This window comes from Lentzea sp. NPDC005914 (assembly GCF_040629405.1).
Classification (GTDB): domain Bacteria; phylum Actinomycetota; class Actinomycetes; order Mycobacteriales; family Pseudonocardiaceae; genus Lentzea.
This window is the reverse complement of sequence record NZ_JBEXVQ010000018.1, coordinates 114,930-171,867: the sequence shown is the minus strand read 5'-3', so window position 1 is coordinate 171,867 and position 56,938 is coordinate 114,930. Positions and strand designations below refer to the sequence as shown.

General features: G+C 68.7%; 53 protein-coding genes (2 of these 53 only partly in view). 29 read left to right on the top strand and 24 right to left on the bottom strand.

All coding sequences use genetic code 11. The features are described from left to right. Positions 1 to 933, top strand: the final stretch of a protein-coding gene (locus ABZ345_RS25635; protein WP_359853563.1) for a glycosyltransferase family 39 protein. It extends 1,092 nt beyond the left edge of the window; 933 of the gene's 2,025 nt are visible here — the last part of the coding sequence; the start codon falls outside the window, past its left edge; its stop codon occupies positions 931 to 933. Between the two features lie 42 nt (positions 934 to 975). On the opposite strand, the gene ABZ345_RS25630 is transcribed toward ABZ345_RS25635, so the two are convergent. Genes ABZ345_RS25630 through ABZ345_RS25620 form a run of 3 tightly spaced genes read right to left on the bottom strand, consistent with a single transcriptional unit; the run spans position 976 to position 2,331 of the window. Beyond that, on the bottom strand, positions 976 to 1,380 hold the full coding sequence (locus ABZ345_RS25630; RefSeq protein WP_359853560.1) for a hypothetical protein: 405 nt from the start codon (positions 1,378 to 1,380) through the stop codon (positions 976 to 978). A 13-nt stretch (positions 1,381 to 1,393) separates the two neighbouring features. Beyond that, a complete protein-coding gene (locus ABZ345_RS25625; RefSeq protein WP_359853558.1) occupies positions 1,394 to 2,173 on the bottom strand; it encodes a hypothetical protein in 780 nt (259 codons plus the stop codon). A gap of 35 nt (positions 2,174 to 2,208) precedes the next feature. Continuing rightward, positions 2,209 to 2,331, bottom strand: coding sequence for a hypothetical protein (locus tag ABZ345_RS25620; RefSeq protein WP_359853555.1), 123 nt, complete (start codon positions 2,329 to 2,331; stop codon positions 2,209 to 2,211). Between the two features lie 182 nt (positions 2,332 to 2,513). Between ABZ345_RS25620 and ABZ345_RS25615 the strand changes: the two genes are divergently transcribed. The 5 genes from ABZ345_RS25615 to ABZ345_RS25595 are packed head-to-tail and all read left to right on the top strand — an operon-like array spanning position 2,514 to position 6,728. Next, entirely contained in the window at positions 2,514 to 3,824 is a 1,311-nt protein-coding gene (locus ABZ345_RS25615) for a DUF2252 domain-containing protein (RefSeq protein WP_359853552.1), read from the top strand. A gap of 37 nt (positions 3,825 to 3,861) precedes the next feature. Further along, positions 3,862 to 4,983 carry a glycosyltransferase gene (locus tag ABZ345_RS25610; RefSeq protein ID WP_359853549.1) on the top strand — a complete coding sequence of 374 codons (1,122 nt, stop codon included), beginning with the start codon at positions 3,862 to 3,864 and terminating at the stop codon, positions 4,981 to 4,983. Then, on the top strand, positions 4,980 to 5,585 hold the full coding sequence (locus ABZ345_RS25605; RefSeq protein WP_359853547.1) for a TetR/AcrR family transcriptional regulator: 606 nt from the start codon (positions 4,980 to 4,982) through the stop codon (positions 5,583 to 5,585). The genes ABZ345_RS25610 and ABZ345_RS25605 overlap by 4 nt, the downstream gene beginning before the upstream one ends. A 10-nt stretch (positions 5,586 to 5,595) precedes the next feature. Continuing rightward, on the top strand, positions 5,596 to 6,078 hold the full coding sequence (locus ABZ345_RS25600) for a MarR family transcriptional regulator (protein WP_359853544.1): 483 nt from the start codon (positions 5,596 to 5,598) through the stop codon (positions 6,076 to 6,078). A gap of 50 nt (positions 6,079 to 6,128) precedes the next feature. Then, positions 6,129 to 6,728, top strand: coding sequence for a DsbA family protein (locus tag ABZ345_RS25595; RefSeq protein ID WP_359853541.1), 600 nt, complete (start codon positions 6,129 to 6,131; stop codon positions 6,726 to 6,728). Positions 6,729 to 6,730: 2 nt separating this feature from the next. Here ABZ345_RS25595 and ABZ345_RS25590 read toward each other — a convergent pair whose 3' ends face one another. Continuing rightward, positions 6,731 to 8,587 carry a right-handed parallel beta-helix repeat-containing protein gene (locus tag ABZ345_RS25590; RefSeq protein WP_359853538.1) on the bottom strand — a complete coding sequence of 619 codons (1,857 nt, stop codon included), beginning with the start codon at positions 8,585 to 8,587 and terminating at the stop codon, positions 6,731 to 6,733. A 16-nt stretch (positions 8,588 to 8,603) separates the two neighbouring features. After that, a complete protein-coding gene (locus ABZ345_RS25585) occupies positions 8,604 to 9,506 on the bottom strand; it encodes a GGDEF domain-containing protein (protein WP_359853535.1) in 903 nt (300 codons plus the stop codon). Between the two features lie 241 nt (positions 9,507 to 9,747). Between ABZ345_RS25585 and ABZ345_RS25580 the strand changes: the two genes are divergently transcribed. The 5 genes from ABZ345_RS25580 to ABZ345_RS25560 all read left to right on the top strand — a co-directional run bounded on the left by ABZ345_RS25580 (position 9,748) and on the right by ABZ345_RS25560 (position 14,038). Beyond that, positions 9,748 to 10,455, top strand: coding sequence for a hypothetical protein (locus ABZ345_RS25580; protein ID WP_359853532.1), 708 nt, complete (start codon positions 9,748 to 9,750; stop codon positions 10,453 to 10,455). Between the two features lie 67 nt (positions 10,456 to 10,522). Next, entirely contained in the window at positions 10,523 to 11,080 is a 558-nt protein-coding gene (locus ABZ345_RS25575; protein WP_359853530.1) for a hypothetical protein, read from the top strand. Then, on the top strand, positions 11,067 to 12,284 hold the full coding sequence (locus tag ABZ345_RS25570) for an MAB_1171c family putative transporter (RefSeq protein WP_359853527.1): 1,218 nt from the start codon (positions 11,067 to 11,069) through the stop codon (positions 12,282 to 12,284). The genes ABZ345_RS25575 and ABZ345_RS25570 overlap by 14 nt, the downstream gene beginning before the upstream one ends. Beyond that, positions 12,285 to 13,655, top strand: coding sequence for an FAD-dependent oxidoreductase (locus ABZ345_RS25565; RefSeq protein WP_359853525.1), 1,371 nt, complete (start codon positions 12,285 to 12,287; stop codon positions 13,653 to 13,655). Further along, positions 13,655 to 14,038: a hypothetical protein gene (locus ABZ345_RS25560; protein ID WP_359853522.1), complete on the top strand. Its 384-nt coding sequence runs from the start codon at positions 13,655 to 13,657 to the stop codon at positions 14,036 to 14,038. Before ABZ345_RS25565 ends, ABZ345_RS25560 begins: the two co-directional genes overlap by 1 nt. Positions 14,039 to 14,054: 16 nt before the next feature. Here the strand turns inward: ABZ345_RS25560 and ABZ345_RS25555 are convergent, their stop codons facing one another. Beyond that, entirely contained in the window at positions 14,055 to 14,528 is a 474-nt protein-coding gene (locus ABZ345_RS25555; RefSeq protein ID WP_359853519.1) for a VOC family protein, read from the bottom strand. 293 nt (positions 14,529 to 14,821) lie between these two features. On the opposite strand from ABZ345_RS25555, the gene ABZ345_RS25550 reads away from it, so the two are divergent. Further along, a complete protein-coding gene (locus ABZ345_RS25550) occupies positions 14,822 to 15,775 on the top strand; it encodes a YafY family protein (RefSeq protein WP_359853516.1) in 954 nt (317 codons plus the stop codon). Here the strand turns inward: ABZ345_RS25550 and ABZ345_RS25545 are convergent. Further along, positions 15,756 to 16,235 (bottom strand): DUF4262 domain-containing protein, encoded by a 480-nt coding sequence (locus ABZ345_RS25545; RefSeq protein WP_359853513.1) that lies wholly within the window; start codon positions 16,233 to 16,235, stop codon positions 15,756 to 15,758. The genes ABZ345_RS25550 and ABZ345_RS25545 overlap by 20 nt on opposite strands. A gap of 159 nt (positions 16,236 to 16,394) precedes the next feature. Here ABZ345_RS25545 and ABZ345_RS25540 point away from each other — a divergent pair, with 159 nt between their 5' ends. Next, positions 16,395 to 19,442: a hypothetical protein gene (locus ABZ345_RS25540; protein WP_359853510.1), complete on the top strand. Its 3,048-nt coding sequence runs from the start codon at positions 16,395 to 16,397 to the stop codon at positions 19,440 to 19,442. Further along, complete coding sequence (locus ABZ345_RS25535) at positions 19,443 to 22,574, top strand: TIR domain-containing protein (RefSeq protein ID WP_359853507.1); 3,132 nt, start codon at positions 19,443 to 19,445, stop codon at positions 22,572 to 22,574. It abuts the gene before it with no gap. Between the two features lie 59 nt (positions 22,575 to 22,633). Here ABZ345_RS25535 and ABZ345_RS25530 read toward each other — a convergent pair whose 3' ends face one another. Beyond that, the gene (locus tag ABZ345_RS25530; protein WP_359853504.1) at positions 22,634 to 28,882 is read right to left on the bottom strand and encodes an SdrD B-like domain-containing protein; all 6,249 of its coding nucleotides are present in this window, start codon (positions 28,880 to 28,882) and stop codon (positions 22,634 to 22,636) included. A 443-nt stretch (positions 28,883 to 29,325) separates the two neighbouring features. Between ABZ345_RS25530 and ABZ345_RS25525 the strand changes: the two genes are divergently transcribed. Genes ABZ345_RS25525 through ABZ345_RS25515 form a run of 3 tightly spaced genes read left to right on the top strand, consistent with a single transcriptional unit; the run spans position 29,326 to position 31,698 of the window. Continuing rightward, the gene (locus tag ABZ345_RS25525) at positions 29,326 to 29,802 is read left to right on the top strand and encodes a sigma-70 family RNA polymerase sigma factor (RefSeq protein ID WP_359853502.1); all 477 of its coding nucleotides are present in this window, start codon (positions 29,326 to 29,328) and stop codon (positions 29,800 to 29,802) included. Continuing rightward, a complete protein-coding gene (locus ABZ345_RS25520; RefSeq protein ID WP_359853499.1) occupies positions 29,799 to 30,836 on the top strand; it encodes a hypothetical protein in 1,038 nt (345 codons plus the stop codon). The genes ABZ345_RS25525 and ABZ345_RS25520 overlap by 4 nt, the downstream gene beginning before the upstream one ends. A 58-nt stretch (positions 30,837 to 30,894) precedes the next feature. Beyond that, positions 30,895 to 31,698 (top strand): SAM-dependent methyltransferase, encoded by an 804-nt coding sequence (locus ABZ345_RS25515; RefSeq protein ID WP_359853496.1) that lies wholly within the window; start codon positions 30,895 to 30,897, stop codon positions 31,696 to 31,698. Here ABZ345_RS25515 and ABZ345_RS25510 read toward each other — a convergent pair. Further along, positions 31,695 to 33,308 (bottom strand): ricin-type beta-trefoil lectin domain protein, encoded by a 1,614-nt coding sequence (locus ABZ345_RS25510; RefSeq protein WP_359853493.1) that lies wholly within the window; start codon positions 33,306 to 33,308, stop codon positions 31,695 to 31,697. The two genes, ABZ345_RS25515 and ABZ345_RS25510, sit on opposite strands and share 4 nt — an antisense overlap. 161 nt (positions 33,309 to 33,469) lie before the next feature. Here ABZ345_RS25510 and ABZ345_RS25505 point away from each other — a divergent pair, with 161 nt between their 5' ends. The 7 genes from ABZ345_RS25505 (at position 33,470) to ABZ345_RS25475 (ending at position 41,860) form a co-directional block, all read left to right on the top strand. Further along, complete coding sequence (locus ABZ345_RS25505) at positions 33,470 to 33,976, top strand: SigE family RNA polymerase sigma factor (RefSeq protein ID WP_359853490.1); 507 nt, start codon at positions 33,470 to 33,472, stop codon at positions 33,974 to 33,976. Beyond that, a complete protein-coding gene (locus ABZ345_RS25500; RefSeq protein WP_359853487.1) occupies positions 33,973 to 34,902 on the top strand; it encodes an LCP family protein in 930 nt (309 codons plus the stop codon). Before ABZ345_RS25505 ends, ABZ345_RS25500 begins: the two co-directional genes overlap by 4 nt. 86 nt (positions 34,903 to 34,988) lie before the next feature. Continuing rightward, positions 34,989 to 37,736: an AAA family ATPase gene (locus tag ABZ345_RS25495; protein ID WP_359853484.1), complete on the top strand. Its 2,748-nt coding sequence runs from the start codon at positions 34,989 to 34,991 to the stop codon at positions 37,734 to 37,736. Between the two features lie 143 nt (positions 37,737 to 37,879). After that, positions 37,880 to 38,803 carry a hypothetical protein gene (locus ABZ345_RS25490; protein WP_359853483.1) on the top strand — a complete coding sequence of 308 codons (924 nt, stop codon included), beginning with the start codon at positions 37,880 to 37,882 and terminating at the stop codon, positions 38,801 to 38,803. Positions 38,804 to 39,028: 225 nt separating this feature from the next. Then, positions 39,029 to 39,550, top strand: coding sequence for a TetR family transcriptional regulator (locus tag ABZ345_RS25485; protein WP_359853480.1), 522 nt, complete (start codon positions 39,029 to 39,031; stop codon positions 39,548 to 39,550). Between the two features lie 63 nt (positions 39,551 to 39,613). After that, positions 39,614 to 40,693, top strand: a complete 1,080-nt coding sequence (locus ABZ345_RS25480) for a nucleotide disphospho-sugar-binding domain-containing protein (protein ID WP_359853477.1) — start codon at positions 39,614 to 39,616, stop codon at positions 40,691 to 40,693. 21 nt (positions 40,694 to 40,714) lie between these two features. After that, positions 40,715 to 41,860, top strand: a complete 1,146-nt coding sequence (locus ABZ345_RS25475) for a glycosyltransferase (protein WP_359853475.1) — start codon at positions 40,715 to 40,717, stop codon at positions 41,858 to 41,860. Between the two features lie 18 nt (positions 41,861 to 41,878). On the opposite strand, the gene ABZ345_RS25470 is transcribed toward ABZ345_RS25475, so the two are convergent. The 6 genes from ABZ345_RS25470 to ABZ345_RS25445 form a co-directional block, all read right to left on the bottom strand. Further along, on the bottom strand, positions 41,879 to 42,262 hold the full coding sequence (locus ABZ345_RS25470; protein ID WP_359853472.1) for an STAS domain-containing protein: 384 nt from the start codon (positions 42,260 to 42,262) through the stop codon (positions 41,879 to 41,881). A 118-nt stretch (positions 42,263 to 42,380) separates the two neighbouring features. After that, complete coding sequence (locus ABZ345_RS25465; protein WP_359853469.1) at positions 42,381 to 42,749, bottom strand: response regulator transcription factor; 369 nt, start codon at positions 42,747 to 42,749, stop codon at positions 42,381 to 42,383. Then, on the bottom strand, positions 42,746 to 43,771 hold the full coding sequence (locus ABZ345_RS25460) for a PAS domain-containing sensor histidine kinase (RefSeq protein WP_359853466.1): 1,026 nt from the start codon (positions 43,769 to 43,771) through the stop codon (positions 42,746 to 42,748). The genes ABZ345_RS25465 and ABZ345_RS25460 overlap by 4 nt, the downstream gene beginning before the upstream one ends. Before the next feature lie 16 nt (positions 43,772 to 43,787). Further along, positions 43,788 to 44,201, bottom strand: coding sequence for an ATP-binding protein (locus ABZ345_RS25455; RefSeq protein ID WP_359853463.1), 414 nt, complete (start codon positions 44,199 to 44,201; stop codon positions 43,788 to 43,790). 28 nt (positions 44,202 to 44,229) lie between these two features. Continuing rightward, complete coding sequence (locus tag ABZ345_RS25450) at positions 44,230 to 44,850, bottom strand: response regulator transcription factor (protein WP_359853460.1); 621 nt, start codon at positions 44,848 to 44,850, stop codon at positions 44,230 to 44,232. A 5-nt stretch (positions 44,851 to 44,855) separates the two neighbouring features. Continuing rightward, entirely contained in the window at positions 44,856 to 45,893 is a 1,038-nt protein-coding gene (locus tag ABZ345_RS25445; RefSeq protein WP_359853457.1) for an FAD-dependent oxidoreductase, read from the bottom strand. A gap of 70 nt (positions 45,894 to 45,963) precedes the next feature. On the opposite strand from ABZ345_RS25445, the gene ABZ345_RS25440 reads away from it, so the two are divergent. Together ABZ345_RS25440 and tuf are read left to right on the top strand one after the other, a co-directional pair. Continuing rightward, the gene (locus tag ABZ345_RS25440; protein ID WP_359853454.1) at positions 45,964 to 46,836 is read left to right on the top strand and encodes a LysR substrate-binding domain-containing protein; all 873 of its coding nucleotides are present in this window, start codon (positions 45,964 to 45,966) and stop codon (positions 46,834 to 46,836) included. 205 nt (positions 46,837 to 47,041) lie between these two features. Beyond that, a complete protein-coding gene (gene tuf, locus ABZ345_RS25435; RefSeq protein WP_359853452.1) occupies positions 47,042 to 48,223 on the top strand; it encodes an elongation factor Tu in 1,182 nt (393 codons plus the stop codon). 89 nt (positions 48,224 to 48,312) lie between these two features. On the opposite strand, the gene ABZ345_RS25430 is transcribed toward tuf, so the two are convergent. The 7 genes from ABZ345_RS25430 to ABZ345_RS25400 all read right to left on the bottom strand — a co-directional run bounded on the left by ABZ345_RS25430 (position 48,313) and on the right by ABZ345_RS25400 (position 53,436). Then, a complete protein-coding gene (locus tag ABZ345_RS25430) occupies positions 48,313 to 48,417 on the bottom strand; it encodes a SapB/AmfS family lanthipeptide (protein WP_359853450.1) in 105 nt (34 codons plus the stop codon). Between the two features lie 103 nt (positions 48,418 to 48,520). Beyond that, positions 48,521 to 49,186 carry a DUF6766 family protein gene (locus ABZ345_RS25425; RefSeq protein WP_359853447.1) on the bottom strand — a complete coding sequence of 222 codons (666 nt, stop codon included), beginning with the start codon at positions 49,184 to 49,186 and terminating at the stop codon, positions 48,521 to 48,523. Positions 49,187 to 49,214: 28 nt separating this feature from the next. After that, entirely contained in the window at positions 49,215 to 50,165 is a 951-nt protein-coding gene (locus tag ABZ345_RS25420) for a TIGR03557 family F420-dependent LLM class oxidoreductase (protein ID WP_359853444.1), read from the bottom strand. Further along, complete coding sequence (locus ABZ345_RS25415; RefSeq protein ID WP_359853442.1) at positions 50,162 to 51,919, bottom strand: thiamine pyrophosphate-requiring protein; 1,758 nt, start codon at positions 51,917 to 51,919, stop codon at positions 50,162 to 50,164. Before ABZ345_RS25415 ends, ABZ345_RS25420 begins: the two co-directional genes overlap by 4 nt. After that, the gene (locus ABZ345_RS25410; protein ID WP_359853439.1) at positions 51,916 to 52,638 is read right to left on the bottom strand and encodes a metallophosphoesterase; all 723 of its coding nucleotides are present in this window, start codon (positions 52,636 to 52,638) and stop codon (positions 51,916 to 51,918) included. The genes ABZ345_RS25415 and ABZ345_RS25410 overlap by 4 nt, the downstream gene beginning before the upstream one ends. Further along, positions 52,635 to 52,883 (bottom strand): BON domain-containing protein, encoded by a 249-nt coding sequence (locus ABZ345_RS25405; protein ID WP_359853436.1) that lies wholly within the window; start codon positions 52,881 to 52,883, stop codon positions 52,635 to 52,637. Before ABZ345_RS25405 ends, ABZ345_RS25410 begins: the two co-directional genes overlap by 4 nt. Continuing rightward, positions 52,846 to 53,436 (bottom strand): hypothetical protein, encoded by a 591-nt coding sequence (locus tag ABZ345_RS25400; protein ID WP_359853434.1) that lies wholly within the window; start codon positions 53,434 to 53,436, stop codon positions 52,846 to 52,848. The genes ABZ345_RS25405 and ABZ345_RS25400 overlap by 38 nt, the downstream gene beginning before the upstream one ends. Positions 53,437 to 53,661: 225 nt before the next feature. Between ABZ345_RS25400 and ABZ345_RS25395 the strand changes: the two genes are divergently transcribed. Then, complete coding sequence (locus ABZ345_RS25395; protein WP_359853431.1) at positions 53,662 to 53,886, top strand: zinc-ribbon domain-containing protein; 225 nt, start codon at positions 53,662 to 53,664, stop codon at positions 53,884 to 53,886. 61 nt (positions 53,887 to 53,947) lie between these two features. Here the strand turns inward: ABZ345_RS25395 and ABZ345_RS25390 are convergent, their stop codons facing one another. Further along, the gene (locus tag ABZ345_RS25390) at positions 53,948 to 54,532 is read right to left on the bottom strand and encodes a DUF998 domain-containing protein (RefSeq protein WP_359853428.1); all 585 of its coding nucleotides are present in this window, start codon (positions 54,530 to 54,532) and stop codon (positions 53,948 to 53,950) included. A gap of 136 nt (positions 54,533 to 54,668) precedes the next feature. On the opposite strand from ABZ345_RS25390, the gene ABZ345_RS25385 reads away from it, so the two are divergent. Together ABZ345_RS25385 and ABZ345_RS25380 are read left to right on the top strand one after the other, a co-directional pair. Further along, positions 54,669 to 55,352: an SRPBCC domain-containing protein gene (locus ABZ345_RS25385; RefSeq protein ID WP_359853426.1), complete on the top strand. Its 684-nt coding sequence runs from the start codon at positions 54,669 to 54,671 to the stop codon at positions 55,350 to 55,352. Beyond that, positions 55,349 to 56,173, top strand: coding sequence for an alpha/beta hydrolase (locus ABZ345_RS25380; RefSeq protein WP_359853424.1), 825 nt, complete (start codon positions 55,349 to 55,351; stop codon positions 56,171 to 56,173). The genes ABZ345_RS25385 and ABZ345_RS25380 overlap by 4 nt, the downstream gene beginning before the upstream one ends. Here ABZ345_RS25380 and ABZ345_RS25375 read toward each other — a convergent pair. Continuing rightward, positions 56,083 to 56,938: the 3' portion of an MFS transporter gene (locus tag ABZ345_RS25375; RefSeq protein WP_359853421.1), read on the bottom strand. It continues 350 nt past the right edge of the window; only the last 856 of its 1,206 coding nucleotides appear in the window; its start codon lies off the right edge, out of view; it ends in the stop codon at positions 56,083 to 56,085. The genes ABZ345_RS25380 and ABZ345_RS25375 overlap by 91 nt on opposite strands.

Genomic DNA, 56,938 nt, shown 5'->3' with positions numbered 1-56,938 from the left:
GGCAACCCGGCCGAGCGCGCGGGCTGGTTCATGTGGGGTGGATGGCTGCTGGTCACGGCTGTGGTGTTCAGCTTCGCGCAGGGCATCTTCCACCCGTACTACACGACGATGCTCGCTCCGGCCGTTGCCGCGATCAGCGCGGCCGGGCTGATGATGTTCTGGCGTGCCAGGAGTTTCGTGCGGTTCCTTTTGCCGCTGGGGATCGCTGTGACGGCTGCTTGGGCGTTCGTGGTGGTCTCGCGGGACACGTCGTTCCACGGGTGGACCCGGTGGGCCGTGCTCGGTGTCGCCGCGGTGGCGATCGTCGTGCTGCTGGTGGGACTGCGCCGGGCCGGGCTGGTGGCCGCGGTGGTGGCTGTGCTGCTGGTTCCGGCGGTGTGGTCGACGGCCACGGCCGCGACAGGCAGCGAGAACGGGGTCATGCCCGCCGCGGGGCCCGCGATGCGGGGTGGCGGTGGCTTCCAGATCTTCGCGCCGCCGAACGGCACGCAGCCGCCCGGTGGCCAGCAGCCGCCCGGTGGCCAGCAGCGGGGTGACCGCGGGCCGATGCTGGGCGGACCTGGCGGCCGCGAGCTCACCGACGAGCAGAAGCGGATCCTCTCCTACGCCAAGGAACACAGCGGCGGCGCCGGGATCACCCTCGCCATCGCCGGTGGGGCGCAGGCGGCCTCGCCGTACATCATGAACACCGACGAGGTGGTGATCGGCATGGGCGGGTTCTCCGGTTCGGACAACGCGCCGTCGGTCGACCAGCTGCAGCAGTGGGCGACCGAGGGCAAGCTGAAGTTCGTGCTCAGCGGTGGCGACCGCGGCGGCCCCGGAGGTCGCCGCGACAGCGACGGGCGCCAGCAGTGGATCGAGCAGCACTGCTCCACAGTGGACCCGAGTGCTTATGGTGGCGGCACCCAGACTCTCCTGGAGTGCCACGCGTGAGGCGGTGCGCCCCAGGCCGGTGACGCCTGGGGCGCACCAGGTTCAGCACCGCTGGCTGCGGACGTGCGCGTCCTCGTGGGTCGAGATCTTCCGCCAGTACCCGGCGGGCAACGAGAAGTCGCTCCACGACCAGAAGCCCGGCGGCAGCCACGCCGCGATCCGGCCGGAGGCGTTGCAGGGCACCCAGAAGCCGTCCCAGTCCTGGTCGCGCGGCGTCTCCTGGCCCGGGTTGAGCTGGCGCCACTCGGTGCCGGGCTTCGGACCGTTGGAGTCGAAGTCCCTGATCGCGTAGATGTAGACGCTGCTCTCGTTCATGACGGAGCCGCAGATGGCCCCGACGCAGCCGCCCTGGATCTCGACGTCCCCCTCCGCCGACGCGTTGGCCATCCCGGCGGTCGACATGAGTGCGGCGGCCGCGAGTCCGAGCGCCGCAAGAGTTCGCTTCATGGTTCCTCCCCTGTCAGGGCACGAGTGCCCATGCCTGCTGTGCACTGGCTTTGCAGAACGCGAGCCAGCGGCTCTGAGTGGTGATCACGCCGTCGGACCCGGCCCGCACGAGGGCGGCCGACGAGTCGCGCTGGGTCTGCGGGCCCCAGTCACCGTCGATGCCCGTGGAGTAGCCCCAGATGTACTGGCACGCGGCCTGGACGAAGTACGTCTGCGTGACGGATCCGGTGTTGAAGCTGGAGTCGCCGCTGCCCGACACCGCGTTGTCGATGTGCACGTGGTTGTGGTGCTCGGCGTTGTCCAGGTACGAGATGACGTGCCGGAAGTGGTAGTGCAGCGACGCGACCGTGCCCCAGTAACGGATGCGGGCGGTGCGCAGGGCGTCACCGCTGAGGCTGTGCCATTGGTCGTAACGGCCGTTGAAGGCCGTGAACATGGCACCCGTGTTGCGGTTGGTGATGAGCAGGCGCGCGAGGTCGAACGCGCGGCCCTCACCGTGCATGCCGGGCTTGTCCACGTAGGCGCCGTAGGAGTAAATCTTGTGCGGCGCGGTCCAGTGGGTCGGCGTCCAGTTGCGCCAGTGGACGTGCCACGTCTCCAGCCGCGAGTAGAAGCCGGGCTCGTAGCGGAACGACGTCGCGGCGCCGTTCACCTCGTAGTACGTCGGCTGCGAGTTGATCTCGCTGTGGCTGACCAGGGACAACGCCGACGCGCGGCCGGCACCGAGCAGAACCGCCGCTGAGCCCGCCGCGGCTGCGGTGAGGATGCTCCGGCGGGACATCGATCCGTTCATGCCCAGCAGTCAACTGCCGGGCATGAGCCGGATCCCTAGTCCTGCGACCAGTCTTCCTCTTCCGGAACCGTGGCCGTCTCCTCGTCGTGCTCCGTCTGCTCCACCAGGCCGAGCGCGCGGTGCACCTGTTCCTTGCTGGCTCCGAACATGAAGCACATGCCGTCGACGCTAGGCGCGTGCGTTCTCCGGAAGCTTCTCGATTCCTGCCCGAATACCCGGTTCGTTCGAGTTTCGAGGCCAACTGACGCCGAACCGGAGGCGAAATTTGCACGCGCACGGGTGCTCGCACGCATCTTCGTGCTGTGCTCTGCGTCCTCAAGGGCGAGAGAGGGAGGGCACCATGACCGATCGCGGTGACCGCATTGTGAGTGTGCTCGAGGACGCCTTCAGCGGGCTGTGGTCCGCCGACCCCGCCGCGTTCCGGCACAAGTTCCGCAAGATGGCGGCCGAACCGTTCGCGTTCTACAGAGGCAGCGCCTGTCTGTTCTACGCCGACATGGCCGAAATGCCCGACGAATGGGTCGACGACCGCACCAGCCGCATCTGGATCCAGGGCGACCTGCACGCGCAGAACTTCGGCACCTACATGGACGCCGAGGGCACACTGGTGTTCGACGTCAACGACTTCGACGAGGCCTACCTCGGCGCGTACACCTGGGACGTCCGCCGCTTCGCCGCCTCGATGGCGCTGCTCGGGTGGCGCAAGGCGTTGCCGGACAGCGCGATCGGCGACCTGATCCGCACCTACGTGAGCGCGTATGTCCGGCAGGTCAGGACGTTCGCGGAGAACCCGGGCGACGAGCTCTTCAGCCTCCGCCTCGACAGCACCGACGGCGTCCTGCACCGGGTGCTCCAGCGGGCCAGGCTGGCCACGCGGATCGACCTGCTGCACGACAAGACCACCATCCGCGACTACGAACGCACGTTCCGCCGTGACCGCGAAGGCACGCACGAACTGACCCCGGAAAAGCGCGCCGCGGTCGAGGAGGCGTTCCAGTCCTATCTGGACACCATCCCGAAGGGCAAACGGGCCAACAGCCGCACGTACGCCGTGAAGGACGTGGTGGGGCGCAGCGGTTTCGGCATCGGTTCGGCCGGCCTGCACGCCTACAACATCCTCGTCGAGGGCCGCTCCCAGGCGCTGGAGAACGACGTCGTCCTCTCGATGAAGCAGGCCAACGTCGCCGCGCCCAGCCGGATCGTGCCGGACACCCGAATCCGCGAGTACTTCACCGACCACGGTCACCGCACCGCCGTCTCGCAGCGCGCCCTGCAGGCCCACGCCGACCCGTGGCTCGGGCACACCCAGATCGACGGCACCGGCTACGTGGTCGCCGAGCTCTCCCCGTACGAGGCCGACCTCGACTGGTCCGACCTCACCGAGCCCGCCGACATGCTCCCGGTGCTCGACCACCTCGGCCGCGCCACCGCGAAGATGCACTGCGTCGCCGACGAGGACTCCGAACAGACTCTGGTCGCCTTCCAGTGCGAGGAGGCGATCGCGTCGGTCATCGGCGGTCGCGACGCGGAGTTCGCGGACGCGATGGTCGAGTTCGCGCTCGACTACGCGCACCAGACCCGTGAGGACCACCGGCTGTTCGTGAACGCGTTCCGCGACGGCCGGATCAAGGGGGTCGGCTCGACCGCCTGAGGGCACGCATATTGGTTAGAGGCGTACTCTGATCAATATGCGCATCCTCTTCTCAAGCATTCCGCAGCACGGCCACCTGCTGCCGCTGTTCCCCCTCGCCCGCGCGTTCCAGGAGCGCGGGCACGAGGTGGCCGTGCTGACCGCCGCGGGCATGGCACCGGTCGTTGCCGCCCAGGGGCTGGAACTGCGCGCGGCCGGACCCATGCCGGACGCGTTGTTCGCCGAGGTCGCGCGGCGGACCGGGGCCGATCCCGCGAGTGCGCCGACTCCCGACTCGGTGGCCGAGTTCTTCGCGGGCACGCGGGTCGACCTGACGGTGGACGAGGCGTTCGCGGTGACGGAGGACTTCCGGCCGGATCTCGTGGTGTCCGAGGCGGGCGACTTCGTCGGGCCGTTGGTGGCGGCACGGACGGGTGCGCCGGTCGCGACCCTGATGTTCGGACCACCGTTCCCGCCGGTGTTCACCGAGGCCATGGAGGGCAGGGCACGCGCGCAGCACGAGGCGCGGGACTTGCCGTGGCAGCCGCGGAAGTGGCTGCTGGACACCTGGCCCGCGTCCATGCGGGCGGACGAATGGCAGCAGCCGGACGGCTGGCTGCCGTTGCGGCCCGAGGCGTTCCGGGTGCCGGCCGAGGCAGGAACGAAGCTCGCGATGTCGGCCAGGCCGCGGGTACTGGTGACGTTCGGAACGTGGTTCGGCGACCCGGCGAAGCTCAGCCCGTTGCTGCGGGAGCTGTCCACTGTGGACGCGGACGTCGTGGTGACACTGGGACTGGCGGCGAAGCCCGAGGAGTTCGACGTCGACCGGGAACGGGTCGCGTTCGTCGGGTTCACGCCGATGGAAGACCTGCTCGACGGCGTGAACGCAGTGGTCACGCACGGCGGAGCCGGCACCACGCTGGCCGCGCTGATGAAGGGTGTACCGCTGGTGGTGCTGCCCCAGGGCGCCGACCAGTTCTTCCAGGCCGAACGGGTGGCGGCGGCGAGTGCGGGCATCGCGCTCGACCCGCCGTCGCAGACGCCGGAGGCGCTGGTGGCGGCCGTGCGGACGGTGCTGCAAGATGCCACCTTCAGGAACAACACCACCGCGATCGCCGAGGAGATCGCCGCGATGCCGGACGCGAACGAGGTGGCCGCCATGATGGAAGCTGGTCTATGACGAGGTCGTACCACTCTCCGCGCCGCGCGCAGGACGCCGCCGGCACCCGGCGGGACATCCTGCGCTCGGCCGTGGAGCTGTTCTCCGCCAAGGGGTACGCGCGGGTCACGGTCGCGGACATCGCCAAGCAGGCCGGAGTGGCTCCGCAGACCGTGTACTCGAGCGCCGGGAGCAAGTCGGAGATCCTGCACCAGATCTTCGACGAGGCCATCGCCCGCAGCGACTCGGCGTCGACCACGAACAGGATCCGGGAGACGGAGGACCTGGCCACCGCGCTCACGTTGCTGGCCAAGGGAACGCGCGCGGGCAACGAGGCCGAGCAGCAGGTCGTCGAGGTGCTGTACGCGGCTCTTCCGGTGCACGAGGACGGCGCCGTGATGTGGGAGAAGAGCACTACGGAGTACCGGAACGCGCTGAAGGACGTCGCGGAACACCTGCGGGACAAGGGACTTCTGCACCAGGACGTCGAGCAGGCCACGGATGTGCTGTGGTTCTGCTTCGGTTTCGGGGCGTGGCGGACACTGGTCAAGGAGTGCGGCTGGTCCTGGGATGATGCCGAGCGGTGGCTGGCACAGCAGGCCGTGACGATCTTCACCCACTGAGCGGGGACCCGTGGACATCGAGACACCCCAGGACGCGGCGAACCACGCGGTGATGCTCGCGTTCGGGCGGTTGCAGGGGGCGGCGAACAGGCTGGAGCACCTGCTCGGCCGGGCGCTGGAGCAGGAGTGCGGGCTCACGCACCTGGAGTTCGAGGTACTGCTGATCCTCGCCAGGGCCGGCGAGCCCGGGATGTCGATGCGGGCCATCAGCCAGGAGCAGGTCCTGACCACGGGCGGTGCCACGCGGGTGATCGACCGGCTGGAACGCGAAGGCCTGGTCGCGAGGGGCGCGCACCCCACCGACAAGCGCAGCCGTCTCGCCACGCTGACGCCCAAAGGTGCCGAAACCCTCGTCCAGGCGTCGAACGTGCACCTCGAGAACATCAAGAGGCACTTTCTCGCCCCACTGCCGGCCGACCACCGAGAGCGGTTCGCCGAGGACCTCAAGCTGCTGAGCCACGCGGCGCGCGACGCACTGCCGCCGCTGAAGTGAGCCGGGTCACAGCAGGAAATATCTGACGAGTCAGATACTTTGTACCCATCGTGAAGCTCGTCTACGTCTTCGACGCCTACTGCGGCTGGTCGCACGCCTTCTCCGGCACGCTGGAGGAGGTCATCGCGCGGCACCCGGACCTGCCCGTCGAGGTGGTGTCCGGCGGCCTGTTCACCGGGCAACGGCGCGTGCCGATCCGCGAGTTCGGGTTCATCAAGGGCGCCAACGTCCAGGTCACCGAGCGGACCGGCGCGCAGTTCGGCGACGCCTTCAACGCCGTGCTCGACGAGGGTTCGTTCGTCATGGACTCCGAGGCAGCCGCACGTGGGCTCATCGCGCTGCGCCAGGCCGCGCCGGAACGGGTGGCCGAGCTCGCGATCGCCATGCAGAAGGCGTTCTTCCACGACGGCCTGAGCCTGTCGGACGCGAAGACCTACCGGACGATCGCCGACGCGTTCGGCCTCGACTCCGACGCGGTCGTGCGCGCGTTCAAGACCGCGGAGCCCGACGCCGACTTCGCCCGAGCGGCACGTCTCGGCGTGAGCAGCTTCCCGACGTTGATCGCCGTGCGCGGCAACGACGCGTTCGCGCTCGCACGCGGGCACGCGTCGGTGGAGCAGGTCGAGCAGCGACTGGCCCAGCTGGCCTGAGCTCAGCCCTCGCAGTCGACGAGGGTGGCGTCCGCCTTCTTGGAGACGTAGAAACCGAGGTGGCGGCCGTCCCCGGCCACGCACCGGGTCAGCGTCGAGGTGCCTGAGGCGATCTCGAAGCCGGTGACTCCGCTGCCGATGGACCGGCACCGGTCGAAGGTGGTGACACCGCCGCACACCAGCACGCCCTGAGCGGGAGCGTCGGTGACGGTGCACTCGGTGAAGCGGGCTGTGCCGTCGTACACCGTGATGCCGGTGTCGGCGGGTTCGCTGATCGTGAGCCCGGTGGCCTCGACCGTGCTGCCGTAGATCCGGAGGCCGTTCCTCGGCCGGCGCATCCGCACGTTCGAGATCGTGACGTGGCCGGCGCCGACGTAGATCCCCGTGTCCGTGATGTCCTCGAACACGCTGTCGCGGATGTCCACGACGGACTGCGGGTCCATGACGCTCAAGCCCCTGGACCCCGTCACCGTGCAGCCGATCATCGTCAGGGCGCCGTTGGCGGTCACCGCCGCGCGCAGGTCGCAGTCCCGCAAGGACAGAGAGCTGCCGGCACCAGTGTTGACGCGGCCTTCGGCGACCTCGCACCGCTCCAGCACGGCCTCGCCCGCCACCCACACGGAGCCGGACAGCACGATGTCGCGCAACCTCACCCCGCCGCCGAGTGCCAGCACGTGCGGCTCCCCCGCGCTCAGCCGCACGCTGCCGGGACTTCCGGCCGGACGGACCTCCACGGGTTTGCCGAGACTGACCGCTTCCACGTACTCCCCGGGGTCGATCTCGATGACGTCTCCTGGCTCAGCGGCTTCTATCGCCTCGTAGATCGAGTGGAACCCGGTCGCCCCGACCCGGAACGCGGGCCCGTCCGAACGCTCGACCACGGGGTCGCCGACCTCGTCCGGACGGCCGTTGCCGAACGAGCCGCACTCGGTGATCGAAGCCTTGTGCAGCAACGAGAAGCCCTGCCCGGCGTTGTTGTGCGCCACGCAGCGGAAGAAGTCCGCCTCCCCGGCCACCACGAGGAACCCGTCGCGGTCGGAGTCGATCGCCTCGCACTCGTCGAAGCGAGCCCTGCCGCCCATCATCCAGACCGCGGGCCCGTGCGTTCCCGTGAACCGGCACGACGTGAACAGGCCTTCGCCGCCGGTGACCAGAACCCCTTCGGCACCAACGTTCTCGACCCGCACGCGGGTCGCGGTCAGCACGCCGTCCTCGACCTCCAGCGCGCTACCGACACCACCGTGCACGACGCCGCCGACGACCTCGACGCGTCCGAGCGTCTTGACTGCGGCGACCGGTCCACCTTCGAAGTCGTTGTGGCGCAACGTGATCGCGCCTTTCCGTTCAGCGAAGACGGCGTAGCCGCCCTGACGCACGAACCGGCAGTCCGCGATCAGGACGTCCGCTCCCGGCGCCCCCACCACCGAGGCGAGGCCGGTGTCCGCGAACTCGCAACGCCGGAACTCGCCTCCCGCCGACTCGACGCGCAGCCCGTGCAGCGCCTGGCCGATCCGGCACTCGGTGACCTCCGGCCGCGCTCCGGCACGAACCCGGAACGCGATGTGGCCGGGAGCGCTGATGTCGCAGTTCCGGATCCGCGGCGCCACCCGTCCGGTGACCTCGATCGCCGCGGCACCCCACGCCTTGCCGACGACGGTCAGGTCGCGGACCGTCGCGTCGGCCAGCAGCATCAAGGTGTTGCCGGTGCTGGAGGACAGCGTGACGGTGCCAGGTCCGTCCAGTGGCCGCAGTTCGACCGGTTGGTCTACAACGAACTCTCCGTCGTAGTGGCCCGGCGGCAGTTCGATCACGTCGCCGGGGCGGGCCGACCGCAGGACGGCCGGCAAATCTGTTCGCACGGAGCGAGAAACTACGTCAGTTACCGCGTCCGTGGTGCCGGTTCGTCCACGCGGCCACGGCGGGCAGCACGTCGGTGATCCACTCGCGAGCGGCGGCGGTGAGCTCGTAGCGTCCGGCGCGGCGATGCACGAAACCGTTGTCCTGCAGGCGCTCCAGCGTGTGGTGCACCTTCGGGCCCAGCGTCGTGGCCAGTTCCTCCGACGCCTTGGCGCCGTCGGACAGCGCGACCAGGACGTGCGGCAGCTGGTCGCCGCTCATCAGGTCCTGCAACGCGAGCAGGTGGTGCAGCGCCGAGGCATCGGTGGTGCGCTCGGCCGTGAACGCGCTCGGGTCGTGCACGTGGACGCGGGCCCGGCCCTTGCGCTTCGCCCGCTGCAACGCCGCGTCGGTGTCGCGGACGAGGTCGATGAGCGTGTCGTCGCCGCTCGGCACGTGCGACGCGACGCCGATGGACGCAGTCTGGCCGTACAACGTCATGCCGTAGCCGTCGTTGGTGGTGATTTCGGTCTGCAGCGCACGGATTCCGCGCAGCATCCGTTCCGCCACGACAGTCGCTTCACCGGCCGTGGCGCGGGGCAGCAGCACGAGGAACTCGTCGCCGCCGTACCGGCACACGAGGTCCGACGAGCGCGTGTGGGTCTTGAGGACGTCGGCCACGTCGCTCAGCACGACGTCGCCCGCAGGGTGGCCGTACTCGTCGTTGATCTTCTTGAAGCGGTCGAGGTCGATCATGAGCAGAGCGACCTGCTCCCACCGGCGCTGGGCACGGCGGTACATCGCGGGTGCCTGGTCGTCCCAGCCCCACCGTCCAAGCAGGCCGGTCAGGCGGTCCGTCGCCCACGCGCCGACCGGTTGCGCGCACGCACCACAGCGCGAGGGAGCGCTCTCGTCGTGCAGGCGCAGAGAACCGTGGTCCACTGGAAGCCCCATCCGCGCAGTCGCCATGAGTCCCCCCAGACTTCAGCTCTGACTGGCTCGAACTGCCCCCTTCAACTCAAGTGACGTCGTTCGGATCAAACGCGACACATCAGTTGAAGCGGCGGAGTGTGATCATAGGGCTACGGACAGGTGGATTCAACCCCTGTGATGCCATATGCTCTCGTGGTTCCACAACAGTGGAATGATCGCTGGCCAGGGGTCGCTCCAGCGGAGGTGTCGCGTGAGGCCGTTCGCCGAGGTGCTCAACGAGCTGTGCAACAACCCGCCCAACGGCGAAGGCAAGGTGACCAACGTAGCGCTTGCCGCGGCCGTGAAGTCACGGGGCGGGGACATCGGGCACGGCTACATCTCGCAGCTGCGTCTCGGCGTGAAGGACAACCCGACCTGCCAGGCCATCGTCGACCTCGCCGGCGCGCTCGGCGTGCATCCGGCTGTGTTCCTCGGCGGACGCGGCGAGCTGCACCCCGGTGAGCAGCCCGGCTGGCGCGCCACCGCGTTGAGCACGCTGTTCGAGGCCGTCCACCCGCCGGACCGCGGACCGTGGTCGCCGGAGGAGGTCGCGGCGTCGATCAGCTCGTCCGGCCAGTTCGGCAGCATCTCCGCGAGCTACATCCGCGAGCTGCTGAGCAACACCAGCGACAACCCGCGGCTCAAGCACATCCTCGGCCTGGCCGACCACTTCGGCGCCGACCCCGCGTACTTCTTCGACGAGGACCTCGCGGCGAGGGTCGACTCGGAGCTGACCGACTTCCTGGCGCTGCGCGAGCTCGGCGTCGTCGAGTTCGTCACCCGTCTGGCCGAACGTACGGGCGAACTGTCCCCGCAGGCCAGGGCCGCTGCGGTAGAAGGATTCCGGCAGGCTCTCGAAGTCGGCGAGGGCTGGTCGTTCCCGCTGAACAGCCGCCGTACGTCCGCGGACCACACTTGATGATGACGACGACCGCGTGAAGATCTCAGCCTGGACCGCTGCAGACGACACCGAGAGGAGGCGACGGGTGAACCGCAGGAAACTGCGCAAGCTGGTCGACGAGGTCGCCCGTGATCTCGGCCTGCCGCCCGACGCCACGCATCAGGAAGCGAGCCGCCGGGTCTGCGAGCTGATGAGCGAACGGCTCGAGCGCCCGGTCGACGTCCGCTTCGCCGCCATCACGAACGCCGTCTGCCTGAGCGGCGCCACCGCGTTGCTCGAGAACGGCACGTACCTCGTGATCTGCGCCGACTCCCCGTCCTGGTACCACCGCCTGCACGTGCTGCTGCACGAGTTCGCGCACGTGCTGCTGGAGCACCAGCCCGTGGCGCTGGGCCGCAGCGAGGGCATGCGCAAGCTCGCGCCGCACCTGTTGCCGCGCATGGCCCAGATCATCGCCGGACGGACGACGCTGACCGAGGACGAGGAACGCGAGGCCGAGAACCTCGCCGACCACCTGCTGGAGCGCCTCACCGAACACCGGGTGTGGGCCGACACGGCAGCCACCGAGGAACCCGCGCACGTGCGCCGGGTGGCCGAGTCTCTCGAAGGAAGATCTCGCTGGGTGCGTCGTGGCGATCTTTAACCTGATCTACCTCTCGTGCGGCATCGTCGGTCTGCTCCTGCTCGCGTACAAGATCCGCGCGCTGAGGTCGAGCTGGGGCAGCCCCCGTGTCGTCGCGTTGATCTCCACGGTGTTCTTCTCGGCGTTCGCGGTGTTCTTCGCGGCGCCGGCGAACATCACCTGGATCAACTGGACCACCGGCGTGCCGAACTTCGCCGCGTTGCTCGTCTACAGCCTCGTGGTGTGCTTCGCCGGTGCCGCGTTCGCGTTGGTGCTGTACTGGCGGTATCCACCTGTCCAGGCGTGGCACCGCGTCCGGCTGATCATCATCAGCTACGCCTCGATCGTCGCGGCGATGATCGTGCTGTTCTTCAAGTCCGAGCTCGGCGAGGAACGCCAGGTCGACTTCGACACCTACTACGCCACCCAGCCGACGGTGGCGGTGTTCCTGTTCATCTACTTCGTGGCCACCGGGATCGGTTGCGGCGGCCAGGCCTACCACTGCTGGCAGGGCTCGCGGGACCCGGCGATCTCCGCCCGGCCGTGGCTCGCCCTCGGGTTGCGCTGGTACTGCGCGGCGGCGCTGTTCCCGATGGCGTTCGCGGTCATCAAGCTCTTCGTGCTGCTGATGGACTGGGCCGGGGAACGCAGCTTCGACGTGCTGAGCCTGACCGCGCCGCTGATGGCGTCGCTGTCGATGATCCCGCTGGTGATCGCGATGGCGTTGCCGGTGCTCGGTCCGCGCCGCCCGTCGCCGTCGTTGTGGGTGCGGCGCTGGCGGACGTACTTCGCGCTGCGGCCGTTGCACCGCGCTCTGGTGCACGTGAACCCCGGCATCGTCCTGGTGGCGCCGGGCAAGTTCCTCAACCCGCACCACCGCGTGCGGCGGCAGATCATCGAGCTGAACGACTGGCGCTGGGCTTTGACGCCGTACTTCGACCTCTCGGTCGGCGAGGCCGCGACCTCGCTGGCACACCAGGCCTCGCTGCCGTCCGACGAGGTCGCCGCCGTCGTGGAAGCCGCCCAGCTGCGTGCCGCGGGGTCGTCCGAAGGGCGCTCTCGTCCTGCGAAGCGCCGCCCGGCCTCGGAGATCGTCGACGGCACGGACCTCGCCGCCGAGCACGACAGGTGGGTGCGCATCTCGCGCGCGTTCCAGCACTCGCCGATAGTGGTCGCCGCCGTCGCCGACGCAGCACGCGTGGAAGCAGCAGGGGGAAAAGAGTAGATGGCACCCACACACGCCGTTGTCCTCGGAGGAGGGCTCGCGGGCATGCTCGCGGCGTCCGTCCTCGTCAGACACTTCGACGAGGTCACCGTCGTGGAGCGCGACAAGTTACCGGACGGGCCCGGTACCCGCTCCGGCGTGCCGCAGGCTCGGCACGCGCACCTGCTGATGTCCGGTGGCGCCCGCGCGATCGAGTCGTTGCTGCCCGGGACGATGGACGCGCTGTTCGCCGCCGGCGCGCACCGGATCGGGGTGCCCAACGACCTGGTGTCGTTGAGCGCTCAGGGCTGGGTGCCGCGGTTTCCCGAGATGCAGTTCATCGTCTCGTGCAGCCGCGGGTTGCTGGACTGGGTCGTGCGCAGCCAGGCGTTGCGGGACAACAAGATCTCCGTCCTGACCGGGACCGAGCCGGTGTCGCTGCTCGGTGATCGTGACGCGGTTTCCGGTGTGCTGGTCGAGGATCGGATCTCCCGCGCGCAGATCTCGCTGGAGGCTCAGCTGGTCGTGGACGCGACCGGGCGAGGGTCGCGATTGCCTGCCTGGTTGTCGTCGTTCGGGCTGCCCGACGTGCACTCCGAGAGCGTCGACTCCGGACTTGCCTATGCCACGCGGATCTTCCGGGCTCCCGCTTCGGCCTCGTCCGGGTTTCCGATCGTCAACGTGCAGGCGAATCCGCGGGATCCGCATCCCGGGTGCACGGCCACGTTGCTGCCCATCGAGGACGGCCGGTGGCTGGTGACGCTGTCCGGGACTCGGGGCGGGGAGCCTTCCACCGACGAGTCGGAGTTCGTGTCGTTCGCTCAGTCCGTGCGGAATCCGGTGGTGGGTGAGCTGATCGCTTCCGCTGAGCCGTTGTCTCCTGTGTACGGGTCGCACAGCACTGCCAACCGGCGGAACTTCTTCGAGCGCTTGAAGTCCTGGCCTGCCGGGCTGCTGGCACTGGGTGACTCGGTGGCGACCTACAACCCCGTTTACGGCCATGGGATGTCCATCGCGGCGCAGAGTGCTCAGGCCCTGAACGCCGGGTTGTCGGCCGGGCACGGTGCTCAGCGGATCCAGCGCGACATCGGCAAGGTGGTCGACGGGGCCTGGGCGATGGCGACCAACCAGGACATCCTGTATCCGGGTGCGGTCGGCAAGCCGTTGCCGTTGGCAGGGCGGGTTTTGCAGCGGTACGTGGATCGGCTGGTGCGGACGGCCACTTCGGAGGCCGCGGTGACTCGGGCGTTTCTCGACGCGTTCACGTTGTCGGGGCCGATGGCGAACCTGGTGAGCCCCAAGGTGGTGTGGGCGACCCTCCGCGGGCCCCGGCGGCAGGTGTCGCCGGAGCCCACGCTGACGGCGGACGAGCGGGAACGGGTCACCGGCTGATGTACGTGCTGCAGGCGGTGATCGCGCCCTCTGGGGTGCTCAACTCGCGAGTCGTTCCGCTCGGCCAGGACCTGGTGTTGCTGCCGTTGTCCTCGATGCCCGGCGAGAACGTGTTGGCGCAGTGGTCGCTTTCCGGGCCCGTCGCTCTCGTCGAGGCCGAGTTCTTCGGTGGGTGCGGGTCGCAACAGGCACAGGTCTGGGAACACGGTCGGCGTGTGCTCGGACCGCTCGTGCAGGAGGAGGACGACCCCGTTCCGCCGGTATCGCCGATCTCCCTGGCGTTGCGGCGGCTCGGTGTGGTGAAGGGCTCGCACCACGACGAGTTCGACGCCGTAGGGCTCGGCCGGCACCGGTCCACCTCGGACTGGATCACCTCGGACTGACGCAGCTCGGACTGGCTCACCTCGCCGGAGTGAAGTCCGCACTCTGCACGTACTCCATCGCCTTGACGAACGCCGGGTCTTGAATCCTGGCGTTCAACTCCTCCGCGCTCGGTTCCGCGACGCGCTGGTGCAGCCACCACAGGTTGCCGAACGGGTCGGCGAACCTGCTGACCCGGTCGCCCCAGAACAGCTCGGTCGGCTCGGTGACGACGCGCGCACCCCGGTCGGTGGCGCGCTTGAGCGTCTCGGCGTCGTCGGCGACGTAGAGGCGGAGGAAGGCCGGGGTCTTCGGCCACTTGGGGACGTCGAACAGCATCACCACCGAGTCGCCGATGCGAACCTCGGCGTGGCCGATCTCCGGGGGCTCGCCGACTCGGCCCAGCTCGGTCGCGTCGAACACCTCGACGATGAAGTCGATGAGCTCGGCGGTGCGGCCTTGCGTGATCAGCCACGGTGTCACGGTGTGATAGCCCTCGGGCACGACGTTCATCGCTCTTCCCCTTCCTCGACCAGATCAGCCATGCGGTCTTCGAGCAGCCCCGGCACGCAACCCCGCGTCACCACGACACCGCGCGGCCCCTCAGCCACCACGCTCATCAGCCCGTCCTTCCCTCGGTCAGCCCGGCCGCACACCCGCGCGGCCTCCCAGCCATCCCGCTCATCAGCCCGTTCCTCCCTTGACCAGCCACGACGTTCTCCGGCCGGCCCCTTCGTCGTTGTCCGGGCGACCGTAAAACCCATCTAGGTCTGAAAAGGTCCTAGTTCGGGCCTAGATTCGTCGGCATGAGTGATGCGGCCCGGTTGTTGCGCCTGCTCTCGTTGCTGCAGACACCGCGCGAGTGGCCCGGCAGTGAGCTGGCCGACCGGTTGGGCGTCACGTCGCGGACGGTGCGGCGCGACGTCGACCGGCTGCGCGACCTCGGGTATCCCGTCGAGGCCTCGATGGGCGTGCTCGGCGGGTACCGGCTGGTGGCGGGCAAGGCGATGCCGCCGCTGCTGCTCGACGACGAGGAGGCCGTCGCCATCGCGGTCGGGTTGCGGACGGCCGCGCGGCAGCCGGTGGCGGGCATTGCCGAGGCATCGCTCAGGGCGCTGCAGAAGTTGCAGCAGGTGTTGCCGCCGCGGCTCGCGCGCCGGGTGTCGTCGTTGACGTCCGCCACCGCGCCTGGAACGGCCTCCTTCGCCTCCCTGGTCGACCCGGCGCAGCTCACGGTGATCGCCGGAGCGGCGCACGCGCGGGAACGGGTGCGGTTCGGGTACGTGGACCAGGAAGGTGTGGTGTCCAGGCGGCACGTCGAGCCTGTTCAGTTGGTAGCGCTCGGCCGGCGCTGGTACCTCCTCGCCTTCGACGTGGAACGGGACGACTGGCGGATCTTCCGGCTGGACCGCGTCTCCGACTCGCACGCCACCGGGGCCCGGTTCGCGCACCGCGTGCCGCCGGGCGGGGACGCCACGGAGTACGTGACGCAGAAGATGTACGAGTCGGCGCCCACCTATCGGGCGCGCGCGACGTTGCGGTTGCCCGTGGAGCTGGCGCGGGCACGGCTGGCGGACTTCGCCGGCGACCTGTCAGCCCTCGACGACGGCACGTGCACCTGGCACAGCGTCGAGGACACGATCGACTACCTCGCGTTCCGCCTGGCCTTGCTGGGGTGTGAGTTCACGGTGCAGGAGCCGCCGGAGTTGGTGGAGCACCTGCGGGACCTGGGCGGGCGGATCAGCCGCTCGGTGGACTAGCCCGCACGCCCAGCACCGGCTGGCCGCCCAGCACACCGTCGTAGGACCGGTCCCAGGGCCAGCGGCCAGACTCGTCGGCGTGCACGAGCTGCAGAGCGGCGATGCTCTCGCCGTACAGGCGGGCCGACACCAGGAGGTGAGCCCATGGACGCTCCACGCGGACCACCTCCAGCAGCGGGCCGCCTTCGAGGGCGAAGCGCTGGCCCGGGGACGGGACGCAGCTGTGCGACAGGTGTTCGGCCGTGTCGTCGAGCAGACGGCCGGCCTCCAGCACGGGCAGACCCGTGACGACCAGCTCGGGCAGGCCGCGCAGGGTCAGGCCGACGGTGTAGGCCCAGGGCGGGTGAGCCCTGTCCCGTTCGATCGCCTGGACGGCCCAGCCTCGCGCGTCGATGCAGCGGCGCAGGGTGGCCAGGTGTTCTTCCATGCGGCTGGCGGGGTGGTCGCAGTCCCAGCACATCAGGGTCTCCTCGGGTCGGGGTGAGCGGGGTGAGGTCGTGCCTCGTCCAGTGTGCCGAGGAGCACCGACAAGATCGTTTGGGCAGTTCGTGGACAGAAAGTGGACAAACGATCTGTCGGCCGTCTGGATCGTTAATCTGCGACGCACGGAGGATCGTCCATGCGCCAAAGAACGCTTCTCATCGCGTTGGCCGCCATCGCAATCATTGCTGCGGCGGGCATTGCGATCGTGCTTCAGCCCGGTGAGGCTGCGCTGCGACAGCAGCAGCAAGGTTTCACCGTCTCGTTCGCGGCGGCGGAGAGTGCGCTCGGGGAAGACCGCGAGAACCAGATCAGGGACTGGGCGCGCATCGGGCTGGCCTCCCACCTCGACCTGGACACGCAGGCAATGCGGGACGCCTTCTTCGACGCGTTTCCCATCAGGGACAACGGGTTCGCGGACCTCGCCAGGCAGCCGACCGGACCGGGCAGGGCGCTTCTCCAAGGCGACACCCTGCACCTGCTGATTCCACGTGATGACGTCAACGACAAGCGCACGGCCGGACTTCTGCTCGACCAGCACCGCACGGACGCCGGCAGCGACCCGCGGAAAGTCCAGCTCCACCGGTACGAGATCCGCGACAGCACGATCGTCATCACCGACGAGGACTCCCAGAGCACCAACGACTTCCGAACGCGGAACGGCTACGTCAGCGAGCGCGTCGACGACGGCCTCGGCAAGTTCCTCGCCAAGGCGAAACACCTGTCCACGCTGGAGATTCGCGGCAACGAGGTGTGGGCGGGCGGCTGGAACTGGCCCGGCCCGGACCTCGCGGATGAAGACATCTCCGTGCTGCAGCGCGCCTACGCCAAGCACGAGCAGCCGGCGTTCTCCCTCGACCCGCCGAGCGAACCCCCGACGCGCGAAGACATCGACGCAACGCTCAAGAACGTTCCCCAGCAGACGATCGACGAGCTCCTCGCCGGACAGGCCGACCGGGAACTCATCGAGGCAGGACTGTTCGACCAGGCCACACCGGAGGAGCTGAAAGCCGGCGGCCTCCCCGCGGACCGCACCGACCTGTGGACGATGCTCAACGTCCTGCGCGGCCGCCCGCTCTACAACGAGGCGCGCTACGAGGGCGGCATCGAGGGCACCGAAGTCGGCATGACCCTCTTCTACACCGACCTCATCGCCAAGCAGTGGGTGGACGGCGTGGGCGACGGTGTCCCCGCGATCACCGGGTTCGTGCCGGACAGCGAGGCCGTCACACCACCGGCCCACTGCGCGACCAGCCCCGGCGCGGAAAGCGGCAGGCTCTGGTTCGGGCAGAACGACGACGCGTTCGACTTCACGAACGACAGGGCCTCGCTGGGCGCCCAGTCCACCCGGCTGTTCTCCCGGTCCGACGGCGCGGAGGGCGAGGTCGAGCCCAGCTACGCGTTCGGCAGAGGCCTGCGGTGGTGGGACGAGCACTACCAGGAGGTCGCCGACCACGAGGCCCAGTACGCGCGGCTCGACCAGATCATGCGCTGGAGCGGCGCGCTGGAGTGGTTGCAGAGCAAGGGGAAGAAGCTCCCCGAGACCGAACCGAAGAACACCCTCAAGTTCGCGGACTGGTACCAGGAACGCACAGACCTCAAGGAACGCAGCGACATCCGCCCGGTCCAGCCGCCGTCAGCCCGGCAGGAAGCCGTGCTGACCAAGCCCTCCAAGGCCTACAAGAACTGCGGCTTCTACGGCGTGCGCGGCGGCGTCTCGCTCGGCGACGGGATCACCCGCATCGGAGACGGCTACAAAGCCGACCTCCCGGAGCAGGTCCGGCGCGCCGGACCGATGGACAAGTCCTCCACGCTGAACAACGGCAACGGCAAGATCACCAAGCTCACCGTCGGCAACCAGCACGAGGTCGTCGACCGCGTCGAGCGCACCATCACCACCTCCAACGGGACAGCCAGCACCACGACAGCGGCAACCGGCCGCGAGGTCATCCCGTTGGGTGAGCTGAAAGTCATGCAGCCGGCCACGACCGTGCGCCGGCTCGCCACCACCCTCAAGGCCGAGCAGGGAAAGATCGACTACCGCGTCGACTACCAGGGCAACCACCTCGGCACCCTCACCGCCGGCAAGATACGGTCACGCATCTCCCTCAGCTGGACCAAAGGCCTGGTCCACCGCATGATCCAGGCGCTGCAACCGATCCAGCGCGGCAAGAGCATCAACGAGAACGTCTTCTACAGCCAGCGCGACGCGAACGGCCAGACGCAGCACCGCATCGGCGACAAGGACGACCCGTGGCTCACGGTCGGACCCGACGCCCCGGCGGACGGATTCGCCCTCCGCGTAGGCGTTCAGGACGCACAGGGCATCACGACCCATCTGCTGGCCGAACTGAACCCGCGAGCCCCGCCCACCGGCGACTACATGACGCTGACCCCCACCCGGGACGGCCCGCCGGAAGCTCGGTTCAGCAACAGCCCTCCAACGGGCACCCCGATCCAGGTCCACACCCCTGACGGCAAGTCGTCCTCGCTGTACGTCGACAAGGATCATGTCACCGTCTCCAGCGCCGATCCCCTGCTGGGCCACAACGGCGCCGAAGAAGGCGCGGCCATGCTCCGCGAGATCGCCAGCGCACTCGCCAAGCCGGGCGAACCGGACGGGCTCCTGCGAGCAGTGCAGTTCGGCGACGTCGGCGCCATGATCGGCAAGAACGAGATCTTCCTGAGCCCATCAGGACATCAGTGGTCCACCAGGGTCCGCGAGGCTCTGGACGGCGACACCACGATGCGCATCACCGACGGCAAGGCCATCCACGTCGACAAGTCGCCACTGCACCGCGTCAGCACCGGGAAAGCCACGCTGGGCGAGGTGCTCAACTCCCCCGGCACCACGTTCTACCTCAACGAGAGCTTCCGCGCGACACTGGGCACGAAGGACGGTCCGGTCGTAGCCGACGCGTTGCAGCAGAACATGACCGTCACCGTCCGGGAAGTCACCGCGGAGAAGCAGCAACCGGTCCCGGCGGACGTCAGGGTCTACCGCAACGTCGAGTGGTCGAAGGTCGACACGCCACCGAGGATCGGCGTGCCCACCAGCCTCAACATCGTGATCACGCTGAACTCCGGCGCCCCGGCCACCACCGGTCCGGCGAAGCCGAACGGTCCTGCCGCGCGGATCGTGCTGATCTGCCCGGAGGACGACACCGCGAACGGCTGCGGGGACTGAATGGAACTCGAGCCCGGCACACCCCTCGCCAACGCGATCAGAACCGCCCAGGCCGCCGCCAGGCGCGGTGACGTGCACGGGGTCGACCACGCCTACGCGGAAGCCGCCAAGATCAGCCGGATCATCGCCCACGACCACTGCGCCACGCTGCTGAACATGGGCGCGATCGCCAAGGCCGCCCAACGCTGCGACGCCTACCTCACCACCGACGACACCGAGCTGCGCGTCCTGCGCGCCCAGATCCGCAGTGCCGCAACGGATCACGCCAAAGCCGCGCAGGAGGTGAGAGAGCTGCGCAGGCGAGACCTCACCGAACTGCAGCAGGCGATGCTCGCCCGCGTCGCCGCACTGGCCGCCGCCGATCGGTACGACTACCCCACCGCGGAAAGCGAGCTCGACGCCGCCGAACGCCACTTCCGCCGTGCGGGCCACCGCGAGTACCTGGAAGCCATCGGCAACGACCGGCTCCTCCTCGACGTGCGCAGAGGCACCCACGTCTCGAAGGCCGGCGACCAGACCCCGCGCACCCCGGCCGAGTTCCTCCTGCGGTCCACGGTCCTGCGGCGCGACGTCCGGTACGAGGAAGCCCTGGCGCTGATGACGAGGTGCGCCACCAGCTACGAGATCGAGCCCTCACTGCGGTTCGCCGTCCTCTACGAGCTGACCGTCCTGCTCGTCCTCACGAAGCAGGCGGGCACAGCGCGCAGACTCTTCCCGTTGCTGGTGGCCGCGGCAGGCCCGGAAGTGCTCGCGAAACTCCCCGACGCCACCCAGGCGCTCAACCCGGAACGCCGCCTCGACCACGTCCGCCGCCTGATCGCCGACGACGAGCTGATCAAGGCGGAAGGCATGCTGGGCGAAGGAACTTCGGCGCTCTGGCACCTGACCGCGGCCGAGCTCGCCTACGCCAGGGGGCGGCTCGACCACGCCGCCCGGCTCTTCCACCAGGCGGCGACCCGCACCGAACACGCCGAGCTCAAAGCGCTGGCGCTCAGGAAGCTCGGCGACACCTTCGCCGACGCGAGGGACGAAGATCAGGCGGCGAAGTACTGGAACGAGTCCCATCACATCGAAGAGGACATCGCCGACCACCAGGACAGCCCCAGCGTCAAGCTCCGGATGCTGCGCGCCGCACGGGACGAGCACGACGGCCGGGTGCTGGCCGCGGTCCGCCGAGTTCGCCGCGACGGCAAGAAAGCGCTGGCAGCGCTGGCGGTCGCGATCGAAGCGGCCCGAGGCGCCACGATCCTGACCGAACCCCGCGACCTGCCCAGGTTCACCGACCTGCGCGCGGCCGACCGCTGGCTGCGCAGGACGACCAGGCGCCTGCCCCGCGACCAGGTCGTGTGGATGATGCACGCGACACCGGACCAGCTGCACCACGTGATCATCGGCCGCGGGATCACGTACATCGCCACCGACGTCCACGTCAGCCGGCTCACCGAGACGATCCGCGAGCTCAAAGCGTGGAACCCCAGGTACAACCCGGCGATCCTCGGTTCCCTGCTCACCGAGCTGACCAGCCTGATCGGGCTGGAAGACGTGATCAGGGCGCTGCCCGCGCAGGCCACCAGAATCGCCGTGGTGGCAGGAGACGTGCTGGCGGACATCCCGCTGGCCGGACTCCCGGTCCCCGGCACCAGGCTGTACCTCGGCCTCACGCACGCCCTGTCCCACCTGCCGTGCCTCTCGGCCCTGCCACCGCTGCACCGCCGCTCCCGCAGGCAGAGAGGCGACGAGACGGCGATCTTCAGCCCCGACCCGGCCCTGCGCAGGGCCACCACCGAAGGCGCGAGGTTCAGCGAGGCCGCGGAACTCGAACGCACCCTGAAGGAGCACCGCTTCCACCGCGTCCGCATCGACGCCCACGGCACGCACGACCGCAGGGACCCCGACCAGTCCTGGCTGAAGTTCGGCAAGGAGAAGGTGTCCGCGGAAGCGTTGGGAAGCATGGACTTCAGCACGTGCGGCACGGTGGTGCTCGGTGCCTGCGAGTCCGGCATGACCCAGCAGCGGGGCCGCGACGAGAAGGTCGGCTTCGTGCGTTCGGCCATCATCGCGGGCGCCGGAGCGGTGGTGGCTGCGCGATGGCTGGCCGAGGCGGAGGTCGCGCAGAAGGTGCTCGACGCGTTCGACCGGAACCTGGCCACACTGCCCCGCGACCGCGCCCTGCAGCACGCGCTGAGATCGGTCGCCGACCGGCACCCGGCGGACTGGGCGTGCTGGTCGCTCTACGGCGACGCGGGCGTTCAGACCAAGGCGGGCCCGCTCCGCAGAAGACTCAGGAAGAACGGAGAACCCGTGCCGCTCGAGACCCGTCCCAAAGTGTTCCTGTCGTTCGCCGGCAAGGACCGCCCGCACGCCGAGCAGCTGCGTGCCGAACTGGAAGAGCGCAACGTCAACGCCTATCTCGACGAGAACGAGATCGCGCCGGGCGCCAACGTGGTCACCGCCATCAACAACGCGTTGGCCACGTCGGACTACTACGTCCTGCTGTGGTCGGCGAACACACCGCAACGCGACTGGGTCACCGAGGAGTGGACCGCCGCGTTCAACCTCGAGATCTCGCGTCGCCGCGCCTTTCTGTTCATCGTGCGGCTCGACGAGGAACCGCTGCCGCCGCTTCTCGCGCCGCGCAAGCACATCGACCTCGTGGAGGCTCCCGACCGCCTGGTCGCGACCTGGCGCGCGGACCGCAAGTCGGAGCTTCCCGTGTTCCCGCAACCGGTGCCGCCGACAACGGGCGGCCCGACCGTCGCGATCTCGGTGCGCAGCCACGACCTCGGCGTGACGCACGTCGTCATGACACCACTGCACCTGACCGGCGCCGACCTGTACCGGGCGGTGTTCAAGGCGTTGCGGCTGCCGACCGAGCAGGCCACCTTCGACGGCGCGATCGGGATGCGGTTCTCCTACGAGCTGTTCCAGCAGAACGAGCCGATCCCGGACGACCAGTCCACCGTGGAACTGGTGTCCGACCTGGTCGACATCGCGGTCCGCGTCGAGTCGTTCGGCCCTCGCGGCCCCTACAGCAACAAGGAGTTCCTCCCGGACGAGGAGATCGACGAAGGGCTGGACGTCGACCAGCAGCGCATGCTGCTCGTCGCCGCGTTCCGGCACCTCCTTCCCTAGCAGGCACAGAGCTCCCCCCGGCGGCGAAGGCCGGGGGCAGCTCTGCCGTTCACCTCACATCAGGACCTGCGTCGCCGTGCCATCAGCGTCATGAACGCACCGGCGAGCAGCAGGGCCAGACCGCTGCTGAGCGATGCCCACATCGCGGCACCCGTGCTGGCCAGCGCCGGTGCCACCGGCTTGGGCAGCAGACCCGCGTCGAGCGTGAGGTCGACCCGCTTGTCCTTGCCCAGCTTGGTGACGTGCGTGCACCCGGTCGCCGGGTCGGCGTCCGAGTCCTTGGCGTCGTCACCGACGTGCGCCTTGGTCAACTGGCGGCCGGCCACCAGACCAGACTTCGGATCGGCGTTGAAGCAGACCTTGTACTCACCGTCCGGCAGGTCGGTGAACAGGTACATGCCGTCCTTGTCGGTCTTGGAGTCCGCCACCGGCTTGCCGGCACCGTCCTGCAGGTACACCGGCAGATCCGGAACACCCGGCTCGTCCGCGTCCTGCACCCCGTTGGAGTTGTTGTCGTACCAGCCGAAGTCACCAACGCGGTTGGTCGGCGAGACCAGGCCGAGGTCGAGGGTCAGGTTCTCCCTCTTGCCCACGCCCACGGTCACCGGCGGCGTGCACCCGGACGCGAGTTCCACGTCGGAGTCCTTGGCGTCGTCGGAGCCCGCGTTCGGCTTCGTCGCGAGGTATCCGGCGTAGGCACCCGGCAGCGCACCCATCTCGAAGCACACCTTGTAGGTGCCGTCCGGGATGTTCGGGAACTCGTACTTGCCGTTCTTGTCGGTCTTCACCGGGTCGCCGACGGATTTGCCGTCCTTGTCGACCAGCTTGACCGGCACACCAGGCACACCGGGCTCGCCCGGATCCTGCACGCCGTTGCGGTTCGTGTCGGACCACACCAGGTCGCCGATCCTGTTCGGCGGCGCGTACAGACCCATGTCGAGCGTGTAGTCACGACGCTTGCCGACGCCGACCGTGGTGGTCAGCGTGCAGCCCGTCGCCGGGTCCACATCGGAGTCGACGTCGGCCTTGCCGGCACGAGGCTTCGTGACGACGTAGTCCGCCACGGCCGCGGGCATGTTCTTGAGGTCGAAGCACACCTGGTACGTGCCGTCCGGCAACCCGTCGGTGAAGTAGTACTTCCCGTCGGGCCCGGTCTTCTGGGTGCCGAGCTCCTTGCCCTGAGCGTCCTTCAGGATCGCGGTGACGCCCTCGACAGGCTTCTCACCCTCGTCCTGCAGGCCGTTCTTGTCGGCGTCGATCCACACGTAGTTGCCGACACCGTTGGCCGGCGGGTGGATGCCGGCGTCGAGCGTCAGGTTCTCGCGCTTGCCGACACCGAGCTCCACCTCAGGGGTGCAGCCCTTGTCCGGGTCGGCGTCCGAGTCCTTGGCATCGTCCGAGCCCGCGTTCGGCGTGGTGAACACGAAGTCCTTCACCGCGTCCGGCATCGGGCCGAAGCACACCGCGTACTTGCCGTCGGGCAGGTCGCCGAAGACGTACTTGCCGTCCGGACCCGTCGTGGTCGTCTGACCGTCGGACAACTTGACCGGCACGTTCGGAACGCCGGGCTCGCCGTCGTCCTGCACGCCGTTCTTGTTGTTGTCCTGCCAGACGTAGTCGCCGAGCTTGTTCGGCGGCGAGACCAGACCCATGTCCAGGGTCAGGTCGACGCGCTTCCCCACGCCCAGCGTGGTTTCCGCCGTACAACCGTCGGCGCCCGCGTCGGAGTCCTTCGCGTCGTCGCCACCGGCGTTCTGCGTCGTGACCTTGTAGTCCGCCACGCCCGCAGGCAGGTTCGCGAGATCGAAGCACACCTTGTAGGTGCCGTTCGGCAGGTCGTTGAACAGGTACTTGCCCTGCGCGTCCGTCTTCGTGGTCGCGCCGGTGTTCAACTTGGCCGTCACGCCCTCGACCGGGATGTCGGAGGCGTCCTGCAGGCCGTCCTTGTTCACGTCGACCCACACGTAGTCACCGAGACGGTTCACCGGCGGAACCAGACCCATGTCGATCGTCGGGTCCTCCGGCTTGTCGGCGTTCAGCTCGACCTCGGGCGCGCACCCCGTTGCCACGTCGGCATCCGAATCGTGCTGATCAGGCTCTGGGGCGTCGTCGCCGCCGGCGTTCGGCGTCGTCGGCACGTAGTCCTTCACCGCGTCGGGCATGTTCGCGATGTCGAAGCACACCACGTACTTGCCATCAGGCAGGTTCGGGAACTCGTACTTGCCGTCACCGTTGGTCTGCGTGGTCTTGTCGCCGACCTTGACCGTCACGCCGGGCACACCGGGCTCGTTCGGGTCCTGCACGCCGTTCTTGTTGTCGTCACGCCAGACCGTGTCGCCGAGCTTGTTCGGCGGCCTGATGCCCAGGTCGAGCGTCAGGTCCTCGCGCTTGGCACTGCCGAGCAAGGTGTCCGGCGTACAACCGTCAGCACCTGCGTCGGAGTCCTTCGCGTCGTCGCCACCCGCGTTCGGCTTCGTCACCAGGTAGCTCTGGTACGGCGCCGGCATGTTCGCGATGTCGAAGCACACCTTGTACGTGCCGTCGGACAGGTCGTCGAAGAGGTACTCGCCGTCCGGACCGGTCTGCGTGGTCTTGTCGCCCAGCTTCACGGTCACACCCGGCACGCCCGGCTCGTCGCCGTCCTGGACACCGTTGCGGTTGGTGTCGACCCAGACGTAGTCACCCAGCTTGTTCGGCGGGGAGACCAGGCCCATGTCGAGCGTGAGGTCCTCACGCTTTCCGCTGCCCAGCGTGGTTTCCGCCGTGCAGCCCTGAGCGTCCGCGTCGGAGTCCTTGGCGTCGTCACCGCCCGTGTTCTGCGTGGTGACCTTGTAGTCCTTCACCGCGGCAGGCAGGTTGGCGACGTCGAAGCAGACCTTGTAGGTGCCGTCGGGCAGGTCGTTGAACAGGTACTTGCCCTGGGCATCCGTCTTCGTGGTCGCACCAGTGCTCAACTTCGCCGTGACGCCCTCGACCGGGATGTCCGACGCGTCCTGCAGACCGTCCTTGTTGACGTCGATCCACACGTAGTCGCCAAGACGGTTGACCGCGGGGACCAGACCCATGTCGATGGTCAGGTCTTCCGGCTTGTCGACGTTCAGCTCGACCTCGGGTGCACAACCCGTTGCGGGGTCGGCGTCCGAGTCCTTCGCATCATCGCCACCGTTGGGCTTGGTGACCTGGAAGTCCTTCACCGGCGCCGGCAGGTTCGCGATGTCGAAGCAGACGGTGTACTTGCCGTCCGGCAGCTTGTCGAAGACGTACTTGCCGTCCGCACCCGTCGTGGTCGTCTTGCCGTCGGAGAGCTTCACCGGCACGTTCGGCACCGGCTGTTCGCCGTCGTCCTGCAGACCGTTCTTGTTCGTGTCGATCCACACGTAGTCACCGAGCTTGTTCGGCGGCCTGATACCCGCGTCGAGCGTGAGGTCCTCACGCTTCTGAGGGCCGACAGTGGTGGTCTGCGAGCACTTCGACGTCGGGTCGGCGTCGGAGTCCTTGGCGTCGTCACCACCGGCGTTCGGGCGCGTCAGCAGGTAGCCCGCGTACTCGGCCGGAGCGGTCGAGATGTCGAAGCACACCTGGTAGGTGCCGTCGGCCAGGTTGTCGAACAGGTACTTGCCTTGCGGGTCGGTCTGCTTCGCGGTGCCGACCGGCGCGCCCGTTCCGTCCTTCAGCGTCACGGTCACGCCCGGCACACCCGGCTCGTCACCGTCCTGCAGGCCGTTGCGGTTGGTGTCCTTCCAGACGAAGTCACCGACCTTGTTGTTGGGCGGGGAAATGCCGGCGTCGAGGGTCAGGTCCTCGCGCTTGGCCGCACCCAGCGTCGTGGTGGCCGTGCAGCCGTCGGCGGGATCGGCGTCCGAGTCCTTCGCGTCGTCGCCGCCCTGGTCCTTGCCCGTCAGCACATATCCGGCGTACTGGGGGGGCAACGTCGACAGGTCGAAGCACACCTTGTAGACGCCGTCGTCGAGGTTGTCGAAGAAGTACTTGCCCTGCGCGTCGGTCTGCTTCGGGGTGCCGACCGGAGTGCCGTCACCCTTCTTCAGCACCACCGTGGCGCCCTGAACGCCGGGTTCGCCGGTGTCCTGGACGCCGTTGCGGTTGGTGTCGACCCACACGAGGTCACCGAGCTTGTTGGTGACCTTGGCGTTGACGCCCGCGTCGATCGTGTGATCCGCGGTGCCTGCCTTGCCGGTGGTCACCTGGGTCTTGCCCGCAGCGTCCACATTGGAGTCGATGACCCGGTCGGGACCGGCCTCCTTGGTGGTCCACTTCAGGTCCGCCTTGTTCGGGTTGCCGGGCAGCCCCGTCACGTTCACGTTGCTGAAGCTGAACGCGAGGTTGTAGCAGGTCTCCGGCTTCAGGCCGTCGGCCGCGCCGAAGTAGTACTCGCCCTTGGCGTTAGTGGTCTTCACCGGAAGTGCCGCGCCACCAGCGCACGGCGTCGCGGTGACCGTGACACCCGCGAGCGCGGGCTCGTCACCGTCCTGGACGCCGTCGGCGTCGGTGTCGAACCAGACGCGGTTGCCGAGCTGAACCGGCGCCAGGTCGCAGAGCGCTTCCAGGTCGCCGAGGCCGTTCGCCTTGCCCCAGCCCTCGCTGCCGTCGGTCTCCAGCTTGGTGATCTGGTAGCTGTGGCTGTGGTCGTCCCGCTGCATCTCGCCGGTGGTGCGGTCGAACCAGCCGACACCCGTCGAGCGCACGGCGATGGGGTCGAGCACGACCGCCGGCATCCGCGCCTCGCCGTAGACGAGCGCGAGGGCGCCCTGCGAGCTCTCCTGGTGCGCCACGCCCCAGAACTCGCCGGGGTAGTACTCGAGGACGCTGAGGGGTTCGTTGCCGCCGTTCCAGCCCTGGTTGTGGTTCGGGCAGGCTGCCGAGCTTCCTTCCCAGACGTACGCGCCACCCACGAGGCACGCCCGGTTCAGGTCGCCACCGGACATGTTCTCGTGGTTGCCACCGGAACCGTCCGGCGCCGGGATCTTGTACCCGCCCTGGTCGGCGAACCGGTCGCGGAAGTCGAGCACCAGGTCGCCGTTGTTCTCGATGCCGATGTCGGTGAGCAACGGCTCCGGGTAGGTCTCGTGCCGGTCGTCGAGCTCGGTGGCGCCCCAGTTGTCGGTCCAGGGGTACCACTTGTTGCTGCTCGGCCGGGTCTCCTTGGCGAAACCGCGTTCGAAGGTCAGCACCTTGTTGACGATCGGCGCGCTGAACGCGCCGCCCGCGAACGTCATCACGACGCCGCGCAGGTCGTTGCGGTTCTGGCTGGACTGCGCCGAGCAGACACCACCGACGTAGATCTTGCCGTCGCGGATGCCGAGCGCGCCGGGACGCCAGTCGGCCGCGTTCGCGCAAGCGGTTGCGGGGATCGCCCAGGAACCCTTGGGGGCGCTCGCCGTCGCACCGGTCGCGTCGAAGGCGTAGAGCTTCTTGTCGGCCAGGTTCACGACGTAGAGCTCGCTGCCGTCCTCGGTGAGCTCGAGGCCGCCGAGAGCCTCCTTGCCGACACCGGCGAAGAACGGGCCGTCGAAGTTGGTGGCGTGGTTGTGCTGCGCGGGGCCGTCGGCGTTCGGCACGGTGGCGAACGTCGTCGTCGCGCCGCCACCGGCCGGGGTCACGTAGATGCCGCCCGGTCCTGCCGGCCCGTAGTCGGCGAGCCGCTTGGCGAAGGCCGAGGAGAAGATCCGCTTGTCCTGCTTGCGGTAGCCGATGCCGAAGACGGTGCCGGTCGCGCCCTGGCTGGCGATCTGCGCCGGGTTGGCCTCACCGCGCTGGTTGAACGGGAACGTCACCAGCGAACGCGACCCGTTGTTGACGTTGCTGCTGCCGTCCTGCTTGCGCGTGGCGCGCATGCAGGAGGTCACCAGGGTCGGGTTGGCCTGGCAGTAGTCCGCCGGGTTCCACAGGCCCGTGGTGACGACGGCGGCCTTACCGCCGGTGACGTCCACGAAGGCCGTGTTGCTCTCGAGCGTGCCGCCCGCGGGGGCCGGCTGCAGCACGCTGCCCACCGGTGGGTTGACCTGCACGCGGTACTTGCCGCCGCTCACCGGGCCGAGGCCGACCGCGACGCTGCCGGACGCGTCCGTCGTGCCGGTCGCGGTCTTGCCCGCGGCGTCGGTGACGAGCACCGAAGCGCCTTGGACCGGCACCTCGACGGCGGCGTCGTAGTTGCCGTTTCCGTTGACGTCACGAATGACCTTCACGGTCAGCGAGCCGTCACCGGGACCGGCATGCGCTGTGGCCGGTACGACCACGGCGGACGAAGCGGCCACCAGCGCGGCGAGCGCGGCGGCGAGCGGGCGTTTCACGAGTTGACGCTCCTAGGCAGCAGGGACGGGGCACACTGCGGGAATGTGGAAAATGCCACCGTTTCCGCAGATCTGCCCGTCGTGCACCACTTACGCGTAACCACTTGTCGCACTTTCCGGTGAACTTGCCTCGCGAGTTTGGCCGCTTGATGACGGTTGCCCGCTGCGTTCCGTAGAGCGTTGTTCCCAATTCGGGTGAATCGCTTTTCCTTCCGTGGAATCGGGTTTAGATCCGATCGTTGCAGCGTGCCACTGTCCACAAGGGATGTTCGCTCTACCGGGTCATTCGTGTGTGTGGATGTCACAGCTTGACTACACGGCCAATGAGGCTGAACGGGTGAACATGCATGTCGGACTCAGCCTTTCCTGGTTTCAGCGCCTGTTACCGGTGAAGGTCGCCTGCGGGCGGTGAACGACCCGAGCGGACGCTGAAGGGAAGGCCGTTGAGCACACCGGAGCCGGATCAGGGCTTCGCCGAGTTCTTCCGCACCTGCCTGCCCGTGCTGACCAGGACGCTGACCGCGTTGACCGGAGACACGCGCGTCGTGGAGGACGTCGCACAGGATGCGTTGGTGATCGCACGGCACCGTTGGCACGACATCCACGCGTACGACAAGCCCGAGGCGTGGGTGCTGAAGGTCGCCATCAGGCTGATGCGACGGTGGCAGCAGCGGCAACAGCACGAGACTCCGCTGCTCGCCGTCGTGGACGTTGTGGAGCAGGTCCACGAGGTGGAGGCGGTGCACTCGGCCCTGCGCGAGCTCACCCCTCGGCATCGCGAGGTCGTGGCGTTGCACCACCTGCTCGGCTACCCGGTCAGCGAGATCGCGTCGGTGCTGATGGTCAGTGAGTCGACCGTGCGGACGCATCTCTCTCGTGGCCGCGACGAGCTGCGACGGATTCTCGGAGGTTCGGAATGACTGAGCGGCTGCTGCGCGAGTTCGAGCTGGACGAGGCGGTCGAACGGCTCTACCGCGCGGGAGAGGCGGCGGAACGGGCCGGGAACCTGCACGAGGCCGCCAGGTACTTCCGCGTCGCCGCCGACCAAGGCCTCGGTGACGCCTCGGTGCGCCTTGCGCAGGTGCTGTTCGCACTCGGCTCACCTGCGGAAGCTCAGCGCTGGTACGAAGTTGCTCTGGCCGACGGGTTCGACGCATCGTTGGTGCGGACGGATGTCGCTGTGCGGCAGGACTTCCTGGAACACGCGGCTCGGATCACCGTCGGTGCGCCGACGCTCGACTGGCTGCCCGGTTCCGTGCCGGTCGGATCTCTCGACCCGGCCGACGTGCGGGCGCGGACGTCGGCGTTGCGGACGCTGGACCAGCGGTACGGCGGAATCGTCTGCCACACCTCGGTGTTGGAGCACCTCGCCCGTGTCGAGCCGTTCATCGTGGTCGGTGACGCGGCGATGTGGACGGCCGTCGCGGAGGTGCACGAACTGGCCGGCTGCACCGCGTTCGACAGCGGGATGCCGGGCGTCGCGCTGCCGCACTTCACGCGCGCGTTGACGCTGGCCAGGCAAGCGGAGGACGAGTCGCTGATCGCCTCGGTGCTGACCTGTGCGGGCCGGATGTTCCTGCACCACAACGCACCCGACGACGCTTTGAAGGCGTTCCAGCTCGGTTTCGTGGCGGCGCACAACTCGTGGGCCGACCGGCGGGACCTGTCCGATCCCTCCCAGGCGATCGCGTCGCTCACGACATTGGTTGGCACGTATGGCTCTGACCGCGTCCGTGACCACGTGCTGGCGCTGACGGCGTTGGCCCGCAACCATCTCGCGCTCGGCAAGGCGGCCGCTGCCGGCGAATTCGCCGCGCAAGCCGTGGCAGCGGCGGGCAACCTGCGTTCAGCGCGCGCCGACGACCACCTGCGCTGGCTGGACCACGAGGCACGGGCGGCCGGAGCGTCCGCGCTGGTAGAGCAGATCTCGGCCCGTTTCGCGCGCTGTCCCTGACATCTTCACCCGATCCGGGCCGATACACGCTTGCGGGCAAACAGGTAGGTTCTGCGCCATGGCCGAGCCTTTCTCGTGGGTGCCCGCAGGAATCAACACGGACGTGCCGAGCGCCGCGCGCGTCTACGACTTCCTGCTGGGAGGTGGCCACAACTTCGCCTCGGACCGCATGGTCGGCGAGAAGGTGCTGCAGGTCCTGCGCGAAGGCCGCGCCATCGCCTCGTCGAACCGCTCGTTCATGCGCCGCGCCGTCCTGCTGATGATGGAGCAGGGCATCACCCAGTTCCTCGACCTCGGCTCGGGCATCCCGACCGTCGGCAACGTCCACGAGATCGTGCAGGCCGAGAACCCCGACGCGCGCGTGGTCTACGTGGACTACGACGAGGTCGCGGTCTCCCACAGCCAGCTCATCCTGGAGGGCAACGACAACGCGGGCGTCGTCCAGGCCGACATGTGCAGGCCGGAGGACGTCCTCTCCGACCCGGTCGTCAAGGACCTGATCGACTTCTCCAAGCCCGTCGGCCTGCTCATGGTCGCCGTGCTGCACTTCGTCTCGGACGCGAAGGGCCCGGCCGAGGTCGTGGCCCGCTACCGCGACGCCATGCCGGCCGGCAGCCTGTTCGCCCTGTCGCACCTGACCGCGGACTTCAAGCCCGCCGAGATGGGCGCGGTCGTCGAGGCCATGAAGAACAGCCGCGACCCGATGTACTTCCGCGCCCTGTCGGAGTTCGAGCCGATGTTCGCGGGCATGGAGGTCCTCCAGCCGGGCGTCGTGCCGGCGCCGTCGTGGCACCCGGAACTCGGCCCGGCCGGAGAAGGTGGCCCGGAGGACGTCTACGTCGGACTGGCCCGCAAGGCTTAGAGGAACCGCCAGGACTGGGCCGCGGAACCGTTGCAGGACCAGATGTTCAGCCGCGTGCCCGGGGTCGTCGACGCGCCGGGGTCGTCCAGGCACAGTCCCGACTGCGGGTTCTGCACGGAACCGTCGGACCTGACGCGCCACTGCTGCGCGCCGGTGCCGTTGCACTCCCACAGCTGGACGATCGTGCCGTTGGTGGTGCCGCTGCCGTTCACGTCGAGGCACTTGCCGGCGATGGCGATGGTGCCGTCGGCGACGACGCGCCACTTCTGGGCGTAGGAGTTGTTGCACGTCCAGATCTGGACGGGGTTGCCGTTGGTGGTGCCGCCGGCGTTGTTGTCCAGGCACAGGGTCGATGCCGCTGCCAGTGCGACGGATCCGGTGCCGGACGGGTGGCGTTCGGACGGGAGCTGCGGCGTGTTCAGCTGGTAGAAGTCGACGGCCAGGTAGTTCGGGGTCTTGCGGGCCGCCGGCTCGCAGAAGCGGCGGGCACGGTCGGCGGCCTTGGAGTTGTCGGTCGAGACGGTGCCTTCCATCGGGACGTCGCGGAAGTGGTTCATGACGAACAGCGGGCGGAAGTTCGCTTCCGTTGCGGTGAGCGGCTTCTCGCTCCAGCGGGAGTAGCAGGACCAGTCGGACGTGCCGGTGCCCGAGCCCATGGACCAGTAGTTCTCGACGGTCCAGTCGCGCTGGTAGAGGACGCCGCTGTCGTCGCGGCCGTCCTTGCCGTGGTCGGTGAAGATGAGCAGCCGTTTGCCGTTGGCCCTCATCTGGGACAACGTCGGCCAGCCGTTATCGCGCACACCCTCGGCTCGGTACAGCACGTCGTTGAGGCCGTTCACGGACGCGAGAGAGGAACGCAGGGTGTTGGCGTCCACGTAGTCCTCGAGGAACACGGTGACGATCTCGGTGGGGCGTGACTTCAGGAAGTCGACGATGCGCTGGAGGTCGACACCGAGGGCGACTGGTTTGCTGACGAGGGTGCAGCTGTTGTGGCAGAGGATCGCGCCGTCGGACGTCTGGTGGATGTCGAGCATGAAGCCGCGGACGCCGTCGTTCAGCTGTTGCACGATGCCGCGGGACTGGTTCGGGGCGATGTTGCCGAAGGTGAAGCCGCCGTCGACGCCGTTCGCGTAGGCGTTGTGGGCGGTCAGGAAGGTCATCTCGTCCAGGCGCGGGTCGTTCTGGGGCTGGGCGCGGACAGGGGTGACCGGGGTGAGGAACCACGTGTCGTTGCCGGTGCCCACGCGGACCTGGTCGGTGCCGGACGCGATCAGGTAGCGCGCGGAACCGGGGTCCTTGAGGCGGTAGCGGTCCTGGTCGTCGAGGGTGGCGACCCACTGGGCGTCCGCGCTCGAGCAACTGACCATCTGGGCGGCGTCGCCGGAGCGGCCGAGGCACTGGCCGCCCTCGGAGAGCGTGCTGCCGTTCCAGGTGAACTGCTGGCGGTCCTCGTTGCCCTTGGGGCGGTGCTGGACCACGGATGAGCCGGAGACGGCGGCGTTCTGGCCGGTCACGGCGCTTTGCAGGTAGTACGAGCCGTTGGGTGCCGCCTGCGCGTCGACAGGGACGAGCAGCAGCGACAACAGCGCGAGTGCAGGGATGATGCGCATGGGTGCAGGCTCACGGATGGACGTGAACGTGAAAAGGCTTCACGCCGAAATCCGTCCGAACCGAGACATCTGTGGTCCGGACCACAAAACCTGATGCAGCGGATGGCGGGGCCGAGGGGGTTTCCCAAGCCGTCAGAGACCATGGACACGAAGGGGGCGGCGTGGGGTTCGACCAGTTCGTCGCTGAACGGCTCGACCGGCTGCTCAGGTATGCCACCGCGATCACCTGCGACAAGCATCTTGCGCAGGACATCGTGCAGAACGTGCTCATGCGGGCGCAGAACAAGTGGGAGCGCATCGGAGCGATGGACGCTCCCTATCTCTACGTGAAGCGCATGGTGACCAACGACTACCTGTCGTGGCGGCACCGCAAGGCCGCACGGGAGATCGCGGTCGAACGGAGCGAGCTCGCCCAGCGCGTGCCGTCCGTGGCCGACCCGGCCGACGCGCACGCCGAACGGGATGCCATGCGCGCGCGGATCGCCGTGTTGCCGCGCAAGCAACGTGCGGCGTTGGTGATGCGGTTCTACGAGGACTGCTCCGACGCGGAGATCGCACAGGTGCTGGGCTGCGGGGAATCCACCGTGCGCAGCCAACTCTCTCGCGCGCTGCAGACGTTGCGCGCCCACGAAATCGCCCGGTCCGCCACTCTGGGGGTGCACTCATGAACGACCTGATCCGCCAGGCCATCGCCGCTGAGGCCGAGGAGCGCGTCGACTCCCGGACCGTGCTGGCCGAGCTGCACAAGCGCAAGAAGGCCCGCAGGCCGCTCGGCATGATCATCGGCGTGGCGACGCTGACCGTGGCCGCAGCAGCAGCGACCGTCGTCGTCCAGACGGCCGTGCACAAGACCGATGCCACGCCGGCGACCCTCCCGTCTCCAGCGGCCGAGAACGTGCTGCTCATCGGCACCGACGACGTGAACGACACCGATGCGCTCGTGCTCGCGCGCTTCGAGGCGGACGGGTCTGTCGCGGTCATCTCGCTGCCGCGTGACATCTACCTGGGATCGACCCGCGACAAGATCAACGGCCTCTACCGCGGGGGCCCGCGGGCACTGACCGACGAGGTCCAGCACCTGACCGGGGCGAGGGTCGATCACTTCGCGGCGATCAAGATGTCCGAGTTCGGCCGGATCGCCACCGCCGTGGGCGGGGTGGAGGTGTGCCTGAACGCGGCGACGAAGGACAAGAACAGCGGCGCGGACCTTCCTGCGGGGAAGCAGACGATCTCGGGCGACCAGGCGCTGGCGTTCCTGCGGCAACGGCACGGCCTGCCGGACGGCGACGCCGACCGGACCAAGCGGCATCAGGCGTTCCTCACCGGACTTGCCGCGAAGATCACCAAGGACAACGCGGCGGCGCTCGCCCGTGCGGTGAGCGGGACGATCGAGACCGATCAGGGCTGGGACCTGCTCGGCTTCGCGGCGCGGTTCCAGGGGCCGGTGAAGATCCGCACGGCGACGTTGCCCGTCGGCGACGTGGTCCAGCGCGGCGGCGTGTCCGGGTTCGCACCGGACCCGGCGCAGGCGAAGCAGTTCGTCGAGGACCAGTTCGGCGGCAAGGCGGCGACCCAGGCCGGGTGCGTGAACTGACGTTCACACCAATGGAGCATCAAGTCGCCCGGATGCGGTGTCGATGACCTCCATGTAGCCGAGCGAATGGCCGCTACGATCAATTCGTGCGCGAACCACTTGAACGTGACTCCGAGATCGCGCACATACGTGAAGCTCTCGACGCAGCCACCCGTGGTGAGGGTCGTGTCGTCGTCATCGAGGGTCGTGCGGGCATCGGCAAGACCCGCCTCGTCCACGAGTGCCGCGAGCTGGCCAAACAGCGTGGTTTCGGCCGTCTGCAGGCTGTGGGCGACGCCCTGGAGAGCGCCATGGTGTGGGGCGTCGTCCGGCAGATGGTCGAGCGGTCGGTGTCGCGGTACTCGGGCGAGATCCGGGAGAAGATCCTGGCCGGGCCGTCCGGGGCGGCGCTGAAGGCACTCGACGACGCGGCGCTGGACCCGAGCGAGGCCGAACTGGCGCGGACGCTGCACTCGTTGTGGTGGGTGGCGGTGGACCTCTCCACCACCCGCCCGCTGCTGATCACGGTCGACGACGCGCACTGGGCGGACCTGTCGTCGCTGCAGTTCCTCGTCTACCTGTCACGCCGGATCGCGGACCTGCCGATCGCGCTGGTCGTCGCGACACGGTCACCCGCGGACAACGCCGGGCCGCTCGCCCAGCTCAGCCTGTCCGCGGACCGGTTGCTGCCGCGCCCGCTCACCTCCGAGGCCCTCGGGGAGCTGGTCGGGGGCCATCCCGAGGTCGTCGAGGCCCTGCACGCGGCGAGCGGCGGCAACCCGTTCCTCATCCAGGTGCTGGTCGACGAGCTCAAGGCACTCGGGCTGCCCCTGCGCGACGCGGACACGGCCGCCAGGATCAGCGGGCTCGGGCCCAGCACCGTCTTCCGCGCCACGCTCGGCCGGCTGCCCGCCGACGCCGTGGCGCTCGCGGGTGCCATCGCCGTCCTCGGGTCGCACGCCGATCCGTGGCAGGCCGCGACTCTCGCGGACGTCGACGACCTGCCCAAGGCGGTCGAGGCGCTCACAGCCGCGAACGTGATCGTCACCGGTGAGTACCTGGAGTTCGTGCATCCCGTTGTGCGTGAGGCGGTGTTGACCGGCCTCGGACCGATCGCGCGCGCCTCGCTCCACGCGCGGGCCGCGAAAGCGTTGTGGGAGACGCACGCACCCGCCGACAGGGTGGCCGCGCACCTCGTCCACGCTCCTAAGGGGACGCTCCCGAACGCCGCCGACGTACTGCGCAAGGCCGCGTCGCAACTGATGGCCGCCGGCGACCCGCAGACCGCCGCCACCCACCTCCACCGGGCCGTGAGCGAACGCCCGAACGACCCCGCGCTGAGAGCCGAGCTCGGACGGGCGCTGCTGCGCACCGGCGACGCGGTGAAGGCGCACCACCATCTGAAAGCCGCGGCGGCAGGGCTCCCCGACGCGGAACTGGTGGCGGCAGCGGCGTCGGCGACAGCGGTACTGCAAGGCCCGGTAGCGGCCATCGAGGAGCTGACCGAGGCCATCGCGGCCAGGCCGGACGGCGAGTCGCGGCTGCACCTGGAGGCACGGCTGGCGGTGTTCCGGTCGTTCCTGCCCGACCAGCGCCAGACCGCGTCGGCGCACCTCAGCGCCTACTCGCACCTCGCGGGCAGCACGCCGGACGAACGCACGTTGCTCGGCCTCCTCGCGCAGATGGGGCGCTACGAGGTGTGGCCCCACGACGAGGTGGCGGCCACCGCCACGCGGGCGCTGGCCAACGGCGCGTATCTCGACGACGCGACGGGCAGCACGGACGCGATGGTGGCGTGGCTCGTGGCGTTGCTCGCGCTCATGGCCGCGGACGGCGTGGACGTCGCACGGCGCGAGATCGAACGGGCGCGGCTCAAGGTGCGGGCGCACGGGTCGCCGGTCGAGTTCGCGATGGTCACCAACGCCTCGCAGTTCCTGAACTGGCGCTGCGGAAACATGCAGGTCGTCGAGGCCGAGGCGGAGGGCGCGCTCGCCGCCATCGCCCAGGAGGACCCGGTGTCGCAGGTGATCGGGCTGCGGGCCACCTCGACGCACTTCGCGGCCTACGCGGCACTCGAACGCGGTGACGTCGCCGCGGCCCAGGCCGTGATGGACGCGTTCGACCTCGCCGACACGCCCCCGATGATGCCCACGATCTGGCTGCACGAGGTCCGGGGCCTGATCGCCCTGGCTCGCAACGACGCGCCACGAGCCCTGGAGGAGGCGTACCGGCAGCGCGACGCGATGGCCGCGGTACAGGTGGATCCGCCGACGATCCCGTGGCGCGGCGTGGCCGTCCGGGCGTTGCTGCAGATCGGCGAACCCGCCGCGGAGCTGGCCTCCGAGCAGCTCGGCGTCGCGCGGAAGTGGGGTGCCGCGACCGAGGTCGGCGCGGCTCTGCGCCTGCTCGCGCACACCTGCGCGGACTCACGGCTGGAGCTGCTGACCGAGTCCGTGGCCACGCTGGAGCGCTCACCGTCACGCCTGGAGCGCGCCCGGTCGCTGGTCGACCTCGGCGAGGCGCTGCGCGTGGCACGACGCCGGTCGGACGCGCGGGAGCCGTTGCACCGGGCCATCGACCTCGCGGGCGAGTGCGGCTCCACCGTGCTGCGAACGCGGGCGATCGAGGCGTTGGAGGCGCTCGGTGACCGGCCGCGCAGGCAGATCGTGCTGGGTGCCGAGGCACTGACGGCGTCCGAGCGCAGGGTGGCCGACCTGGCCGCAGCGGGCCGGGCGAACCGGGAGATCGCGCAGGAGCTGTTCGTGACTCCGAAGACGGTCGAGAACCACCTCGGCCGGATCTACACGAAGCTCGGAATCGCAGGTCGCAGGGACCTTTCCCGAGTCCTCGCCTGAGACGGAGCGACGTGGGGGTGTCTCTGATACACCCAACTTTCGCGCTTCGAGGTTGAGGGATCACCCCTCATGCCTTTGGGGGTTCACCTCGGCGAATCTTGTGTCACCGCAGGGGAACACGAGAACTCAAAGGGGAAACCGAAATGATCCGCAACGCTCTGATCGCCGCCGCTGCCACCGCCACCCTCGCCACCGCCTTCGCTCCGCTGGCCTCCGCGGACGTCATCGGCACCCCGCCGCCGTGCGTCGGCGCCTCCGACCTGGTGGGCCCGCAGTTCAACGTCAAGAAGTGCGGCGTCAGCGATGTGGACCAGTTCCGCGCCGGCCTCGAGAACGACGGCAACGCCTACTGCGGCCCGACGTCGCTCTACAACGTCCTGCACTACTGGGGCCACGAGAAGGGCGCCCCGGTCGGCTGGCTGACCACCAAGGTCGGCAACCTCGACCCCAAGGACCAGGACGACTACAGCGTCATCACCAACTCGATCTGGCGCATCGGCGTCGACTCGAAGTACAACGGCGGCACCAACCTCACCAACCTGCGCACCGCGTGGGACATCGCCACCAAGCCTGCCCGTGACGCCGGCTGGACCACCACCCGCGGTGTCGTCAGCACCAACGAGAACCCCGACTTCGCAGGCGACCTCGCCAAGAAGCTCAACGAGGGCCCGCTGCAGCTCGTGTACGGCCGCTACAAGGCGGGCCCCACGGCCGGTTCGTTGCAGCGCAGCGGTGGCCACATCGTCACGGTCGTGTCCGCGACGGGCTCGTTCAACGGCAACACCGTGTCGTTGAAGCTGGCCGACCCGGGCCGCGCGCTGGACAGCGGCCAAGGCGACTACCTCTACACGCAGTCCGCCTACGAGTCGCTCGACGTCACGCTGACCAAGAAGGTCCTGAACGAGTACGTGCCGGTCAAGGACGACGAGAACACCCGCGAGGACGAGTCGCTGCAGCCGGGCACCTACCGCACGGTGACGCGCTGGGAGCTCACCGGCCCGCGCTACGTCAGCGACACCACCCGCCAGATGGTCGAGGGCTTCAACTGGTTCGACATGGCCAAGTGAACTGAATGAACGAACGGGCCGCACTCTTCATGGGTGCGGCCCTTCGCAGTGCCGTGGCCGTCGGCCTTTGCCCCGTATTTCGGCGGTCAGACGGGTGCATCGCGGTACCGGCCCCACGTCGCCGTACTGGTTGTACGGGGGGCGTGGGGCCGGTACCGCGAGGTGCCCTGCTGAGCGCCGGAAGACGCGGCGAAGGGTGGCGGCCACGGCACTAGCCTGATCGGCATGGCCAGGCGCGACCGGGAGCAGACCCGCCGCCGGTTGCTGGACGCCGCGTTCGTCGAGTTCGCGGCCTACGGGATCGGCGGCGCGCGGATGGAACGCATCGCACGCATCGCCGGGTGTTCGGCGGGCCTCGCCTACAACTACTACGGCGGCAAGGAAGAGCTGTTCGACGCCGTGCAGTCCGAGGTGGTGGACGCGGCGTTCGTGCCCTTCGACGCCGCCGACCTGCCGGGGTACGCGGCCCGGTTGTACGACCGGCAGTACGAGCACCCGGAGTTCGCGCGGCTCGCGACCTGGCACCGGCTGGAACGGCCGGGACCGGTCAGGCGGTCCGGCGAGATCGAGGCCATTCGACGGGCGCAGGCGGACGGGCTGGTGTCGGCGCGGTTCTCGGCCGAGCAGGTTCTGGTGCTGGTGCTGGCCATCGCGTCGATGTGGTCCGACGCTCCGGCCGACAGTCCCGATCACGTGGTGCGGAGGCAGGCCGTGCAGGACGCCGTGCGACGGCTGGTGGAGCCCTAGCTCAGTCCACGTCGGTGATGCAGAGGTGGTCGACCGCACAGAACCTGCGGTTAACCTGGCTCTATGCGTGTTCTCGTGGTTGCCGCACCGTTGCTCGGTCACGTCTTCCCGTTGATGCCGTTGGCGCTGGCCCTGCGCGACGCGGGACACGACGTCGTGGTCGCGACCGGCGACGAGGCGCTGCGGGTTCGCGACTCCGGCCTGCACGTCGAGGACGTCGTCCCGGCGAACGTCCGGTTCGGACCGATCGCGTTGCGCATCATGGTCACGCATCCGTTGGTGGCCAAGAGGGAAATGCAGGGCAGCGGCAGGCTGGACTTCGTGTCGCGGATGTTCGGCACGGTCGGCGACGCGATGACCGAACCGCTGCAAGCGCTTGCCGCGAAGTGGAAGCCGGACGTCGTGGTGCACGAGCCGCTGGCCGCCGCCGGATCCGCGCTGAACGTGCCTTCGGTCGTCCACGACGTTTCGCTGTTCGACGGACTGGAGCTGACCAGGGCCGTCGGCGCGCGGATGAAGGCCGAAGTGCGTTCTCCCGCAACGGTTCTGCGCACGTCGCCGAAGAGCCTCGCGGTGTTCCCCGGCGGCGAGCTGATGAGGTTCGTCGCCTACAGCGGTGACGGTGAGGTGCCGCAGTGGCTCGCGGAACCCGCGGGCAAGCCGCGCATCCTCGTCAGCCGCAGCACCGCGCCCGGTCCTGGCTCGGGCAGGATGATGGCGGCGGTCACCAGAGCGGCCGAGCACGTCGACGCCGAGTTCGTGCTCGTGCGGCCGGGGCGCACGGAAGGCCTGCCGGACAACGTCAGGACGGTCGGCTGGGTGCCGATCCCGCGCGTCCTGCCGTTCTGCGACGGCATCGTGCACCACGGTGGCGCGGGAACGCTCCTCAGCGCGCTCGCAGCCGGTGTGCCGCAGCTGGTCGAGCCCGGGCCGGGTGACCGGACGGTCCACGCGACCGCGATCACCGCACGCGGCGCCGGGCTCCGCGCACAGCCGAAAGAAGTCACGGCGGACCTGCTCACCCGGCTCATCGAGGACTCGAAGCTGCAACGGGCCGCGTCAGAGGTGCGGGACGAGATCGCCTCCATGCCGGCACCGTCCGAGGTCGCGGCGATGTGGGAAGAACTCACACCACTGAAATAAGAAGCACCTATTGTGGAGCGGGTGCGCATTCTCTTCTCGAGCTTAGGCTCGCACGGACATACGTACCCGTTACTCCCGCTCGCGATCGCCGCCCGCGAGCAGGGACATGACGTCCTCTACGCCATCGACTCCGGTTTTCACCCGACCGTGGAAAAGCTGGGTTTCACGGTCGTCGACGCGGGCCTGAGCATCTGGGACGCGTTCCGCCAGGCCAACGAACTGCACGGCACGCCGGAGTTCCGGCGGGAGATGCTCCGGCAGACCGCGGTGGACGCCTTCGGGTCCGTGCTGCCCAGGGCCTACCTGACCGATCTCGAACCGGCGCTGGAGCGCGACAAGCCCGACCTGGTGGTCTTCGAGATCATCAACCCCGGCGCCGGCCTCGCCGCGATGCGTGCCGGCATTCCGGCCGTGTGCCACGGCTTCGGCAAGATGGACGAGACGCTGGTCCCGGAAGCCATGAGCGACCTCTTCCTGGAGTACGTCGCCGAGCTCGGTATCACCGTGCCCGATGGGCAGCATTACGGACTCGGATTGCCCTATCTCGACGTCTTCCCGCCGTCAATGCAGGATTTGACGTATCTCGCGAACGTCGAACGCATTCCGATGCGTCCCATTCCGTTCGCGGAACCAGGCGAATTACCCGACTGGGTGACTGAACACGCGCGACCGCTGCTGTACCTGACGTTCGGCACGGCGTTCGCCAGTGCGGACCTGTTGCGAACCGCGGTCGCCGGACTGTCGCGACTGGACGCCGAGGTGCTGGTCGCGACCGGGCCTGAGGTCGAACCGTCCGCGCTCGGCGAGGTGCCGGGCAACGTGCACGTGCTGCAGTGGGTGCCTCAGGCGGATCTGCTCGCGCACGCGGATCTCCTCGTGCACCACGGCGGCGCGGGGACCACGGTGGCCGGGATGGCGCACGGACTGCCGCAGCTGGTGGTGCCGCAGGGGGCCGACCAGTTCCGCAACGCCGCGATGGTCGCGGACGCCAGGCTCGGCCAGCAGCTCGTCGGCGAGCAGTTCACCTCGGACGCGGTGCACGAGGCAGCCCGGAAACTGTTGCAGGACACCGAGGTGCACGTGGCCGCCGACACCGTGGCCACGGAGATCGCCGCGATGCCGCACCCGGACGAGGTCGTGCCGAAACTGGTCGACCTCGCCGGATGAGAGCGTGGAAACCGGTGCCTACTCGCTGGGCACCGGTTTCAGCTCGGACAACGCCTCGTCAACGGAATCGTGCAGCGACAACACATCTGCGACGCCCGTGACCTGCAAGGGTCTCCTGACGGCGCGATGTGGTGCCACGACGTGAAGTTTCGTCGAGTACTCGTCGGCGAGCTCGTGCGCCGTGATCAACGTGGAGATTCCGGTCGAACCGAAGAAGCTGACGGCGGTGAGATCCGCCACGACCGCGGGACAACCCGACTCGAAGCCGAGCCGCAAGGCGTCCAGCACGACATCGGCCGTGTCGACGTCGATTTCGCCCGCAACCGCGACGACCACCACTCCGGCGACATCTGTGGCACGCACCGTGAGCAGCGGTGACTCCCTGAACTGATCTTCGTTCACCAGCACTCCCCGGTGGCCGAAGCACATAGAAAACCGGTCCGAGCACTCTGCTGAACCCGGTTGTACCTCCGACGTTACGGCTGTTGCTTCCACACCACAACCTCTTGCTGTGTGCAACTTATTGCACACCCAGTTGCCGGACCGCGGCGACCAGCTCGGTGTTCCGGACGCCTTTTGCCAGGTAGACGGTCACTCCCGCGCGACGCATCTCGTCGACGGCTCCGGGATCGGTGTAGGCGGAGAACGCGAGAATGCGCGTGCCGGGCGCGCGCTGCAGTATGTCCGTCGCAGCGCGTGCACCCCCGCCACTGGGCATCCGGACATCGAGCACGACCACCGCGGGAGCGTGGCGTTCGGCCAGTTCAGCGGCCTCGCGGGCGTCCGAGGCGACCGCGACGACCTCCATGTCCGGCTCGTCGTCGAGCACGTCGCGCAGCACGTCTCGGATCAGCGGATCGTCGTCGGCGATCAGGATGCGGAGGATCACGGGCGCACGTCCGGCAGCCAGAACTCGACCACCGTGCCACCGCCCGGCCCGGCCGACACGGTGCACCAGCCGCCAGAACCCTCCGCGCGTTCCCTCATCTCGATCAGGCCGAAGTGCCCGGAGTTCGGGTCGAGATCGGAAATCCCGACACCGTCGTCGACCACCCGCACCAGGAACCCGCGATCCACTGTGGACAGTGAGACGACGACGGCGGACGCGCGCGCGTGCTTGCGGACGTTGGTCAGCGCCTCCTGGCAGATGCGGAAGATCGTGATGGCCGCGTCGTCACCGGGCTCGCGGTCCAGCGAGTACTCGATCTTCGCCACCATCGCGGTGTCGGCGAGGTAGGCGGCCAGCGAGTCGCGCAGCCCCTGCCGCTCGATGCCGGGAGGGCGGACGCGGAACACCAGGTTGCGCAGCCGGCTGATGGACGAGCGGACCGCGCCGTCGAGCTGCTCCACGGCGGCACGGTGCTCGACCGGCAGCTTGCGGGCGAGCAGCTGCAGCCGCATGTCGACGGCGACCATGGCCTGGATCGTGTCGTCGTGGACGTCCCACGCGATGCGCTGGCGTTCCCGCTCTTGCGCCTCAACGAGATGTGCGAGCAGCCGGCGACGGTCGGTGAGCTGCTGCTCGGCCCGCCGCCGTTCGGTCATGTCCCGCGTGACCTTGCCGAACCCGCGCAACTCGCCGTCGTCGCCGTAGAGCGCCGTGATGATCACGTTCGCCCAGAACCGGGTGCCGTCCTTGCGCACCCGCCAGCCCTCGTCCTCGAGCGCGCCCTCGGCCTTCGCGACCCGCAGCTCCCATTCGGGTTTGCCGGAGCGGACGTCCTCCGGTGGGTAGAACGTCGAGAAGTGCCGCCCGATGATCTCCTCGGCGGACCACCCCTTGATGCGCTCGGCGCCCGCGTTCCAGCTCACGATGTGACCGCCGGGATCGAGCATGAAGATCCCGTAGTCGCGTACGCCGAGCACGAGCAGCCGGAAGAGGTCGCTTTCACGCCAGGCGTCCGGTTGCACGGCCTCATCATGGCGGCTACGCCGTCAACTCACACCAGACGACCTTCTGACCAGCACGTTCTGTCACGCCCCAGCTCTTGCTGAGCTGAGCGACGAGCTTGAGCCCCCAGCCGCCGGCGCGCAGCTCGGGGTGGGTGGCGTCGTAGTCGACGACCTCGACCAGCACGCGGCCGAGGTCACCGAAGATGCGCACGATCGGGGGGCCGCCACCATGGCAGACGGCGTTGGTCGTGAGCTCGTTGACGACCAGTACGACGTCGTCGTGGTTGCCACGGAAGCCGCAGATGAGCGCCGCTCGACGGGCGAAGGCGCGAGCGAGCGCCACACCACCGCGCTGGTCATCCTCAGGCAGGGAGAACACAGCCTCGGTGAGCGAACTAGTGGCCACCAGAGCACAGTGCACCAGCAGCGCCTGAACGGGCAGACGCACGCAACCCAGCCCGTCTAGTGCAGCTGCATCAGTCGAGCAGTCCTTCGCGGCGGGCGATCGACACCGCCTCCAGCATCGAGCTCGCGCCGAGCTTGTCGAGCACGCGCTGCACGTGGTTGCGCGCGGTGTTGCGGGCGACGCCGAGCCGCGCCGAGATCAGCTCGGTACCGGCACCGTCCGCGAGCAGCAGCAACGTCTCCTGTTCGCGTGCGGTGAGCGTGGCGCCGGCGACCTTGATCCTGCCGCTCAGCCGGTCGAGCACGCCCGCGAGCAGCTTCGGGTCGAACACCACCTCGCCGTCCGCGACCTTGCGGACCGCGCCGACCAGCTCGTCGAGCCGCGCCGACTTCAGGATCAGCCCCGCTCCGCCCGCCTCGGCGACGCGCGCGGCGACCGAGGCGGTGGCCTCACCGGTCAGCACCAGCACCTTCGCGCCGTTCTTCACGAGCTCGGGGATGAGCGAGGTGCCGTCGCCGTCGGGCAGCCTGCGGTCGAGGAGGACGACGTCGGGCGCCTCGCGGCGGGTGTCCGCGAGCGCGGTCGCGACGGTGGTCGCGCGGGCGACCACCTCGATCCCCGCGCGTTCCAGGGCCAGTCCGATCGCCTCGGCGACCATGTCGTGGTCCTCCACGAGAACCACTCGGGTCATGTGGGTCAGCCTACGGCGTACCGGAAGTTCCGCGCGCTGCCGATGGCAAACGGCCTAACCTCGTCCAGCACCTCGGCGTGCTGCTTCTCGACGCCGAGCCGCGGTGAGATCAGCTTGATGACGTGGGTGACCTCCCCGGTGAGCGCGCCGCCGAGCGGGATGAGGCCGAGGAAGATCGGCACGTCCGAGTTGGCCGCCTTCTCGCGAACTCGGTGCAGGGCGTCGAGCGGCAGGTCGTTCAGCAGCACGTTGTCGCCCTGGTAGGTGTGCGGCGGGAGTGGCTTTCCGGCGGCTTCCGCGAAGTGCCTGAGGCCGAACTCCTCGATGAGCGTCGGGGCCACGCGGAGGTGGTCGATCTCGAACGGCCTGGTGCTCGCGAAGGTCAGGCGGACGACGTCGCGGCCACGCAGCGGTGCGGGGAAGACCGGGATGTCCGGGAACGAGATGGTGGTGAGCGACGGCGTGACGTGGGCCGGAAGGTCCCACTTGTGGAAGGCCTCGAAGACCTGCGCCGCGTGCTCGGCGTCGAAGTACATCTCGCCCGCGTGGACCTGGTCGATCTCCAGCAGCTCGAACTCCAGCGCGGTGATGACGTCGCCGACCTTCTCGGTCCCCCGGACGCGGTCGCTCGCGAACCCGAACTCCCTGGCCAGCACGCCGTAGCCGCCGCCGAGGGTGTAGCCGATGACGCCGACGTCGCTCGCGTCGCCGCTGAGCGGGGCGAGGCCGTGGGGTGCGGCTGCCTCGATGACCTGCTGCCAGACCGCGCCCGCTTCGACCCTCGCGGTCTTCGTGCGCGGGTCGATCTCGACCTTGTTCATGCGCTTGGTGGAGATCAGGACGCCGGTGGTCGTCGTGGTGAGGCCGTGACCGGTGGCCTGGACGACGTACTCGAGGCCGTGATCTTCGGCGTAGCGGACGGCCTCCTCGACGTCCTGGGCGTTCTCCACGGCGAAGATCACCTGGGGTTCGTGGCGGAGTCCGGTCTGGAATCCGCTGCGTTCGTCGTCGTAGCCGGTGTCGCCGGGAAGGAATTTCTGCATGTACTCAGCATGGTTGCGCTGCGGTTATAAGTCCAAGATCTAATTGTGCTCATGTCTATAATCGTTGGTTATGGAGCTTCGGCAGCTTGAATACTTCGTCGCGGTCGCGGAGGAGGCGTCGTTCACGCGAGCCGCGGAACGGGTGCACGTCGCGCAGCCCGGGGTGAGCGCGCAGATCCGACGGCTGGAACGGGAGCTCGGGCATGACCTGCTCGACCGGTCGGGGCGCACCGTGACGCTGACCGACGTCGGGGCCGCCGTGCTGCCGCTGGCGCGAGCGGCTCTGCTGTCGGTGGAGTCGGCGCGGCGGACCGTCGAGGAGATGGCCGGGCTGGTGCGCGGTGTCGTGCGCGTCGGGATGGTCGTGTCGTGCGGGATCATGGACCTGCCGGAGCTGCTGTCGTCGTTCCACTCCCTGCATCCCGACGTGGAGATCACGTTGGTGGAGGCCAACTCCGACGCGCTGATCTCGTCCCTTGTGGACGGTCAGCTGGACTTCGCCCTGGTCGGGTACGCCGGTGCGGTTCCCGACGGGCTTTCGGTGCGAGTGCTGGCGGACGAGCCTTTGGTGGCCGCGGTTGCCGCTGGAGATCCTTGGTACGGCAGGGAATCCGTCTCGCTGGACGAACTGTTGACGCGCGGGTTGATCTGCCTGCCGCCGGGGACCGGGTTGCGCGGGGCGCTGGACGCGGCCTGCGGTGGGCGGCAACCGCGGATCGCCCTGGAGGCGTCCGCACCGCCGATGGTGATCACGCTGGCGCAGCGCGGCCTCGGTCCGGCGATCCTGGCGTTGTCGATGATCGACGGGCTGCACGCCGTGCGGATCACCGATCCCTCTCCGCACAGCCGGCTGTCGTTCGCCTGGCGCACGTCAGGACCGCACAGCCCGGCCGCGCGTGCCCTGATCAGGCTCGCGGAAAACCACGTGACAACGGATCTTTAACCCTGTCATGATCGACGCATGTTCCTGACGGCTGAGCACAACACGTTCGCAGGTGTTCCTGCGGGCGCGCTCGCCGTTGCCTCGGCACAGCTGGCCGGCGCTCGAATCTGACCCTTCTCCAGTCCCCTCCCCAGGACCGCTGGAGGAGGGTCGTAGCGGTCGATCGGTCTTGGAAATCCCAGCTGCGCCTTCGAGGACAAAGGAAATGAAGCAGGAGTTCGTGCGCGCCAAGCCGCACCTCAACATCGGCACCATGGGTCACGTCGACCACGGCAAGACCACGCTGACGGCCGCCATCACCAAGGTTCTGTCCGAAATGGACCCGTCGGGCACCACCTTCACCGCGTTCGACCGCATCGACCGCGCCCCGGAGGAGCTCGCCCGCGGTATCACGATCAACATCGCGCACGTCGAGTACGAGACGCCCACGCGTCACTACGCGCACGTCGACATGCCCGGCCACGCCGACTACGTGAAGAACATGATCACGGGTGCGGCACAGCTGGACGGCGCGATCCTGGTCGTGTCCGCCGAGGACGGCACCATGCCGCAAACGCGCGAGCACGTGGTGCTGGCGCGTCGCGTTGGTGTGCCGTACGTGGTGGTGGCGCTGAACAAGGCCGACGCGGTGAGCGACCCGGAGCTGCTCGACTTGGTGGAGCTGGAGATCCGCGACCTGTTGTCGGCCTACGGCTTCGACGGCGACGCCACGCCGGTGGTGCGCGTGTCCGGACTTCGTGCGCTGCAAGGAGACCCGGAGTGGACGGCCTCGATCGTGTCGCTGCTGGACGCCGTGGACGAGCACGTGCCGGTGCCTTCGCGTGATTTGGAAGGCCCGTTCCTGATGCCGATCGAGAACGTCCTGACGATCACCGGTCGCGGCACGGTCGTGACCGGTGCGGTGGAGCGCGGTGTGCTCGGCCTCGGCGACACCGTCGAGGTGATCGGTCTCGGTTCCGCGGTGACCTCGGTCGCCACGGGCATCGAGACGTTCGGCAAGCCGATGCAGCAGGCCCAGGCGGGAGACAACGCCGCGGTGCTGCTGCGGGGTGTCAAGCGCGGCGAGGTCCGGCGCGGCCAGGTGCTGGCCCTGCCGGGCAGCGTGGCGCCGCACACCAGGTTCCGCGCGTCGGTGTACCTGCTCTCGCACGCCGAGGGCGGCAGGCACACGGGCATCGCCTCGAACTACCGGCCGCAGTTCCACTTCCGCACCGGCGACGTCGTCGGCGTGGTCGAGCTCGACAGGACGCTGGCTCTGCCAGGAGACACCGTCGAGGTCACGGTGGAGCTGGGCAAGGCGGTGGCGATGGACACCGGCCTCGGATTCGCGATTCGCGAGGGCGGCAAGACCGTGGGTGCAGGCACGGTCGGCGAGATCCTCGCCTAGGGCGGTGGTGACGACCCGAGAAGGTGGTCGCGCTGCCTTGGCAGAAGGCGCGGCGGGACAGTTGTCCCGCCGCGCCTTCTCAGCCTCGGCTAGTCGCAGAGCAGAATGCTGACGGTCGAATCCACCGACGGCATCGAGTCAAGCTCGCGCAGGTCGGAGGCTTCGAGTGCCTGAAGATCCAGAACATGGTCCATCGCAGGTCTCCTCATCGTTCGCACGGTCAGGAGGTGATCACCTGCACGAGGATTGCCCGGAAGGTAGCCGTTCAATCACTCTCCGATGCAACTGCTCTTCGGCTCAGCCGGAGCGGTCGGTCACGTCGTGCGAGGCGCCGACCGGCTTCGACTCGGGCGAGCCGCGCTGGCGCAGGTACACGCTGAGGATCGCCATCGACGCGATCGCGAGGAACTCGGACTGCCAGTTCTGCAGCGACCGGTTCCAGAAGTCGGAGCTCAGGAAGTACCCGCCCAGGCTGAGCTTCTCGGCCAGCGGGTCGGAGTTGTTGGCGTACCAGCCCGCGATCCACTGCATGGTCCACGAGAACAGGAACAGCACCAGCATCGCCAGGCCGAGCGAGGTCGAGTACAGGCCGGTCCGCCAGCCGCCCGCGCGTGCCCACTTCGGCGAGTCCTCGCTCGTGTACCGGCCGAGCTGCTGGTTCTCGTCGGTGTCCAGGCCGGTCTTGTCCGCGGGCTTCGACTCCGGCGAGCCGCGCTGGACCAGCCAGACGGTCGCGGTGACGTACAGGAAGAACTGCAGGTACTCGGACTGCCAGTTCTCCACGACGTCGACGAGGAAGTCGGCGGAGAACAGGTAGGAGCCCAGGGACAGCACGGGCTGGCCCAGTGCCGCCTGACGCTCGTTGTAGTCGGCGTGCCCAGCGAAGAACTGGCCGACCAGCGCGGCTAGGAAAAGCCCGCCGAAGACGAGCGTCAGGCTGTGCTCGCGCAGGAACCTCCTCATAGGACCCGAATACCCTGCCCCAATACCATCAAACGTCCAGCAGTGGCACGACTTCCTTGGCCCAGAACTCGAAGAACTCCTGCTGGTTCGAGCCGATCTGCTGCACGTGCAGCTCGTCGAACCCGGCCTCGGCGAACTCCCGCACCTTCTCCGCGTACCGCTCGGGGTCCGGGCCGCACGGGATCGACGACCCGATCATCTCCGGCGTCACCAGTTCCGAGGCCTGCTCGAAGTGCTTCGGCGTCGGCAGCACCTGGGCCAGCTCGCCGGGCAGGCCGTCGTTGGGCCACAGGCGGTGCGCGGTCTGGACAGCGTCCTCTTCGGACCTGGCGTAGCAGACCTTCAGCCCGCTCTGCGCCGGGCCGGTGCCGCCGGCCGAGCGGAACTGCTTCACCAGATCGCCGGCGGGGCCGACGCAGACGTACCCGTCACCGCACTTGGCCGCGAGCTGGACCGCCTTGGGGCCGAACGCCGAGACGTAGATCGGCACCGGGTGTTCGGGCACGGTGTAGATGCGGGCGTTCTCCACGGTGTAGTGCTTGCCGTGGTGGGTGACCTCGTCGCCCTGGTGCAACGTGCGGATGAGGCCGATCGCCTCCTCCAGCATCTCCAGCCGCACGTCGGCGGACGGCCAGCGATCGCCCAGCACGTGCTCGTTGAGGGCCTCGCCGCTGCCGACGCCGAGCACGAAACGGCCCTCGCACTGCACGGCCGCCGTGGCCGCCGCCTGCGCGATCACCGCGGGGTGGATGCGGACGGTCGGGCACGTCACGGCCGTCGTGATCGGCAGGGAGACCCTCTCGGACAGCGCGCCGATCGTGCCCCACACGAACGGCGACTGGCCCTGCTCGTCGTTCCACGGGTGGTAGTGGTCGGAGATCCACAGCGACTCGAAGCCGTGGTCCTCGGCCATGCGCGCGTGCTGGACCAGCTCGCGCGGGCCGTGTTCTTCCGAGGAAAGGAAATAGCCCAGTTTCACGGCAGCAACTCCTGGATCTTGGTCTTGATGCCGCGGCGCATGAGGTCCCACGCATCGGGGTCGCCACGCAGCACCGCTTCGGTCATGTCCTTGATCTGGTCGAACGTCGCGTGCGGCGGGATCGGCGGCACGTCCGGGTCGCAGCGCACGTCGAGCACGACGGTGCCGTCCGACGCCAGCGCGGTGTCCCAGGCCGGGCCCAGCTGGTCCGGCGAGCCGACCTCGATGCCCTGCAGGCCGATCGAGCGCGCGTAGGCCGCGTACGAGATGTCCGGAAGCGTTTGCGACTCCTCGAACTTCGGCGCGCCGCCCATCGCGCGCAGCTCCCACGTGACCTGGTTGAGGTCGTTGTTGTGGAACACGCACACGACGCACCGGATGCCGTAACGCTTCAACGTCAACAGTTCCGCCATGCCGTTCATCTGCATCGCGCCGTCGCCGACGAGTGCGATCAACGGGCGTTTGGGCTGGGCGTAGGCGGCGCCCAGCGCGTACGGGACAGCGCACCCCATCGTGGCCAGCGTGCCGGACAACGACGACCTGACGTTGCCGTGGATCCGCAGCAGCCGTGCGTACCAGTTCGTCGCGGAACCCGAGTCCGCGGTGACGATCGCGTTGGCGGGCAGGCGTTTCGACAGCTCCGAGACGATCAGCATCGGGTTGACCGGGTCGGCGGGCACCTGGGCCTGCCGTTCCACGACCTCCCACCAGCGTTCGACGTTCGCCTCGATCGTGTGCCGCCACGAGCGGTCGTTCTTGCGTTCCAGCAACGGGATCAGCGCGCGCAACGTCTCCCGCGCGTCGCCGACCAGGTTGACCTCGGTCGGGTAGCGCATGCCGATCGTGCGCCCGTCGACGTCGATCTGCACGCCCCGAGCGGCACCGAACTTCGGCAGGTACTGCGAGTACGGGAAGTTCGAGCCGACGATCAGCAACCGGTCGCAGTCGCGCATCATCTCGTACGACGGCCGCGTGCCCAGCAGCCCGATCGACCCGGTCACGTACGGCAGGTCGTCGGGCAGGACGTCCTTGCCCAGCAACGCCTTCGCGACACCGGCGCCGAGCATCTCGGCGACCTCGCGCACTTCGGAAGCCGCCTCACGAGCACCCTGGCCGATCAGGATCGCGACCTTCTCGCCGCTGTTCAGCACCTCGGCCGCGCGGCGCACCTCGTCGTTCGCCGGTACGACACAGGAGGACGGACGCGACGGCGGGCTCGACGGGATGTACTTGAACTCGTGCTTGGGCGCCTCGTACTCCTGCTCCTGCACGTCGTTCGGGATGATCAGCACGGCCGGCGCGCGGTCGGCGGCAGCGGTGCGCATCGCCCGGTCCAGCGCGTTCGGCAGCTGTTCCGGCACGTTGATGTCGATCAGGAAGCTGGCCACGTCGCGGAACAACGAGTGCAGGTCGACTTCCTGCTGGTAGCTGCCGCCCTGCGCGGTGCGGGCGGTCTGGCCGACGATCGCGACGACCGGGACGTGGTCGAGCTTCGCGTCGTACAGGCCGTTCAGGAGGTGGATCGCGCCGGGCCCGGACGTCGCGAGGCACACGCCGACGTCGCCGCTGAACTTTGCGTAGCCGACCGCGGCGAACGCGGCCATCTCCTCGTGGCGGGTCTGGATGAACGCAGGGTCGTTGTCCGCCTTGCCGAACGCGGCCACGATCCCGTTGATGCCGTCGCCGGGATACGCGAACACCTGCTTGACGTCCCAGTCGCGCAGGCGTTGCACGATGAAGTCGCCGACGGTCATGCGTTCGCACCTTCCATCACGTAGACGGTGTACGCGGACCGGATGATCGGCTGCGCGACGTTGCGCACCCGCACCCCGCCCGGCGTCATGCCCTGCTCGGTGCCGAAGTGCGCGTGACCGTGGATGGCGAGATGCGTGCCGGTGGCGTCGATGGCCTCGCCCAGCAGGTACGAGCCGAGGAACGGGTAGATCTCCGGTGGCTCGCCGCGCAACGTGTCCGGCACCGGCGCGTAGTGGGTCAGCGCGACCTTGATGTCGGTGTCCAGTTCGGACAGTGCGCTCTTCAGGGTCTCCGCGATGTCACAGGTGTGCTGGATGAACGCCTTCATCTCGCGCTCACCGAACGCGCTCCCGCACTTGCCGGCGAACCCGCCGCCGAACCCCTTCACACCGGCGACACCGAGCGTGCAGCCGTTGATCCGCGTTTCGAAGCTGGTGCCTTCCAGGACGTGGATGCCCTTGTCCTGCAACGTCTTGGTGACCTCGAGCGGTTTGTCGTCCTGATGGTCGTGGTTGCCGAGCACGGCGACGACGGGCACCGGCAGGTCCGCGAACTCGTCCGCGACGACCTGCGCCTCGGCGACCGTGCCGTGCCGGGTCAGGTCACCGGCGAGCAGCAGGACGTCCGCGTGCTCGCCGACCTTCTCGAGTGCCGGCCGGAGCCTGCCGCGCATGTCCTCACCGAGGTGCACGTCTCCGACCGCCGCGATCCGGATCATCGAAGATCCTCCTCACCCTCCGGTTCGCCCGCCGGCGTCACGCGCACGTCGTTGAAGATCGTGAGCTGGGGCGCGGCCTCGTGCAGCACCTCTTCGAGGGCCTTGCGCCGATCCGCGCACGCCACGTCGCCGGAGAGCATCACGTGATCACCACGAACGGTGACCCGCACGCCGAGCTCGGCCGTTCTGGGGTCTTCCGCGACCGCCCTACGCAGGTTTGCCGCGAGGTACTGCTCGGATTCCATTGCCCCTCCCGATGATCTCCAGGCGTTCGATGAGCACCAGGAACGCCTCCGCGTACGGCGAGTGCTTGGTCTCCTCGCGCACACGTTCCCAGTCGATCTGTTCGCGCAGCGCACGGGCGAACGGCAGCAGCTCGCTGAAGTCGCAGCGGTGCCCGTCCAGCACGAGCAGCTTGCTGATCAGCACGAACGTCGCGGGCATCACCGGCAGCATCACCGACCCGACCGGCATCTCCTCGGCCATCGCCAAGATCTCGTCGGTCACCGGGCGTTCGTTGGGCCGGAACAGCAGGTCCACCAGCGAGTCGCCGTCGTAGACCTTGAGCAGCCAGTCCTCCGGCGGCTCGGCGGCACGGAGCCCGCGTTGCACGAGGACGCGGACCGCCTCGGTCGCGTCCTGTTCGCGCACCAGCAGATCCACGTCGTGTTCACTCGCCGGCCCGCCGCGCGCATAACCCGCGCATCCACCCGTCAGGGCGAACGGAATCTGCGCGCTACGCAGGGCGTTCGCGACTTTGGTCAGAGTGCGCAGCAGCTCGTCCTGCACGTCGCTCATGTGGTGCCGGTTACCCCGGCTGATCGCGGCGTGAACCTCGGGCCGCGATCAGGCGGGTGATCGGGCGTGGCCGCACGAGGGAAGCCGGGGACTCCGCGCGAGGGGGCGCCTGCGCAGCGGCCAGAGCGGGTCGGTCACGCCTGTGCGGCTGCTGAAGTTGCCGGGCTCACTGCAACTCAAATGGGACGTCAGACGTCAAAGGGACAGCCAACCCAGGGAGCGCGGATGTTCATTTTCGGCTGGCGGACGACGATCGAGCAGCTGCGGATGCTCTCGCTGGTGTGCGGGCACTGCCACCAGCAGGCGGCGCACAACCTGTTCCGGCGCTACACGAAGCCCACGTTCTTCTTCATCCCGCTGTTCACGATCAGCAGCAGGTACGGGCTGCAGTGCACGTTCTGCGGTGTCTCCTACGACATCAGCAAGATGCACGCCCATCAGCTGGTCTGACGGCAGGCGGGGCAACCGGGCGCGTCCTCGTCGGTGGTGACGCGCCTGCACTCGGGACAGATCAGCTCGAGTAGGCAGGCTGGTTCAGCTTCAGGGACACGACCGAGGTCCAGACCCAGCCGATCGTCGCCACCACGTAGAGCAGCACCGTGCCGCCGGGGTTGCCCAGGAACGCCATCGGCACCATCAGGAGCACGCCCGTCAGGCCGCTCATCACCGTCAGCCATCCCCCGAGCCTACGCGCGAACACGAAGCACGCCCCGATCCAGCCGATCATGGCGAGCCCGAACGCCACCGCGTGCAGAACGCCGTGCCACGACAGCGATGCGGGCACCGAGTCCGGTGTGCCGGCCGGGAAGCCCAGCGCCGGGTCGGCCGTGAAAATCCCGCCGAGGATCATCCCCACACCCATGAGGCCGATCAGCCGCGCGCCCCATTTCGTGTGCCTGGCCATGCCCGTGGCGGCGATGACGAACAGCGCGCCGCTCACGATGAAGTTCGCGATCTGGATCCAGCCCAGCGAGCCGAGGCTGAGCATGCTGAACGGGTGCCGCGTCAGGTCGAAGCCCTCGCGGGTGAAGGCCTGGGCGTACCCGACGACCAGGTAGAGCGGACCGGCGACGACGCCACAAGCGATGCGGGACATGACTTCCTCCTCAGAAGTGGACTGCGAGAACGGAACCACCGACAAGTTTTTTTGTCAAGACTAGCTCGACTGTCTTGACGAGAAGAATTGTCGGGTTCAGGATGGGACCATTCACGAACCTGACGAGGGAGCACTGATGGGCCACGCGTTCGAAAGCACCGACGAGATCGAGGTGCCGGCCTCCGTCGAGGACGTCTGGACGGCCATCGCCACGGGGCCGGGCATCGACTCGTGGTTCATGGGTCGCAACGAGGTCGCGAACGGCCAGGTCAAGATGGCCTTCGGCGGGTACCAGCCGACGAGTGAGATCACCGCGTCGGAGCCGGGGCACCACTTCGCGTACAACAGCGGCAAGGCGCCGGACGGCCGGTTCGTCGCCTACGAGTTCCTCGTCGAGGGCCGCGAGCACAGCGGCACCGTCGTGCGGATGGTGACGAGCGGCTTCCTGCCCGGCGACGACTGGGCCGACGAGTTCGAGGCGATGAAGCTCGGTGGGGCGCTCTTCGTCCGGACGCTGGCCGAGTACCTGAGCCACTTCGCCGGCCGCACGGCGCGTCCGATCACGGTTTTCGGGCCGATGATCAGCGACTGGGACGAGGCGTGGAAGAAGCTCGACGCGGCACTGGCCGAGAAGCTCCCGGACGCCGTGGAGTTCCACCGCAACGCCCACACGCTCGCGCTGCGCACCGACAAGGGCATGTACCGCTTCATGCGCGGGTTCTTCGGGCCGGCCGTCGTCGCGCACAACATCTTCGAGGGCGACGAGTCCGAGCAGGACTGGCAGAGCTTCCTCGACACCACCCTGGGAGAACAGTCATGACGCGCTTCACGACCTCCGCCGACGGCACCGAGATCGCCTACTCGATCACCGGTTCCGGACCCGCGCTGATCCTCGTGGACGGCGCGATGTGCCACCGGATGTTCGGCCCGTCCACGGAGCTGGCGTCCGTGCTGGACAAGAACTTCACCGTCTACACCTACGACCGGCGCGGCCGCGGTGAGACCGGTGACGGCGCGACGCCGTGGTCGCCGGAGCACGAGATCGAGGACCTCGACGCGCTGATCGGGGAAGCCGGCGGCAGCGCGTTCGTGTTCGGCGTGTCCTCGGGCGCGGTGCTGGCACTCGACGCGGCGACGAAGCTGCCGTCCATCACGCGGCTCGCGGTCTACGAGCTGCCGATGGTCGTGGACGACACGTACTCGCCGCGCCCCGCCGACATCGTCGAGCAGATGAACGACATACTCGCTCGCGGTGACCGTTCCGGCATGATCTCGAAGTTCATGAAGATGGTCGGCGTGCCCGGCATCGGGCTCGCGATCATGAAGCTGACCCCGGTGTGGAAGAAGCTGAAGCTGGTCGCCCACACGCTGCCGTGGGACCTGCGCATCCTCGGCGACGACGGCCGCGGCGCGCCGTTGCCGGGCAACCGCTGGACCATCAAGGTGCCGACGCTCGTCATGAACGGCGGCAAGAGCCCCGAGTACCTCCGCAACACGATGAAGAACGTCGCGGAAGTCCTCGGGGACGTGGAGTACCAGGAGCTGCCGGGTCAGACGCACATGCTCAAGTCCTCGGCCGCGGCACCGGTGCTGGTGGAGTTCTTCTCGCGGGCCCAGCGCACAGCGGGACCCATCGCGTAACCGGCCACGACGAACAGCCCGCCGACCAGCAGCCACCCGATCGCGCCCCAGCCGAGCACGACGGTGGTGAGCAGGGCGGGGCCGACCATGCGCGCGACCGCCGTTCCGGTCGCGAAGAAGCCCTGGTACTGGCCCTGCCGGTCGGCGGGCGCGAGGGCGAAGCTGATCTCCCACGCCCCGGAGGCGAGCATCATCTCGCCGAGGACCTGCAACGCGGCGGCCGCGACCAGCATGGCCGCCGCCTGCCAGGCGCCGAAGCCGAACGCCGTCACCGCGAACACCGCGCACGACGCGAGCATGATCAGCCCGGCGTGCCGGACGAGCGCCGAGGCCTGGCCGAGACCGTTGGCGCGCTTGGCGATCCGGACCTGGAAGAGCACGACCGCACCGGTGTTGAGCACGAGCAGCGCGGCGGCGAGCCACGTCGGCGCCTCGGTCCGCTGCACGATCCACAGCGGGATGATCAGGCTCAGCAGCGGCATGTAGAGCAGCATCACGGCGTTGATCAACGTGATCAGCGCGTACGGGCGGTCCTTCAGCACGTCGAACTTGCCCTTGGCGCGCGTCATCACGGTCTCCGGCAGCGTGCCCAGGATCAGTGCGGCGGCGAGGAACGCGAGCACGTCGATCACGAACACGGTCGTGTAGGCGGCTTCGGTGCCCAGGTGCAACGCGAACCCGCCCGCCGCCGCACCGATCGCGATGCCGGCGTTGGCCGTCGACTGGATCCGCGCACGGGCTCGGGTGCGCTCCTCGGGTGTCGTG

Coding starts and splice junctions, on each gene's coding strand:
- ABZ345_RS25445 (WP_359853457.1), bottom strand. CDS start 45,893: ATGCAGAAATTCCTTCCCGGCGACACCGGCTACGACGACGAACGCAGC.
- ABZ345_RS25410 (WP_359853439.1), bottom strand. CDS start 52,638: ATGATCCGGATCGCGGCGGTCGGAGACGTGCACCTCGGTGAGGACATG.
- ABZ345_RS25540 (WP_359853510.1), top strand. CDS start 16,395: ATGCGCCAAAGAACGCTTCTCATCGCGTTGGCCGCCATCGCAATCATT.
- ABZ345_RS25565 (WP_359853525.1), top strand. CDS start 12,285: ATGGCACCCACACACGCCGTTGTCCTCGGAGGAGGGCTCGCGGGCATG.
- ABZ345_RS25625 (WP_359853558.1), bottom strand. CDS start 2,173: ATGAACGGATCGATGTCCCGCCGGAGCATCCTCACCGCAGCCGCGGCG.
- ABZ345_RS25620 (WP_359853555.1), bottom strand. CDS start 2,331: ATGTGCTTCATGTTCGGAGCCAGCAAGGAACAGGTGCACCGCGCGCTC.
- ABZ345_RS25450 (WP_359853460.1), bottom strand. CDS start 44,850: ATGACCCGAGTGGTTCTCGTGGAGGACCACGACATGGTCGCCGAGGCG.
- ABZ345_RS25545 (WP_359853513.1), bottom strand. CDS start 16,235: ATGTGCTGGGACTGCGACCACCCCGCCAGCCGCATGGAAGAACACCTG.
- ABZ345_RS25440 (WP_359853454.1), top strand. CDS start 45,964: ATGGAGCTTCGGCAGCTTGAATACTTCGTCGCGGTCGCGGAGGAGGCG.
- ABZ345_RS25560 (WP_359853522.1), top strand. CDS start 13,655: ATGTACGTGCTGCAGGCGGTGATCGCGCCCTCTGGGGTGCTCAACTCG.
- ABZ345_RS25485 (WP_359853480.1), top strand. CDS start 39,029: ATGGCCAGGCGCGACCGGGAGCAGACCCGCCGCCGGTTGCTGGACGCC.
- ABZ345_RS25490 (WP_359853483.1), top strand. CDS start 37,880: ATGATCCGCAACGCTCTGATCGCCGCCGCTGCCACCGCCACCCTCGCC.
- ABZ345_RS25615 (WP_359853552.1), top strand. CDS start 2,514: ATGACCGATCGCGGTGACCGCATTGTGAGTGTGCTCGAGGACGCCTTC.
- ABZ345_RS25500 (WP_359853487.1), top strand. CDS start 33,973: ATGAACGACCTGATCCGCCAGGCCATCGCCGCTGAGGCCGAGGAGCGC.
- ABZ345_RS25405 (WP_359853436.1), bottom strand. CDS start 52,883: ATGGAATCCGAGCAGTACCTCGCGGCAAACCTGCGTAGGGCGGTCGCG.
- ABZ345_RS25415 (WP_359853442.1), bottom strand. CDS start 51,919: ATGACCGTCGGCGACTTCATCGTGCAACGCCTGCGCGACTGGGACGTC.
- ABZ345_RS25630 (WP_359853560.1), bottom strand. CDS start 1,380: ATGAAGCGAACTCTTGCGGCGCTCGGACTCGCGGCCGCCGCACTCATG.
- ABZ345_RS25400 (WP_359853434.1), bottom strand. CDS start 53,436: ATGAGCGACGTGCAGGACGAGCTGCTGCGCACTCTGACCAAAGTCGCG.
- ABZ345_RS25480 (WP_359853477.1), top strand. CDS start 39,614: ATGCGTGTTCTCGTGGTTGCCGCACCGTTGCTCGGTCACGTCTTCCCG.
- ABZ345_RS25380 (WP_359853424.1), top strand. CDS start 55,349: ATGACGCGCTTCACGACCTCCGCCGACGGCACCGAGATCGCCTACTCG.
- ABZ345_RS25535 (WP_359853507.1), top strand. CDS start 19,443: ATGGAACTCGAGCCCGGCACACCCCTCGCCAACGCGATCAGAACCGCC.
- ABZ345_RS25520 (WP_359853499.1), top strand. CDS start 29,799: ATGACTGAGCGGCTGCTGCGCGAGTTCGAGCTGGACGAGGCGGTCGAA.
- ABZ345_RS25550 (WP_359853516.1), top strand. CDS start 14,822: ATGAGTGATGCGGCCCGGTTGTTGCGCCTGCTCTCGTTGCTGCAGACA.
- ABZ345_RS25515 (WP_359853496.1), top strand. CDS start 30,895: ATGGCCGAGCCTTTCTCGTGGGTGCCCGCAGGAATCAACACGGACGTG.
- ABZ345_RS25385 (WP_359853426.1), top strand. CDS start 54,669: ATGGGCCACGCGTTCGAAAGCACCGACGAGATCGAGGTGCCGGCCTCC.
- ABZ345_RS25610 (WP_359853549.1), top strand. CDS start 3,862: ATGCGCATCCTCTTCTCAAGCATTCCGCAGCACGGCCACCTGCTGCCG.
- tuf (WP_359853452.1), top strand. CDS start 47,042: ATGAAGCAGGAGTTCGTGCGCGCCAAGCCGCACCTCAACATCGGCACC.
- ABZ345_RS25510 (WP_359853493.1), bottom strand. CDS start 33,308: ATGCGCATCATCCCTGCACTCGCGCTGTTGTCGCTGCTGCTCGTCCCT.
- ABZ345_RS25605 (WP_359853547.1), top strand. CDS start 4,980: ATGACGAGGTCGTACCACTCTCCGCGCCGCGCGCAGGACGCCGCCGGC.
- ABZ345_RS25430 (WP_359853450.1), bottom strand. CDS start 48,417: ATGGACCATGTTCTGGATCTTCAGGCACTCGAAGCCTCCGACCTGCGC.
- ABZ345_RS25395 (WP_359853431.1), top strand. CDS start 53,662: ATGTTCATTTTCGGCTGGCGGACGACGATCGAGCAGCTGCGGATGCTC.
- ABZ345_RS25390 (WP_359853428.1), bottom strand. CDS start 54,532: ATGTCCCGCATCGCTTGTGGCGTCGTCGCCGGTCCGCTCTACCTGGTC.
- ABZ345_RS25555 (WP_359853519.1), bottom strand. CDS start 14,528: ATGAACGTCGTGCCCGAGGGCTATCACACCGTGACACCGTGGCTGATC.
- ABZ345_RS25425 (WP_359853447.1), bottom strand. CDS start 49,186: ATGAGGAGGTTCCTGCGCGAGCACAGCCTGACGCTCGTCTTCGGCGGG.